55 protein-coding genes, 1 tRNA gene and 2 pseudogenes (1 of these 58 running past the window's edge) are annotated in these 57281 nt (G+C 70.4%); 40 read left to right on the top strand and 18 right to left on the bottom strand.

Going from position 1 to position 57281, the window contains the following annotated elements:
- The 3 genes from ACFYXV_RS32610 to ACFYXV_RS32600 all read left to right on the top strand — a co-directional run.
- On the top strand, window positions 1–40 hold the end of the coding sequence (locus tag ACFYXV_RS32610) for a PBSX family phage terminase large subunit (RefSeq protein ID WP_389384883.1). It extends 1193 nt beyond the left edge of the window; only the last 40 of its 1233 coding nucleotides appear in the window; its start codon lies beyond the left edge, outside the window; the stop codon is at window positions 38–40.
- A 64-nt stretch (window positions 41–104) separates the two neighbouring features.
- Window positions 105–536 carry an HNH endonuclease signature motif containing protein gene (locus tag ACFYXV_RS32605; protein ID WP_389384882.1) on the top strand — a complete coding sequence of 144 codons (432 nt, stop codon included), beginning with the start codon at window positions 105–107 and terminating at the stop codon, window positions 534–536.
- The gene (locus ACFYXV_RS32600; protein WP_389384881.1) at window positions 523–2001 is read left to right on the top strand and encodes a phage capsid protein; all 1479 of its coding nucleotides are present in this window, start codon (window positions 523–525) and stop codon (window positions 1999–2001) included. Before ACFYXV_RS32605 ends, ACFYXV_RS32600 begins: the two co-directional genes overlap by 14 nt.
- Here ACFYXV_RS32600 and ACFYXV_RS32595 read toward each other — a convergent pair whose 3' ends face one another.
- Window positions 2002–2148, bottom strand: coding sequence for a hypothetical protein (locus tag ACFYXV_RS32595; protein ID WP_385370796.1), 147 nt, complete (start codon window positions 2146–2148; stop codon window positions 2002–2004).
- 223 nt (window positions 2149–2371) lie between these two features.
- On the opposite strand from ACFYXV_RS32595, the gene ACFYXV_RS32590 reads away from it, so the two are divergent.
- The 22 genes from ACFYXV_RS32590 (at window position 2372) to ACFYXV_RS32485 (ending at window position 19081) form a co-directional block, all read left to right on the top strand.
- Window positions 2372–4624 carry a phage minor capsid protein gene (locus ACFYXV_RS32590; protein WP_389384880.1) on the top strand — a complete coding sequence of 751 codons (2253 nt, stop codon included), beginning with the start codon at window positions 2372–2374 and terminating at the stop codon, window positions 4622–4624.
- Window positions 4625–4636: 12 nt separating this feature from the next.
- Entirely contained in the window at window positions 4637–4792 is a 156-nt protein-coding gene (locus ACFYXV_RS32585) for an Rmf/CrpP family protein (protein ID WP_328969242.1), read from the top strand.
- 42 nt (window positions 4793–4834) lie between these two features.
- Window positions 4835–5455: a hypothetical protein gene (locus tag ACFYXV_RS32580; protein ID WP_389384879.1), complete on the top strand. Its 621-nt coding sequence runs from the start codon at window positions 4835–4837 to the stop codon at window positions 5453–5455.
- A 20-nt stretch (window positions 5456–5475) separates the two neighbouring features.
- Window positions 5476–6486 (top strand): major capsid protein, encoded by a 1011-nt coding sequence (locus ACFYXV_RS32575; RefSeq protein ID WP_389384878.1) that lies wholly within the window; start codon window positions 5476–5478, stop codon window positions 6484–6486.
- A complete protein-coding gene (locus tag ACFYXV_RS32570) occupies window positions 6486–6704 on the top strand; it encodes a hypothetical protein (protein ID WP_389384877.1) in 219 nt (72 codons plus the stop codon). The genes ACFYXV_RS32575 and ACFYXV_RS32570 overlap by 1 nt, the downstream gene beginning before the upstream one ends.
- A 3-nt stretch (window positions 6705–6707) precedes the next feature.
- Window positions 6708–7106 carry a hypothetical protein gene (locus ACFYXV_RS32565; protein WP_389384876.1) on the top strand — a complete coding sequence of 133 codons (399 nt, stop codon included), beginning with the start codon at window positions 6708–6710 and terminating at the stop codon, window positions 7104–7106.
- Window positions 7103–7420: a hypothetical protein gene (locus ACFYXV_RS32560; RefSeq protein ID WP_389384875.1), complete on the top strand. Its 318-nt coding sequence runs from the start codon at window positions 7103–7105 to the stop codon at window positions 7418–7420. Before ACFYXV_RS32565 ends, ACFYXV_RS32560 begins: the two co-directional genes overlap by 4 nt.
- Window positions 7417–7764 carry a hypothetical protein gene (locus ACFYXV_RS32555; protein ID WP_389384874.1) on the top strand — a complete coding sequence of 116 codons (348 nt, stop codon included), beginning with the start codon at window positions 7417–7419 and terminating at the stop codon, window positions 7762–7764. Before ACFYXV_RS32560 ends, ACFYXV_RS32555 begins: the two co-directional genes overlap by 4 nt.
- Entirely contained in the window at window positions 7761–8192 is a 432-nt protein-coding gene (locus ACFYXV_RS32550; protein WP_389384873.1) for a minor capsid protein, read from the top strand. The genes ACFYXV_RS32555 and ACFYXV_RS32550 overlap by 4 nt, the downstream gene beginning before the upstream one ends.
- Before the next feature lie 11 nt (window positions 8193–8203).
- Window positions 8204–8734, top strand: a complete 531-nt coding sequence (locus ACFYXV_RS32545) for a phage tail tube protein (RefSeq protein WP_389384872.1) — start codon at window positions 8204–8206, stop codon at window positions 8732–8734.
- Entirely contained in the window at window positions 8734–9216 is a 483-nt protein-coding gene (locus ACFYXV_RS32540; protein ID WP_389384871.1) for a hypothetical protein, read from the top strand. The genes ACFYXV_RS32545 and ACFYXV_RS32540 overlap by 1 nt, the downstream gene beginning before the upstream one ends.
- Complete coding sequence (locus ACFYXV_RS32535; protein WP_385967601.1) at window positions 9213–9413, top strand: hypothetical protein; 201 nt, start codon at window positions 9213–9215, stop codon at window positions 9411–9413. Before ACFYXV_RS32540 ends, ACFYXV_RS32535 begins: the two co-directional genes overlap by 4 nt.
- 33 nt (window positions 9414–9446) lie before the next feature.
- Complete coding sequence (locus tag ACFYXV_RS32530; protein WP_389384870.1) at window positions 9447–11861, top strand: phage tail tape measure protein; 2415 nt, start codon at window positions 9447–9449, stop codon at window positions 11859–11861.
- Between the two features lie 2 nt (window positions 11862–11863).
- Window positions 11864–12772, top strand: a complete 909-nt coding sequence (locus ACFYXV_RS32525; RefSeq protein ID WP_389384869.1) for a phage distal tail protein — start codon at window positions 11864–11866, stop codon at window positions 12770–12772.
- Between the two features lie 13 nt (window positions 12773–12785).
- Window positions 12786–13769: a hypothetical protein gene (locus ACFYXV_RS32520; protein ID WP_389384868.1), complete on the top strand. Its 984-nt coding sequence runs from the start codon at window positions 12786–12788 to the stop codon at window positions 13767–13769.
- A gap of 33 nt (window positions 13770–13802) precedes the next feature.
- The gene (locus ACFYXV_RS32515; RefSeq protein WP_389384867.1) at window positions 13803–14888 is read left to right on the top strand and encodes a hypothetical protein; all 1086 of its coding nucleotides are present in this window, start codon (window positions 13803–13805) and stop codon (window positions 14886–14888) included.
- On the top strand, window positions 14889–15737 hold the full coding sequence (locus ACFYXV_RS32510) for a hypothetical protein (protein WP_389384866.1): 849 nt from the start codon (window positions 14889–14891) through the stop codon (window positions 15735–15737).
- A gap of 36 nt (window positions 15738–15773) precedes the next feature.
- Window positions 15774–17369 (top strand): phage tail protein, encoded by a 1596-nt coding sequence (locus ACFYXV_RS32505; RefSeq protein ID WP_389384865.1) that lies wholly within the window; start codon window positions 15774–15776, stop codon window positions 17367–17369.
- 13 nt (window positions 17370–17382) lie between these two features.
- On the top strand, window positions 17383–17634 hold the full coding sequence (locus tag ACFYXV_RS32500) for a hypothetical protein (RefSeq protein ID WP_389384864.1): 252 nt from the start codon (window positions 17383–17385) through the stop codon (window positions 17632–17634).
- 71 nt (window positions 17635–17705) lie between these two features.
- Window positions 17706–18494, top strand: coding sequence for a peptidoglycan-binding protein (locus ACFYXV_RS32495; RefSeq protein WP_389384863.1), 789 nt, complete (start codon window positions 17706–17708; stop codon window positions 18492–18494).
- A gap of 72 nt (window positions 18495–18566) precedes the next feature.
- Window positions 18567–18830: a hypothetical protein gene (locus ACFYXV_RS32490; protein WP_389384862.1), complete on the top strand. Its 264-nt coding sequence runs from the start codon at window positions 18567–18569 to the stop codon at window positions 18828–18830.
- A complete protein-coding gene (locus ACFYXV_RS32485) occupies window positions 18827–19081 on the top strand; it encodes a hypothetical protein (RefSeq protein ID WP_389384861.1) in 255 nt (84 codons plus the stop codon). Before ACFYXV_RS32490 ends, ACFYXV_RS32485 begins: the two co-directional genes overlap by 4 nt.
- A 465-nt stretch (window positions 19082–19546) precedes the next feature.
- Here the strand turns inward: ACFYXV_RS32485 and ACFYXV_RS32480 are convergent, their stop codons facing one another.
- Window positions 19547–19978 carry an ATP-binding protein gene (locus tag ACFYXV_RS32480; protein WP_389384860.1) on the bottom strand — a complete coding sequence of 144 codons (432 nt, stop codon included), beginning with the start codon at window positions 19976–19978 and terminating at the stop codon, window positions 19547–19549.
- A gap of 248 nt (window positions 19979–20226) precedes the next feature.
- On the opposite strand from ACFYXV_RS32480, the gene ACFYXV_RS32475 reads away from it, so the two are divergent.
- From ACFYXV_RS32475 to ACFYXV_RS32445, 7 genes are all read left to right on the top strand, one after another.
- Window positions 20227–21078 carry a helix-turn-helix domain-containing protein gene (locus ACFYXV_RS32475; RefSeq protein ID WP_389384859.1) on the top strand — a complete coding sequence of 284 codons (852 nt, stop codon included), beginning with the start codon at window positions 20227–20229 and terminating at the stop codon, window positions 21076–21078.
- Window positions 21079–21090: 12 nt separating this feature from the next.
- Window positions 21091–21297: a DUF397 domain-containing protein gene (locus tag ACFYXV_RS32470; RefSeq protein ID WP_389384858.1), complete on the top strand. Its 207-nt coding sequence runs from the start codon at window positions 21091–21093 to the stop codon at window positions 21295–21297.
- 285 nt (window positions 21298–21582) lie between these two features.
- On the top strand, window positions 21583–21999 hold the full coding sequence (locus ACFYXV_RS32465; protein ID WP_389384857.1) for a hypothetical protein: 417 nt from the start codon (window positions 21583–21585) through the stop codon (window positions 21997–21999).
- On the top strand, window positions 21996–22811 hold the full coding sequence (locus ACFYXV_RS32460) for a hypothetical protein (RefSeq protein WP_389384856.1): 816 nt from the start codon (window positions 21996–21998) through the stop codon (window positions 22809–22811). The genes ACFYXV_RS32465 and ACFYXV_RS32460 overlap by 4 nt, the downstream gene beginning before the upstream one ends.
- On the top strand, window positions 22792–23949 hold the full coding sequence (locus tag ACFYXV_RS32455) for a radical SAM protein (RefSeq protein ID WP_389384855.1): 1158 nt from the start codon (window positions 22792–22794) through the stop codon (window positions 23947–23949). The genes ACFYXV_RS32460 and ACFYXV_RS32455 overlap by 20 nt, the downstream gene beginning before the upstream one ends.
- Window positions 23950–23953: 4 nt before the next feature.
- Window positions 23954–24178: a hypothetical protein gene (locus tag ACFYXV_RS32450; protein WP_389384854.1), complete on the top strand. Its 225-nt coding sequence runs from the start codon at window positions 23954–23956 to the stop codon at window positions 24176–24178.
- A gap of 76 nt (window positions 24179–24254) precedes the next feature.
- Window positions 24255–25064 carry an aminoglycoside phosphotransferase gene (locus ACFYXV_RS32445; protein WP_389384853.1) on the top strand — a complete coding sequence of 270 codons (810 nt, stop codon included), beginning with the start codon at window positions 24255–24257 and terminating at the stop codon, window positions 25062–25064.
- 39 nt (window positions 25065–25103) lie between these two features.
- Here ACFYXV_RS32445 and ACFYXV_RS32440 read toward each other — a convergent pair whose 3' ends face one another.
- A complete protein-coding gene (locus ACFYXV_RS32440; RefSeq protein ID WP_389384852.1) occupies window positions 25104–25322 on the bottom strand; it encodes an integrase in 219 nt (72 codons plus the stop codon).
- A 137-nt stretch (window positions 25323–25459) separates the two neighbouring features.
- On the opposite strand from ACFYXV_RS32440, the gene ACFYXV_RS32435 reads away from it, so the two are divergent.
- Window positions 25460–26155, top strand: coding sequence for a hypothetical protein (locus tag ACFYXV_RS32435; RefSeq protein ID WP_389384851.1), 696 nt, complete (start codon window positions 25460–25462; stop codon window positions 26153–26155).
- Window positions 26152–27921 (top strand): tyrosine-type recombinase/integrase, encoded by a 1770-nt coding sequence (locus tag ACFYXV_RS32430; protein ID WP_389384850.1) that lies wholly within the window; start codon window positions 26152–26154, stop codon window positions 27919–27921. Before ACFYXV_RS32435 ends, ACFYXV_RS32430 begins: the two co-directional genes overlap by 4 nt.
- 44 nt (window positions 27922–27965) lie before the next feature.
- Here the strand turns inward: ACFYXV_RS32430 and ACFYXV_RS32425 are convergent.
- The 10 genes from ACFYXV_RS32425 to bldG form a co-directional block, all read right to left on the bottom strand.
- Window positions 27966–28039 (bottom strand) — tRNA-Thr (locus ACFYXV_RS32425).
- Between the two features lie 126 nt (window positions 28040–28165).
- The gene (locus ACFYXV_RS32420; protein ID WP_385468592.1) at window positions 28166–29731 is read right to left on the bottom strand and encodes an alpha/beta hydrolase; all 1566 of its coding nucleotides are present in this window, start codon (window positions 29729–29731) and stop codon (window positions 28166–28168) included.
- A 183-nt stretch (window positions 29732–29914) separates the two neighbouring features.
- On the bottom strand, window positions 29915–31126 hold the full coding sequence (locus ACFYXV_RS32415; RefSeq protein WP_383339525.1) for a DNA polymerase III subunit delta': 1212 nt from the start codon (window positions 31124–31126) through the stop codon (window positions 29915–29917).
- Window positions 31127–31228: 102 nt separating this feature from the next.
- Complete coding sequence (tmk, locus tag ACFYXV_RS32410) at window positions 31229–34513, bottom strand: dTMP kinase (RefSeq protein ID WP_389384849.1); 3285 nt, start codon at window positions 34511–34513, stop codon at window positions 31229–31231.
- A 124-nt stretch (window positions 34514–34637) separates the two neighbouring features.
- Complete coding sequence (gene topA / locus ACFYXV_RS32405) at window positions 34638–37472, bottom strand: type I DNA topoisomerase (RefSeq protein ID WP_385468583.1); 2835 nt, start codon at window positions 37470–37472, stop codon at window positions 34638–34640.
- A gap of 772 nt (window positions 37473–38244) precedes the next feature.
- Window positions 38245–39750, bottom strand: coding sequence for a methyltransferase (locus ACFYXV_RS32400; RefSeq protein ID WP_389384848.1), 1506 nt, complete (start codon window positions 39748–39750; stop codon window positions 38245–38247).
- Window positions 39751–39888: 138 nt separating this feature from the next.
- On the bottom strand, window positions 39889–40455 hold the full coding sequence (locus ACFYXV_RS32395; protein WP_385468577.1) for a small secreted protein: 567 nt from the start codon (window positions 40453–40455) through the stop codon (window positions 39889–39891).
- A 173-nt stretch (window positions 40456–40628) separates the two neighbouring features.
- The gene (locus ACFYXV_RS32390; protein WP_385468574.1) at window positions 40629–43037 is read right to left on the bottom strand and encodes a sodium-translocating pyrophosphatase; all 2409 of its coding nucleotides are present in this window, start codon (window positions 43035–43037) and stop codon (window positions 40629–40631) included.
- Between the two features lie 394 nt (window positions 43038–43431).
- Complete coding sequence (locus ACFYXV_RS32385) at window positions 43432–43872, bottom strand: ATP-binding protein (RefSeq protein ID WP_048476303.1); 441 nt, start codon at window positions 43870–43872, stop codon at window positions 43432–43434.
- Between the two features lie 119 nt (window positions 43873–43991).
- On the bottom strand, window positions 43992–44333 hold the full coding sequence (bldG, locus tag ACFYXV_RS32380; RefSeq protein ID WP_030152678.1) for an anti-sigma factor antagonist BldG: 342 nt from the start codon (window positions 44331–44333) through the stop codon (window positions 43992–43994).
- A gap of 81 nt (window positions 44334–44414) precedes the next feature.
- Here bldG and ACFYXV_RS32375 point away from each other — a divergent pair, with 81 nt between their 5' ends.
- Complete coding sequence (locus tag ACFYXV_RS32375) at window positions 44415–46868, top strand: DEAD/DEAH box helicase (RefSeq protein ID WP_385468571.1); 2454 nt, start codon at window positions 44415–44417, stop codon at window positions 46866–46868.
- 189 nt (window positions 46869–47057) lie between these two features.
- Here ACFYXV_RS32375 and ACFYXV_RS32370 read toward each other — a convergent pair.
- From ACFYXV_RS32370 to ACFYXV_RS32360, 3 genes and pseudogenes are all read right to left on the bottom strand, one after another.
- Window positions 47058–47318: pseudogene (locus tag ACFYXV_RS32370) on the bottom strand (Rv3654c family TadE-like protein); the annotation flags it as partial.
- Window positions 47315–47692, bottom strand: coding sequence for a TadE family type IV pilus minor pilin (locus ACFYXV_RS32365; protein WP_385468568.1), 378 nt, complete (start codon window positions 47690–47692; stop codon window positions 47315–47317). The pseudogene ACFYXV_RS32370 and the gene ACFYXV_RS32365, both read right to left, overlap by 4 nt.
- A pseudogene (locus ACFYXV_RS32360) lies at window positions 47679–47807 on the bottom strand (DUF4244 domain-containing protein); the annotation flags it as partial. The gene ACFYXV_RS32365 and the pseudogene ACFYXV_RS32360, both read right to left, overlap by 14 nt.
- Before the next feature lie 104 nt (window positions 47808–47911).
- Between ACFYXV_RS32360 and ACFYXV_RS32355 the strand changes: the two are divergent.
- The 5 genes from ACFYXV_RS32355 (at window position 47912) to ACFYXV_RS32335 (ending at window position 55273) form a co-directional block, all read left to right on the top strand.
- On the top strand, window positions 47912–49363 hold the full coding sequence (locus ACFYXV_RS32355; RefSeq protein ID WP_389384847.1) for a site-specific integrase: 1452 nt from the start codon (window positions 47912–47914) through the stop codon (window positions 49361–49363).
- Window positions 49357–51102 carry a hypothetical protein gene (locus tag ACFYXV_RS32350; protein WP_389384846.1) on the top strand — a complete coding sequence of 582 codons (1746 nt, stop codon included), beginning with the start codon at window positions 49357–49359 and terminating at the stop codon, window positions 51100–51102. The genes ACFYXV_RS32355 and ACFYXV_RS32350 overlap by 7 nt, the downstream gene beginning before the upstream one ends.
- The gene (locus tag ACFYXV_RS32345) at window positions 51099–53303 is read left to right on the top strand and encodes a hypothetical protein (RefSeq protein WP_389384845.1); all 2205 of its coding nucleotides are present in this window, start codon (window positions 51099–51101) and stop codon (window positions 53301–53303) included. The genes ACFYXV_RS32350 and ACFYXV_RS32345 overlap by 4 nt, the downstream gene beginning before the upstream one ends.
- Before the next feature lies 1 nt (window position 53304).
- Window positions 53305–53787 (top strand): hypothetical protein, encoded by a 483-nt coding sequence (locus ACFYXV_RS32340; protein ID WP_389384844.1) that lies wholly within the window; start codon window positions 53305–53307, stop codon window positions 53785–53787.
- A 100-nt stretch (window positions 53788–53887) separates the two neighbouring features.
- Window positions 53888–55273: a restriction endonuclease gene (locus tag ACFYXV_RS32335; protein WP_389384843.1), complete on the top strand. Its 1386-nt coding sequence runs from the start codon at window positions 53888–53890 to the stop codon at window positions 55271–55273.
- A 137-nt stretch (window positions 55274–55410) separates the two neighbouring features.
- On the opposite strand, the gene ACFYXV_RS32330 is transcribed toward ACFYXV_RS32335, so the two are convergent.
- Both ACFYXV_RS32330 and ACFYXV_RS32325 read right to left on the bottom strand, forming a co-directional pair.
- Window positions 55411–55953, bottom strand: coding sequence for an NUDIX hydrolase (locus ACFYXV_RS32330; protein ID WP_389384842.1), 543 nt, complete (start codon window positions 55951–55953; stop codon window positions 55411–55413).
- 5 nt (window positions 55954–55958) lie between these two features.
- Window positions 55959–57080: an adenosylhomocysteinase gene (locus ACFYXV_RS32325; RefSeq protein WP_389384841.1), complete on the bottom strand. Its 1122-nt coding sequence runs from the start codon at window positions 57078–57080 to the stop codon at window positions 55959–55961.
- Window positions 57081–57281: the final 201 nt, after the last annotated feature.

The following is a 57281-nucleotide window of genomic DNA, read 5'->3' as shown; positions in this document are numbered from 1 at the left end:
CACTGTTCACGAATGGCGCGGGCTGCTCGCCCCCGCTTGATCCCCTCCCCCGCTCCGAGGCGCCTCGCCGCGCCTCGGGCTTGACGTGTCGAGGGGGTGGTCGCGTGCGTTCGCTGACCGATCGGTTTCTCGCCAAGGTCGCCCCGGGCCCTCTCGGTTGCTGGGACTGGACCGCGCACGTCAAGCCCAACGGCTATGGCCAAGTGAAGGTGGACGGCCGCCCCGCGTACGCCCACCGCGTCGCCTACGAGCTGACCCGGGGGCCGATCCCCGACGGGCTCGTGATCGACCACCTTTGCCGGCGTCGGCATTGCGTGAACCCCGACCACCTCGACGTGGTCACCACCCGGACCAACATCCTGCGCGGGGTGTCCCCCGCCGCGCGGCGCGCTCATCAGACGCACTGCTGCCGTGGGCACGTCTTCGACGAAGCGAACACGTACACCGCCCCCAACGGCACGCGGCACTGCCGCCGTTGCTCGGCGGCGCGCGCTCGCACACGACGACGTCGGGGGGTGAGCCGTGCCCCTGCCTGAGAACGGCGCCCCCTGGCCGCCGCCCGCCCTCGCTCGCCAGTACCGGCAGATCCGGATCGACGACGCTTGGTACAGCGGGCAGCACGAGCGGCTCGCCGCTGTCTACCGGACCAGTGCGGTCCGGGGGGACGGGCGCCGCCGGCTGTGGGGGCGTGACCGCGATCAGCAGCAGGCGGTGCCCGATCAGCGCCTGCACATTCCCCTGCCCGGTGACATCGCGGGCAGCTCGGCCGACCTATTGTTCGCCGAGCCGCCCGTGCTCACCGTGTCCGACTCGGTCACGCAGGACCGCCTCGACGAGCTCGCCGAGTCCGACGGCATCGCGAACGCGCTGCTAGAGGCCGCCGAGGTGTGCGCGGCGCTCGGCGGCGTCTATCTCCGGATCACGTGGGATCGCTCGCTTGCCGACCGCCCGCTGCTCACCAGCGTGCACCCGGACAGCGCGGTTCCCGAAGTGCGGTGGGGGCGCCTCACCGCCGTCACCTTCTGGCACGAGCTCACCTCGACCTCGGCGACCGTGTGGCGCCACCTCGAACGGCACTCTCCCGGGTGGATCGAGCACGCCCTCTACGAGGGTTCGTCCGACAGCCTCGGTACCCGGGTCCCGCTCACCGAGCACCCCGAGGTCGCCGACCTGGCCGACTCCCTCGGCCCCGAGGGCGACGCCCTGGCGACCGGGATCGACCGGCTCACCGCCGCCTACGTCCCCAACATCCGCCCCGACCGGGCCAACAGGGGAAGCGTCTTCGGCAGGAGCGACTACGGCGCTCCGCTGTACGACCTGTTCGACGCCCTCGACACCACATGGACATCATGGGTGCGCGACATCAGGCTCGCCCGCGCACGGCTGCTCGTCCCCGACGGCTACCTGCGCGACCACGGCCCCGGCCGCGGCGCCAGTTTCGATTCCGACCGGGAAATCTGGACCCTGCTCAACATCCCCCCGACCGAGCAGAGCGGCACGGGCATCACCCTGTCGCAGTTCGCCATCCGGGTTGACGAGCACGAGCGGACCTCGGCGGCGACCACCCGGCAGGCTGTGCAGTCCGCCGGCTACAGCCTCGGCACGTTCGGCCTAGACGATCAGGCCGCCGTGACCGCGACCGAGATCCGGGCACGAGACCGGCGGTCCATGACCACCCGGAAGAAGAAGGCGAGGTACTGGTCGCCCGAGCTCGGCGACATCCTGTACGCGATGCTCATGCTCGACCGGGCATGGTTCACGCCGCGCATCGTGCCGGAGCGGCCGACCGTCGTGTTCGGCCCGGTGGTCAGTGAGGACTCGGCCTCGCTCGCTCAAACCCTTTCGCTGCTCCAGCAGGCGCAGGCCGTATCCACGCTGACCAAGGTGCAGATGCTGCACCCGGATTGGGATTCGACGGCGGTTCAAGAAGAGACCGACCGCATCCTCGCCGAGACCGGGGCCGCTGTCCCGGACCCCATGCAGGCCGGTCTACTCGACTAGCTAGCCGGTCCGGAAGATCACACCCAAGAGCCTTTCCGCTCGGGCCCGTACCTGCGGCTCGGGGTGCGTCATGGCGACAGCGATCAACACCGTGACGACGGCGAAGAAGGGGGAGGACACCAAGGCGATCTGCGATTCGATTCCCATGGCCGCGACCCTACAAGCGCGGCGTTTAGACACTAATTTACCCATATGCGCTCGTTTGGTTAACTTAATAGAGTCACGCTCGAAAGAACCCCTGATCAGGGGCAGTTGAACGAGGCGCCGCCCGCACCCCCTCCCGTTTTCGAGCACCCGCAACCGTTCACGGCATCCGCACATTCGGAGCGGTGCGTACCTCCACCAATGGCGACATTCCGGGGGAGGTGCTGTGCCCATCCATCCCGCGATGGCCGAGGATCTCTCGGCCGCCGTCCGCGACCTCTACGCGGACGCCGAGACGCGCCTGCTCTCGCTCGTCGCGAGGCAGCTCGCCGACGGTTTCGAGGCGCCCGGTTGGGCGGTCGCGAAGCTCGCCGACGTGCAGCCCCTGCGGCGCGCGGCTCAGGGCGTGGTCGATGCCCTCGCGAGCGCCACAGAACTTGAGGTGTTCTCGGCCGTCACCGAGGCGTACGACATCGGGGCGCAGGCCGGGCTCGCCGAGCTCGGCGCGCTGTCCGATGCCGACGCCCGGCGGATCTCCGAGCGCACCCCGGGCACCCGGGCAGTGGACCGGCTCGCCGCCGAGACCGTCGAGCTCGTGACGCAGACACATCGCGGCATCCTGCGAGGCGTCGAGGACGGATACCGGCAGATCATCAGCGAGGTGTCGGCGACGCCGCTGCTCGGGATCGACTCCCGCAGGCAAGCCACGCAACGCGCGATGGAGCGTTTCAGCGACGTCGGCCTGAGGACGTTCGTCGACCGCCGCGGCCGGTCGTGGCAGATGACGAGCTATGCGGAGATGGCCACCCGAACGGCGGTCGGGCGCGCCGCCGTCGAGGCGCACGGCGACCGCCTGCGGGCCGCCGGTATCCGGCTGGTGATCGTCTCCAACGCGCCCCACAACTGCGAGCTTTGCGACCCTTTCGAGGGTCGGGTGCTCGCGCTCGACGGCCCGAGCGGCGCCCGAACGATCGAGATGGAGCACGCCACCGAGGACGGCCGCACCGTGCGGGTGGACGTCACCGGATCACTCGACGACGCCCGTCGCGCGGGACTCCAGCACCCCAACTGTCGGCACTCCACCTCGGCATTCCTGCCCGGGGTGACCCGAGCGCCGGTCGAGCACTCCGAGGACCCGGCGGGATACGCCGCCTCACAGAGGCAGCGGGCGATCGAGCGGGCCATCAGGAAGTGGAAGAACCGCAGCGCCGCCGCCGTCACCCCCGAGGCCAAGCGCGCGGCCGACGCCCGGGTGCGGCAGTACCAAGGCCGGATGCGCGAGCACCTGGCCGCGCACCCCGAGCTCATCCGCCGCCGCGAACGGGAAGCCCCGGGCGCCGGCAACCTCCCGACCGCCGCGCCGACCCCGCCGCACGACGCGGTGCAGGCCGCGCGCGTGCGAGCGGGCGACGACCGCACGCTGCCCGAGATGCGCGACGAGCAGCTCGGCGCCGCGCTGCGCCCGGGTGTGCTGGACGAACGCGACCGTGACCGGATCGCCGCCGAGGCGGACCGCCGCGACGAGCAGGCCCTGCTCGACCAGGTCCGCCCCGGCGGCCGGATGGTCGACAGCCTCGCCGAGTTCTCTGACGACGAGCTCGCCCGCATGGCGCTGCACCTCGACGACGAGGGGATGCTGCGGATCATGGCCGAGGCCGACCGGCGCGACCTTGACGCCGCGATGCCCTCCATACGGACCGACCTGCTCGGCATGTCCGAGCGGGACCTCGCCACCCGCGCCCGCCACGTCCCCGAGGACCGGCCGGCGATCGGCGCCGAGGTCCACCGCCGCCGGATGCTCGACGCCCTGTTCCCCGGTGGGCGCCTCTCCGCTGATCTCTCCGCCCTCGGCGATGACCTGCTCGTGTGGGGCACCCGCTACGCGAGCCCCGAGGACTCGATACGGATCGCTGCCGAGATCGACCGCCGGTACCCGCCCGTCCCACCGCCGCCCCCGGTGGGGGCGAGCGCCACCGCGACGATCACGGCGCACGATGCCCTCGACGCCGCCATGCACCCGATGCGCCTCGACGACCCGCCCCCGGCCGACCCCGACGAATGGGGCCCGTACGGGGCCGACATCGAGCGCGGCCCCGACGGCACCTCGGCCATGTCCGCCGCCGAGCGATGGGTCTACGAGCGCGAGCTCGAAGCCCGCGCGTCCCGCGAGGCGTACAGCCGCGACGAGATCCGGGCCATGTACGACGAGCACATCTACGTGCAGTGGCTCGCAGCCGAGGATGCCACCCGGGGCCACATGCTCAACCGCCGCGCCGAGGCCGCCGGCGTCGACCCGCGAACGCTGTTCACCGGGCCCGCCCACGTGGCCTACGCCCGAGCGTCCGAGGACCTCATCAGGTTTTGGGAGGACGTCCCCAGGGTGACGCTCGGCGAGTTCACCGAGCAGGTGACCGGCGTCCGCAACGGTGCCGGCGCCACCGCCCGCAGCGCCCGCGACAACCAGCGCAACAAGCAATGAGGGGGTGATCGCTTGGCGTTCCGCGAGGACGCCGTGCGCGCCCGCGCGGACGGGCTCGCCGCCGCGCGCGCCGGACACCCGGTGACCCGCTGCCCCCGCTTCACCGACCCCCGGCTCACTGCCGCTTGGGTCCGTGGCTACGCCGCCGCCGTCCGGCCCGCGCCGTAGCCCCTCCCCTCTCCAGGGCCGCCGATCCGGTGGCCCCTTTTCATGCCCGCACGAGCCCCGGAGGGCCGCACCACCATGCCCGAGACCACCGCCGATCCCGCCGTCGAGGCCGCTCCGACCGGCGAGCAGACCCCCGCCCCGACCGGAGCGCCCGCCGCCGACCCCGCCGCCGCGCAGCAGCTCGCCGAAGCCACCACCCGCGCAGAGCAGGCCGCGGCCGAGCGCGACGAGCTGCGCGCCGCCCTCGACGCCGTGACCAAGGCGCTCAACCCCAACGATCCCGGCGCCGAGAACGACCCGGCCGCCCTGGCCGCCGCCGTCGCCGAGCGCGACCGGCTGCTCGCCGAGCACTCGACCGAACTGCGCGGCGCCCGAGTCGAGCTCGCCGTCGCCCGCGCCGCCGCCGACGCGGGCGCCCGGGGCGACCGCCTGCTCAACAGCCGCTCATTCCTCGCCGCCGTCTCCAGCCTCGACCCCGCAGACAAGGGGTTCGAGGAGCAGCTCGGCGCCGCGATCAAGACGGCGGTCGACGCCGACCCCGACCTGTACCGCGCAGGCCCCGCCGCCCCGCCCCGCGCGGGCGCCGAGTTCAACGGCGCCCCGACCGGTGAGCGCAAGCCCGCGACCCTGCGCGACGCCATCGCCGCCCGCCTCGGCGGCTGAACCACTGGAGATCCCCACCTATGGCAATCACCCTTGCCGACGCCAAGCTCAACACGCAGGACGACCTCGACACCACGGTCATCGACGAGTTCCGTAAGTCGTCTTGGCTGCTCGACAATCTCGTCTTCGACGACGTCGTGTCCCCCGCAGGTGGGGGCGCGACCCTCACGTACGGGTACACGCGCCTGATCACCGAGCGCCCGGCACAGTTCCGAGCGCTGAACACCGAGTACCCCAAGGCGCAGGCCAAGCGGCAGCGCTTCACCGTCGATCTCAGCCCCTTGGGTGGGGCGTTCGAGGTCGACCGGGTCCTGTCCAACCTCGGCGCCGCGGCGACCAATGAGACCGAGTTCCAGATGAACCAGACGATCAAGAGCGCTCGCGCGTTCTTCTCCGATCAGGTCATCAACGGCAAGCGGGTCACGACCCCGGGGGCCGAGGCCGGGTTCGACGGGCTCGACAAGGCGCTCGCCGGCAGCACCACCGAGATGGGCGCCGGTACGTACCTCGACTGGACCGGCTCGGCCCTCGGCTCGGACGCCGGCAAGGCGAACGACTCGCTCGACATCCTCGACGAGTTCCTGTCCCTGCTCGACGGCGCCCCGTCGGTGCTGCTCGGGAACAAGAAGACGATCGCCCGGGTGCGGTCCCTCGCCCGCCGGGCCGGGTACTACGACCGGTCGCCGAACTCCTTCGGGCAGAACGTCGAGACGTACAACGGCATCGCCCTGGTGGACCTCGGCGAGAAGGCGGGCAGCATCGCCCCCGTGATCCCGGTCGAGACCCGGGATGTCGACGGCGCCGGATCGGGCGGCAACGTCATCGGTCTGTCGGACCTGTACGCCGTGCGTCTCGGCACCGATGGGTTCCACGGTGTCTCGACCGTCGGGGGTCAGCTCGTACGGCAGTGGCTCCCGGACTTCACCACGGCGGGCGCGGTCAAGGTCGGCGAGGTTGAGCTCGGTCCGGTGGCCGTGGCGCTCAAGGCCACCAAGGCGGCGGCGGTCCTGCGGAACATCAAGGTCCAGTGATGGCCCGGTACGCGATCACGGCCCCGCACGACGGCGACGAGCAGATCGGCGGCGTCACCATCTCCGACGGCCGCGCCACAGCGACCGATCCGGGCGAGGGGGTGCTGCTCTACCTACGCCGCCACGGCTACACCGTCGAGCCCCTCGACGACGAACCCGATGGCCCGCCGGACGACAAGCCGGCGGGCCGTTCCGCTGCCCGCAACAAGAGGGGGTGAGCGGTGGCCCGACAGCCCTACACCACCCCCGAGCAGCTCGCCGTCTGGCTCGGGCACCCGGCCCCGCCCGAGGCCGAGCGGCTGATCGCCCGCGCCGGCGAGGACATCGACTCGGCGCTGCTCACCGCGATCTACGCGGTTGACGACGACGGCGACCCCCTCGACCCGCCGATCGCCGAGGCGCTCGCCGCGGCGGTCTGCGCGCAGATCGAGTATTGGCTCGGGTCCGGCGATGACGGCACGGGCGCGGCGGGCAGGTGGGACTCGGTCTCGATCGGTCCCGTGTCCCTGTCGGGCCGCGCCGCCTCGACCGCCGGAGCGTCCGGCGTCGAGCTCGCTCCCCGGGCCGCCCGCGCACTGCGCCGCGCCGGCCTCGAACCGGGGCGGGTGATGGCGTGGTGACCCGCGTCCCCCCGTCCCTGCTCCGCCACCGGATCGGCGTCGAGCCCTACCTCGGCGACGGGGCGTACGGGCCCACGTACGGGCCGCTCGTCGAGCATCCCGCGCTCGTCGGCGAGGCGGTGCGCCTGGCGCGCGCCCCCGACGGCCGCGAGGTCACCAGCACCGCGCAGATCATCGCCGCACCCGGCATGGCCTGCCCGCCCGGCTCGCGCGTCACCCTGCCCGGCGGGCGGATCACCACGGCGATCAGCACCGCCTCGCACACCGCCCCGGGCCTACCGGTCCCCGCGTCCACGGAGGTGGTGTGCGAATGAGCCGCGCCCGACTGCGCTGGAACGGGGCCGCCGCCACAGGAGCGATCCGCGAGGCCGCGGCCCGGGGTCTGCTGCTCGGCGCCGAGCACGTGCTCGCCGAGAGCCGCAAGCGCGTCCCCATCAACGAGGGAACCCTCGAACGCAGCGGCGGCGCCTCGGTCGACGAGCAGCAGATGACCGCCGCCGTCTCCTACGACACACCGTACGCCGGTCGCGTTCATGAGGACATGAATGCCCGGCACGCCCCCGGGCGCAGCGCGAAGTACCTCGAAGGAGTGCTGCCCGAGACGAGTGGCGCCGTGCAGGCCCTGATCGCCGCGCAAGTCCGGCGGGCGCTGCGATGAGCTACGGCGTCGACCTGGCCGACGGATTCGCCCGGCTGCTGGACGCCGCCGGCGTCGGTACCTACCGGACCGACGGCCCGTACGCGGCGGGCGAGACGGCGATCACCGTCGCCCTGCTCCCGCCCTCCCCGGACCGCGCGCTGTGCCTGTCGGTCTACCCGGTCGCCGAGTCGGCCTCGCTCACGGACACGACCACCGGTCTACAGGTGCGCGTGCGTGCGGGCGCCGACCCGCGCGAGGCCGAGGTGCTCGCCGACCGGGTGCACGACGTGCTGCACGCGTCCGGCCCCCACGTCTTCGGCGAGGCCCGGGTGCAGCTCGTCTTCCGCGTCTCCGCCGGTCCGATCGGCGCCGACTCGTCGGGCCGCTGGGAGCGGACCGCGAACTACCACTGCCGCGCACATCGCCGGCACCCCAACCTCGAATAAGGGAGGTCCCATTGAGCACGCCGCCGCCCGTGGACGACGTGACCCTGCTCGCCCGGCGGTACCGCCTCGAACTCGACATGCCGACCGTGCCCGGAACTGCCGCGTGGGCGCTCGTCCCGGGCGTCTCGGAGTTCGCGCCGAAGATCGAGCCGACCGCCCAAGAGCTCAACCTCTACGACGGGGAAGGCTTCCCCGAGCAGGTCGTGACCATGCTCAAGTGGTCGATCGAGACCACCGTCGCCCACCGGGCCAACCCGACGACCCTCAAGTTCTCCAGCGCCCAAGAGGCGCTGCGCAAGGCGTCGATGTCCTTCGGCGCCGCATCGTACGTGCGCGTCCGATGGTTCGACCGGACCGGTCTCCCGGACGCGTACGAGGGCCGCGCCATCGTTCAGTGGGAGCCGGACGGCGGCGACGCCGCCGAGGTCGACACCGTCAAGATCACCTTGACCGGCTCGGGCCCGCTGACCGCGATCACGAACCCGGTCGCCTCGCCCGGCCTGCTCTCCGTCGAGGGCAAGACCGCAAAGGCGGTGAGCTGATGGCGTTCGAAGCACTCGGCGAACTCCTCGACGAAGCACTCACCCTCCCGCTCGGCGGCAAGTCCTATCGGGTGCCGGCGCCGTCGGCCGAGGTCGGCCTGCTCACGCAGGCGCTCGTGCACGCCGCGGCGGTCGCCGCCGACGGGGGCCGCGCCGACGAGCAGGTTCTCGCCGACGCCGCCGAACGCAACCACTATCAGGACGTGCTCGGCCCGGCATTCGACGAGATGCTCGCCGACGGGGTGTCGTGGCCCGAGCTCAAGCACGCCGCCCTCACGGCGATGGTGTGGATCGCGCAGGACCGGGGCGCGGCCGAACGGTTCTGGAACTCGGGCGGCGACCCAAATCGTCTGGCCCCGAACCGGCAGGCACGGCGCCAGTCGGGCGGGGCGAGTTCGACGAGGAATCCGGGCTCTGGGAGTGGTACGAGTACCCGGCCGGCGCCCGCCCGCGCCAAGGCAAAGGGCAAGCGCCGGAAGTGACATGGGCCCGGATTCTCGACGAGTGGCCGCTCGTCGAGGCCGACATGCACGAGACCTACGGGCTCGACCTCAGCACCCCCGGACTCCTTCAAACCCGCTCGTGGCGATGGCTGCGCGTGCGGGTCCTCGGCCTGCTCAGCACCGAGACGCGCCTCGCGCGCCTGCTCAACCCCTCGCCTGACTCGCCCACCCCCTAGCGGGGGCGCGGCTCGACCGACCGGGGGTGAGCAATGGCCCTCATGGTCGGCGAGCTCGCCGCCACCATCACCGTTGACGATTCCGGCGCCGCCGCCGGGGTCGCCCGCGCCGAGCAGGCGATGCGCCAGGGCGGCGACCGGATCGCCGCCGAGGCCGACCGCGCAGGCGAGCAGGCCGGCGACAACCTCGGCGACGGGCTCGCCGACGGCGCGGCCGACGGCGGGGCGGAAGCCTCGCGCGGCATGGGAACCGCCTTGAAGGGGTTCGCCGCGGCGGCGATCGGCGCAGGGATCGGCGCGGCCCTCATGGCCGGGGTCGGCGAGGCGCTCGAACAGTCCAAGATCCCGGGGCAGTTGCAGGCGCAGCTCGGGACGACCGGGCCGGTCGCCAAGCAGTACGGCAAGGTCGCGGGCGATCTCTACGCCGGGGCCATCGTCGACTCTGTCAGCGACGGTGCCGAGATCGTCAAGGGCATCGCCCGGAACGGATTGCTCCCGCCGGACGCGACGCAGGGGCAGATCAAGACCCTTGCGACGCAGGTCGCGAGCGCCGCGACGGTCATGGGCGAGGACGTCTCGAACGTCTCCCGGTCCGTCGGGACGATGCTCAAAAACGGGCTCGCCAAGAATGCCGAGGAAGCGCTCGACGTCCTCGTAAAGGGAACGCAGAACGGCACGGGGGCCGCCGAGGATCTGCTCGATACGTTCAACGAGTATCCGACAGAATTCCGGCAGCTCGGGCTCGACGCACAGACGTCGATGGGCCTACTGCAACAGGGTTTGCAGGGCGGTGCACGCGATGCCGATATCGTCGCCGACAGCCTCAAGGAATTCACCCTGATGGCTCAGGGGATGAGCGAGGCGACGGCGACCGCCTATAAAGACCTCGGTTTCAACGCCGAGAAAATGCAAAAGGTCTTCCAAAAGGGCGGACCGGAAGCGGCAAAAGCCCTCGACCAGGTTCTCGACAAGCTGCGCGGGGTCAAGGACCCCGCTAAGCAGAGCGAGATCGCGCTCGGTCTTTTCGGCACAAAGGCCGAGGACATGCAGAAGGCGATCTATTCGCTCGACCCGTCCAATGCCGTAAAGGCGCTCGGGGATGTCAAGGGCGCCACCGACGCCGCCGGTAATGCGCTGCACGACAATGCTGCGACGAAGATCGAGGCGTTCAAGCGTGGCATCGAGCAGAAGCTCGTCGCCACCATCGGGAACTACGCGATCCCGGTTATCGAGAAGCTCGCGAATTGGGTGGGCGCGGGTGGACTCGGCGGTGCGTTCAGCGCGGGCGCCGCGTTCGTCAGCGAGCACTCGACGGCCCTGTCGATCGCCGCCGGCGTGATCCTGGTCCTGATGCTCCCGACGCTGATCGCGTTGGGCGTCACGGCCACTACGACGACCATCGCGGTCGTCACCGGATGGGCGACGCAGACCGTCGCGGGCGTAACCGCTGCAGGACGGTTTGTCCTGCTCAACGCCACAATGCTGGCCGGTTGGCTCGCACAGGGAGCCGGCGCCGGCGCCGCTGCGATACGGGTGGTCGCGGCGTGGGTCCTGATGGGGACGCAGTCCCTGATACAGGGGGCCCGGATGGCCGCGGCGTGGCTGCTCGCCATGGGCCCGATCGCGCTCGTGATCGCCGCCGTGGTCGCGATCGTCGCCCTGATCGTCGCCAACTGGGACACCATCGTCGGCGCCACAAAGGCCGCGTGGGATTGGGTGTGGGGCAAGCTCAAGAGCATTGGAGAAACGATTCTCCAATTCTTCTTGAATTGGACCATCGTCGGCCTGATTATCAAGCATTGGGATTCGATCAAGTCCGGCACCACGGCAGCATGGAATGCCACGGTCGAGTGGCTCCGGGGAGTCCCGGGGAGGATCGTTGATTTTTTCCTCAACTGGACCTTGATCGGGCTCATTATCCGCCACTGGGATTCCATCAAGAGCGGAACCGTCCGCAAGGCGGGCGAGATGCTCGACTATGTGCGAGGGCTGCCGGGGTCGATCGCGAGCTACTTCGGCAATTTCGGAACGATGCTGTACGACAAGGGTCGCGATCTCGTCTACGGCTTGTGGAATGGCATCAGGGGAATGGGCTCGTGGCTCAAGTCGACCTTGATGTCGTGGGCCAAGAATCTCATTCCTGGCCCTATCGCCAAGGCTCTTGGTATTCATTCTCCGTCGCGCCTTATGCGGGACAAGATCGGCCGGTTCATCCCTGCCGGAATCGTCGAGGGAATCAAGGCCGGATCGTCCGCCGTCGATCGAACGATGCGCAATCTCGTATCGGTTCCGAGTCCGCGGTTCGCCGCCGCCGGCGCCCCCGGTAACGGCGGCGCGGCGGCGGGTGGTTGGGGGCCGAGTGTCCACATCGAGAACTGGCACGGCGGCGATCAGAGCCCGGAGCAGAACGCGACCGCGCTCGCCTGGCACATGAAGGCAAGGGGGTGATCATGGCCCCCGGCGACCGGGTTCATCGTCCCGGGCACGTCCAGTTCGGCGACCTGCTGCTCGGCCCGTCCACGCCGTACGGGTGGGAGTCCCTCACCGGGTGGGAGGACTCCCCCGCGTTCGACTCGGGCACGGTGCCCCGGTCCGACAGTCACGGCGCCTACCCCGGCCGGCTGCTCGCGCAGGCCCGGACGATCACCTTGGACGGGGTGGCGATCCGGACCGAGCGCGGCCGGATGGGCGCCGCGGTCCGAGCGCTGTCGGCGGCGACGGCGCTGCGCGACGACGAGCTGCCCCTCGTGGTCCAGCTCGACGACTCCCCGCCCCTGCTCTCGTGGGCGCGGTGCATCCGGCGGGCCGTCCCCGTCGGGGCGGGCGGGTACGCGATCGGTCTCGTCACCGGGGCGGCGATCCAGTGGGAGGCCACCGACCCGCGCCGGTACGAGGTGATCGAGCAGCAGGCGACCACGAACCTGCCCGCGCCCGAGCCCGGCCTCGACTGGCAGGTGACCCCCGGGCCCGAGAGGTTGCTCTATCCGGTGAACTTCGGCGCCCCGGGCAGCACGGGAACGCTCCTGGCCCTCAACGAGGGCGACGCCCCGGCCCACCCGCTCGTGACCATCCGGGGCCCCGTCTCCCGGCCCTCAGTGACCAGCCTCGCCACCGGGCAGGCGATCGAGTACGACATCGACCTCGCCGCCGACGACGAGCTCGTGATCGACACCCGCGACGGCACGGTCACCCTCAACCGCACCGCGAGCCGCCTCTACACGGCGACCGCCCGCAGCGTTCCCGAGCAGGTTTTCACCCTCGCCGCCGACAGCGTGACGACCCTCGCGTTCCGAGCGGCGCCCGGATCGACCGACCCCCGCGCCGCCGTCTCCGTCCGGTGGCGCTCCGCCTACTGGTAAGGAGGACAACCCCTTGACTGTGCGCGCCGGATGGCTGCTCCCCGCAGGCCAGACACGCGAGGACACCCGCCTTGTGCCGCTCGGCGTCATGTCGCCCGAGGGCGCGATGACCACCCGCGACGGCGTGATCGCCGGAGGGAGCTCCCTGGCGGCGACCGGCGTCGGCGCCATGCGGGTGCAGATCGCCGTCGGCCGCGCCCTGGTGCAGGGCACCGATACGCAGGGCGCGTACCCCGTGGCCGTGACCGCACCCGAGACCCTGACCATCGCCGACGGGTCCGCGCAGTACGGGCGCATCGACGCCGTGGTGCTGCGGGTGTACGACGAGCTTTACGACCTCGGCGACAAGACCCTCGCCCGCGTCGAGATCATCCAAGGGGCGGCGACCGCCACCCCCACCCCTCCGGCCCTGCCCCCGGCCGCGCTGCGGCTGTGGGAGATCACGGTTCCCGCCGGGGTCTCGGCCGGAACCGGCGGCATCTCGTGGGCCTCGGCCCTTGCCGACCGGCGCCGCTACACCGCCGGGTACGGGGGCGTCATTCCCCGAGGCTGGGGGCTCGGCTTCGCCGGTGCCTACGTCGGGCAGTACCGGGACAACGGCGATGGCCTCGACCGCTGGGACGGCGCTGCGTGGCAGACCCTCGACCCTGTCGTCGGGTGGACCACGCCCGCACTCGCTGCCGGCTACACCAACGGCGGTAACTCACAAGGGAATCTGCGATACCGGCGGATCATGCTCGGCGGTGTCCCCCACCTGCAATGGCGCGGCGGCCTGTCCTGGACCACCAACGCGGCCCCGCCCGCCAATGGACAGCCCCTCGCCGCGCCGCTCCCCGCCGCCGCCCGGCCCGCGCTGCTCACCTCGGCGTCCATCGCCGCCGGCGGCGTCCCGATCAAGGTCGACTGCCAGCGCGACGGGCACTTGAAGCTCATCGGCAACCCCTCGTTGACCACGTGGGCCGCCATGAGCGGCGTGATCTACCCGCTCGACGCGTGAGGGGGTGATCACCTGATCGCCCCCACGTACCGCGTGATCCTGTGCGACCTGCGCAGCGATCAGGTGCTCGACGTGCTGCCGATCACCGACGTGTCGCTCGACGACTACATAGGCAAGATCGGTAGCGCCTCGGCAACGATCCCCCTGCCGAACCGCGCGGTCGCCGCGCGCGCCCGCGCCGCCGTCGAACCGGGCCGTACCGCGATGTGGATCGAGCGCGGCTCGGAAATCTGGTGGGGCGGCGTCCTGTGGACCGCCAACCTGACCAGCAACGCGCGCGGGTTCCTCGGCCTCCAAGTACAGGCGGGCGGGTGGGCGTCCTACCTCGATCATCGCGCGATCCTCCACACGCAGCAGGCGGTGCAGGTCGATCAGTACGACATCGTCCGAGGTCTGATCGACTACTCGGCCAGTCTCCCCGGCGGCGACATCGGCATCGAGGCCGACGCCGAGCAGCTCTCGGGAGTCCTGCGCGACCGCACCTTTCGCCGCTATGACGTCCCCCGCATCCGCGAGGTGATCGACCAACTCGCCGCCACGGAGAACGGTTTCGAGTGGCGGATCATGTCGTACCGCGAGCCGACCAGCGGCCGACGGGTCAAGCACTTGCAGCTCGGCGCCCCGGTCATCCGCACGGGCGCGAGCGAGGTCGTCCTCGACCACCCGGGCCCGATCCTCTCCTACGGGTGGCCCATCGACGCCACCGTGCAGGCCAACGTCTGGCAGAGCCGAGGCGCGTCCGACAACAAGAACCAGACAGCGGAGTCCCTTCCCCTGATGAGCGAGCTACTCGTCGCCGACGAGCAGCTCACCGCCGGATGGCCCCGGCTGGACGGCACCTCGGACTACTCCACCGTGACCGAGCAGCCCACCCTCGACGCACACGCACGCGCCGACCTGGCCGCCGCCCTGCGCCCGCAGACGATCCCCGAGGTGACCGTCGCGCTCGACCGCACCCCCTTGTCGCCGGCCCTGCTCGGCGCCACCGTCCGCGTGCGCATCCGTGACGACTGGTGGACCGAGGGGCTCGACCACCGGTACCGCGTCGTCGGCCTCGCCATCAATCCACCCCTACGCGGCCGACCCGAGACCGCGAAACTCCTCCTGGAGGCCGCCTAAGTGGCAGCGATCCCCCTCGACCTGCTCGACCGAATCCGCGATCTCGAACGGCGGGTGCGCGAGCTCGCCGGCCGCGCCAACATCCGCCCTGCCCTCGACCAGATCCTGCACGGCGACATCCGCATCGGCGAGGGCGGACAGCTCATTGCCCAGACCCCGCAGGGTGTCGTGACATTCAAGGTTGGCGAGACCAGCCAGGGAGATTGGGGGATTTTCATCCGTCGTGCCGACGGATCACGGGCCCTCACCGTCGGCGACGACATCCTCGAAGAGGATCAGATGCTGCGTCTGTGGTCACGTGATCCCGGCGCCCCCGACAAGGTGCTCGTGATGGACGACGCTTTCAGTGATCGTTTCCTCGGCCGCCCCCTGCTGCCCATTCAGCTCCACCCCACCGAGCGGCAGAACACTGCCTCTACCGGTTGGGAAGTCGCGTGGTGGGGCACGGGGCCCGCAACGCACGCCGTCGCGCACATGAGCCTGCACACCTACGCCAACACGGGTGGGGGGCAGGTTCGGGTCACCATGCAGGCCGACGGCATGAGCGCGGTCACCGTCGCCGAGTACGACTGCCCGGCCGGAGCGTGGACCGAGCGCGAGATCGTGCAGCCGATGCACGGCATTGAGTATTTGCAGTGGGTCGACTGGACCGTCGAGCACCGCAACAAGCAGCCGAACCGCGACATCGAGACGCGGCTGTTCTACGCGATCAACCGGCACACCCTCGACCCCAGCGAAGCGCCGAGCCTGCCGACCCGTACGCCCCCGGCCGCGGCTGCTGCCGTACCCCCGCCGCCCGCCGCGCGAAAGCCGCAGCCCGAGCAGGGCCTACGGACCATCGACGACTAAGGAGGCCCCGCACTGCTGCCCCCGTCCATACCCACCGTGACCGTGCGCGGTCGCTTCCTCGCCCCCGACGGCACTCCGCTGTCGGGGGCGGTTGTCTTCCGCGCTCCCGCTCAGCTCACCTTCCCCGCCGCCGACGTCATCCTCGGCGGACCGGTGAGCGCCGTCCTCGACGCGCAGGGCTCGATCGAGGTCACCCTGCCCGCCACCGACTCGCCCGCCATGGACCCGAGCGGGTGGGCCTACATCGTGACCGAGCAGCTCTCGGGAATCCCCGTGGGCCGCTCGTACAACGTCGTCTTGCCCAAGGCGCTGCCCGAGGTCGACCTCGCCGACATCGCCCCCACCGACCCTTCGAAACCGAACTACGTCGGAGTGCCGGGGCCCGTCGGCCCGCAGGGTGCCCCCGGATCGCGGATCTACAGCGGTGCCACCGCGCCCGCGGCCGGCCTCGGCACCGACGGCGACGTTTACGTGCGCTACGAAAGCTCGACCGTTCTCGGCGTCACCTCGACGACCGTCTCGACATGGCAGCGCAGCGCCGGAACTTGGGCGCAGCTCGGCGGCGACATCCGCGGCGCAGCCTGGTACGTCAACACGGCGAGCACCCCCTCGACCGGTACCCGACCGGGCGACATGCTGCTGCGCACCGATACCGGCGACCTGTGGCAGCGCGGCGCGTCCGGGTGGGGAACGGCCGTGGGGAACCTGCGGGGCCCCGTCGGCGCGACCGGCGCGGCCAGCACCGTACCCGGACCGCAGGGCCCCAAGGGCGACACCGGAGCGGCCAGCACCGTACCCGGGCCCCAAGGCCCGAAGGGCGACCCGGGCGCCGGTTCGGTCTCGACCGTCAACGGGAGCGCCGGCCCCGACGTTGTGATCACAGTCGCCGGTAAGACGGGAACGGCGATCACCCTCGCCGCGGCCGACGTCGGCGCGCAGGCCACGGGTACCGCCGTCCTGCTCACCGGAACGCAGACCGTCGCCGGTGCCAAGACGTTCAGCAGCGTTCCCTCGTCGAGCGTCGCGCCGACCGCCGACAACCACCTCGCCCGCAAGAGCTATGTAGACGTGTCGGTCGGCGGGTCCTGGCTTCCGAGCGATCTCGGTTTCAGCGGGTGGACGTTCGACCCTGCCGTGTCCAACAGCGGGCAGGCCCTGCTCGCCGGATACGTCTACCTGTGCGGGGTCACCCTGCGCGTGCCCACCACCGTGACGAACGTGTGCTTCTACTCGTGCGGGTACGGGGGCGGGGCGTTGAACGCGAGCAGCTTCGCCGGCCTCTACACCGCCGCCGGCGCCCGCGTCGGAGTGACCGCCGCGCTCTCGACGATCTTCACCGCGAACGAGGGCGCGACCGTCGTCTGTCCGTTGGGCACGCCGTACTCGGCCCCGGCCGGTACCTACTGGGTGGCCATCGTGACCAACGGGCAGGTGGCGAGCCCCTACAACGGGCCGGTGCTTGCGCGCGGCGCCAACCTCGGCACCAGCCCAGCGGGCGCCGCGGCCATGCCGGGTGCCTTCCGCCGTGCCGCGCGCCTCACCGCGACCGGACAGACCAGCCTGCCCGCATCATTCACCCCCGCCTCGGCCCTCACCTACGACGCAAACGCCCTATGGGCCGCAGTCAGCTAAGGAGACACCCCCAATGACGATCACCGCCGCCACACTCAACGGCTCGATGAGCAGCGACGAGACGAAGATCGCGCCGTACATCGAACTGCGGTTCACCGACCGAGTCGGTCTCACCCCGTACGACGGACTGACCAACGCCGAGCGCGAGGCCGTACTCACGGCCGCACTCGGCGCCGCCGTCGCAGCCCTCCCGCCCCGCTTCATTCAGGCATCCGGCGATCTGACCACCGAGACCGAGACCGAGACCGAGGTCGCCCGCCGCTGACCATGCCCCCCGCCCCGCCCGACCCCGAGCCAACCGGCCCGGGGTTTTTTCATGCCCGAGGAGAGCACCTCTTGCAGTTCGTCACCCGCGCCCAGTGGGGCGCCCGCCCCTCCCGCTACGACCTCGCGTACATCGCCGGCACCCGAGGCGTAAAGATCCACTACGAAGGGTCGCCCGTCCCGGCCGCCCTCGCCCGCCCCGAGAACCACGGGCAGTGCGCCGGCCGCGCCCGCGCGATTCAGGCGAGCCACCTCGCCAACCAGGAAGAGAACTACAGCGACATCGCGTACAACGCCCTTGTCTGCCCGCACGGCTACGTGTTCGAGGGCCGCGGCGCGCACCGCAAGACCGGCGCGAACGGCACCTCGGCACTGAACAGCGCCCACTACGCGGTGTGCGCCATGGTCGGCGACGAGGGTCTCACCGAGCCGACCGACGCGCAGCTCAACGGGCTTCGCGACGCCGTCGAGTGGTTGCGCGAGGACGGCGGCGCCGGCAGCGAGATCAAGGGCCACCGCGACGGGTACGCGACCGCCTGTCCCGGCGGCCCGCTGTACGCATGGGTCCAGCGCGGCGCCCCGCGCCCCGGCGGCGGCGGTACCCCGCCGTCGCAGTACGAGCCGTTCCCCGGCGCCCAGTGGTTCCGCAACCAGCCGCGCTCTGCCGTGATCACCGCCATGGGGCGGCGTCTCGTCGCCGAGGGCTGCTCGGCCTACCGCGAGGGCCCCGGCCCCCAGTGGACCGAGGCCGACCGGCAGAGCTACGCCCGGTGGCAGCGGCGCCTCGGGTACTCCGGCGACGACGCCGACGGATGGCCCGGCCCGACGTCGTGGGCCGCACTCAAGGTCCCCAAGGTCTGACCCCCGGCCCGCGCCCGCCCGCACCTGCGGGCGGACGCCTCGCCCCACCCCCATTCGAAAAAGGAATCGCCCATGACTGACGCATCGCGTCGCACCCTTCGCACCGTCGTTCAGACAGTGCTCGCCCTCGCCGCCGGACTCCCGCTGATCATCGACGCCGCAGGCATTCCGCAGGCCGCCGCCGGCGTTGGCCTGGCCCTCGCCGTGGCGGGCGGCGTAACCCGGGTGATGGCCCTCCCGGTCGTCGAGAACCTGCTGCCCGGATGGCTGCGCAGCGCGCCGAGCGCCGACGACGAGCTGCTCGCCCTCGACCGCACTCGGGACGGGCGCCCGTGACCGACCCGACCCCCGGCGATGTCGCCCTCGAACTCGAACGGCTGCGGGCGACCGTCGAGACCGGGTTCGCCCGTCTCGACGGGGCGCTCGCCCTGCTCATGCAGCGATCCGATCAGCTCGACACCCGCCTCGCCGATCACGAGCAGCGGCTCGACGCGCTCGAACGGTCCCGGTGGCCGCTCCCGAGCGTCCTCGCGATGGTCGCCGTGATCGGCCTCGCCCTCACCCTCTGGCAGACCGCCGCCCACTGAACGCAGCACCCCCCGCCGCCGGCCTCGTGCCGGTGGCGGGGGGTGCTTTCGTCGTTTCAAGTGAGGTGAGGCAGGGGGCCCTCGGCGGTGCACTCGCCGAGGGCCCCCTGCCCGGGGTCACCGTGCGGACGATCTATGCGACCGCACGCACGGGAGGTGCCCCCCATATACCGCCGCCCACCCCCGCGTGGGAGGCACTTTCCGGGCGGGCAGCGGGGTCTAGGACGTAGCGGGTCCGGCGGCGCTTGCCTCGGCGCCGACGTTTCCCGCCGTTGGGTTCGGCGACGCGGACGACGACGGTGGACTGCCAGCAGTAGCAGCGATAGCTCTCGCCCGGTTTGGTCGGTGGGTCCACGAGCCATCGACGGGCGCTCGGCAGACTCACCCACACGGCCGTGAGCCCCAGCAGAGCAACCGTGCCCCCGATGATGATCGCGAGCAGAATGAGCGGATTCTCGAAGCCCCTCACGCTGCCTCCCCGTACGCGAGGGTGAACTGCACCCGCTTGCCGCGTTCACCGTTCGAAACGGCGCGCAGCTCGGCGGCGTACGCCCGGATCAGGGTCAAGCCTCGACCGTGCTCGTCGCGCCACGTGGCCGGCGGGCGGGGGCTCGGGAGCCATTCCGGGCGGTCGTCGTCCACGGACACGGTGACGGCGGCCGAGCCGAGCGACACCTCGACCGTGATCCTGTCGGCGCGGGTGTGCCGGTAGGCGTTCGTGACCGCCTCGGACGCGCAGAGCTTCGCCTGATCGGCGATTTCCTCGTGTCCGAAGGTGACCAGCAGCAGCACGAGCCAGTCGCGGATGATCTTCGGCGTGGTCACGGCGCGCGGCGCCGTCATGCGGTAGCTCACGCCCAACTCGGGCGAGTCCAGCGGTAAGGCGGTTTTCGTCATGTCGTCGTCTCCCAACGCGGTAGTGCTCGCGCTGCCCGCCATGCGTGGCAATGGCCGCCCCCGGGGTGACGGCGCGTCAAGGCGCGCGTCAGCGGCTGCACTTCGGTCTTACTGGCGTGCGACGCGGTGCTGAGAAGACCGTAGCGGGTCCGCATCACAAGTGATACCCCTCCGCCTCACAGTTGCCACAATGTGGACCAGCCCAAAGCAACGGGCCACACTGAGACCCGACAGGGAGAGAGAGGCCGATGCCAAACCGCAAAGCCCCGACCGCTCGGCAGCGGCGCCTCGGGACCGAGCTGAAGAAGATACGAGAACACGCCGGTCTCACCCCTGCCCACGCTGCACAGCTACTCGGTTCTGACCGAACCGCAATCGCCAACATCGAGTCCGGCCGATCCGGCGTGAGCGGCGAGCGGGTACGCACCTGGGCAGGGCACTACGGATGCGCCGATACGGCATACATCGAAGCTCTTGCCGCCATGGCCGAAGAGCGCTCGCAAGGGTGGTGGGACGAGTACCACGGCGTCCTATCGTCCGGAGCGCTGGACTTGGCAGAGCTTGAAGCCCACTCCACAGCGTTGCGAGCGGTGCAGATCATGCACATGCCCGGACTCCTGCAAACCGAGGAGTATGCGCGCGCCGTGTTCGAAGAGGCCGTTCCGACGCTAAGTCCGACAAGCCTGCGCCGACAGCTCTCGTACCGGTTGAAGCGCCGCGACGTCCTCGACCGCGACAGTCCGCCGCAGTGCACGTTCCTGATCCATGAGGCTGCACTGCGGCTTGAGTTCGGCGGCGCCAAAGTGGCCAGGGCTCAGCTCGAACGATTGCTAGAGCAGTCGGAGCGGGAGAACGTAACAGTGAGGGTCATCCCGTTCGCAGCCGGCGGGTTCCCCAATGCCGGGTCCTCGACCCTCTACGCGTCAGGACCGGTCCCGCAGCTCGACACGGTACAGACCGACACCGCGCACGGCCCCGCTTTCCTCGATGCCGAGACTCGCCTCGACAACTATCGCGCGATCCTCGACAGAACCGAGCAGCGGTCCCTCGACCCTGACCGGTCAAGGGACTTTATCCACGAAAGAGCACAACAAGTATGAAGGCGTGGGATTGTGGAAATTAAGTGGGAGAAGTCCCGTTACAGCACCGATGCCGAAGGCAGTAACTGCCTGGAGGTCAGCGCAGGGGAAGGCGACGAGATCCTGCTGCGGGAGAGCGACGACCCCAACGTGGTCATTCGCACGACCCGCGCCAAGCTGCAAGTGTTCCTCGACAGCGCCCGTGACGGCCAATGGGACAAGTACGGCACCAACGCGTAGCCCGAGTCTCGAACACCACTCGGCCCCCGCCCGGAGCGGGGGCCGTTTGCGTTGGATCACCACCTCACAAGTTGGCATATGCCGAATCACTCGTTTGACGGCAAACAGTTGAGTCGCTTCGGCTTCACACGTTACCTTCGCTACAGGGCCAAGCGGCGTACATCGCACGTAGGTGGCCGTAACTCTCCCTGACCTCAATCAGGTTGGGGGTGCTGAACGGGGCTTTCTCGGCTGGCGCGCTAGCGGCCATCGGGAGGGGCTCCGTCGCTGCGGAGGAGGCAAGCCTTGCTCGCTCAACTCGCACAACAGGAACGGCAGACCGACCTCGCGCTTGCCGCCGAACGCGGCTACTGGTGCGAGGCACTGCTGCACCACGCCGACATAGATCGGTTGCCCGAACCGCGCTCGTTGAGCCTGCTGCCGGACCCTATGTCCGCGATACGCCTGCTGCGCCTACAGCTACGACATAACGCACCCTTCGGTCTCAACATTGACGAACTCGCGCGCGCCGCAGCCTGGTTGGAAGACGGATGGGTTCAAGCCCTCGGCGCACTCGCCCGGAATGAGCCATGCGGATTCAGGGTGAAGCTCCCCCAGGGCGAGTACCTCGAATGGGTCATACGCCCGGTCAAGGTGTACCCCGCCACACCGACCGAGGCCCCCACCCAGCACCCCATCGCACGTAGGGAATTACGCCGTTGAGCACCACCCTCGCAACTGATCACCCGGCGTGGACGATGCCCCCGGGCCTGAACGGGGAAGCACTGCGAGTTGTCGAGTACGAGGGAGTTCCCTGGCTCGCTCACTGGCAGGGCGCCGGCCTCGTACTGCGCCCCCTCGGGACGGACGACGCCGAGGCACCGACGATCAGCTACACCTCGGCGATCATGCTGCCCCGCGAGCGTGAGCAGGACCGCCTCGCGAAGACCCTCGCACAGCTCGGCACAGTCGCCCGACTCACTACGCCGGATCTGTGGGACTCAATCACCGCAGCGATCTTCCATCACTTCGGCCGAGACAAGCAGGGCGCCGCCCTCTACCGCAAGTGGTGCGCAACGTTCGGGCGCTCTCACAACACGTTCGCCGGCCCCCTGGCCATGCCGCCCACGGCCGCTACAGTCCTGCACCTCAGCGATCAAGGGTTCGACGCGATTCGTCTCCGCTTCTACAAGCCCCTCTTGCGAGCAGCAGCTCGGGCCTACGTCGACAACGCCGACGAATGGGTGACCCTCGAACCTGACCGCCTCTTCAAGGCCCTGTGCGAGGTGCGCAGGCTCGGCGCGTGGACCGCCGCCGCGGCGGTCGCCGACTACACGGGGGATTTCTCCCTGTACCCCCACGCAGACCGCGCTCTGCGCACCCGCGCCCGCCGCGCACAACCTGACCTCGACCTGCCCCAGGACGACGCCGCGTTCATCGCACTCTGGCGCTCATGGGCGCCGGATCGCGTCGAGCTGCACACCCTGACCCTGTTCACTCTCACGTGGGGGGCCCATGCCGGAACCTACTCATAGCCTCGTCGTCTCGCCGTTCCTCGACGAGTACCTCGTATTACGCCCCGGGCACGACGACGGAGTGCAGATCCCGCTCGCGCGGTACCTCGAACTGAGCAAAGCCGCGAGCACGGGAGCCGAGGCTCCCGCGTGGCTCGTCGACGGTGCCCGACAGGCATGGGGGCTCGACCTGCCCGAGGGTGAGCCCCTGCGCGACAAGGTCCTCGTGCGCGCCCTCTCCACCTACGGCATGTCGCGCGCGTCGTGGGAGATCAACAAGGGTTGCGACTACGACTGCGAGTTCTGCTACCTCGGCCCGAAGAAGTTCGAGTCGATGCCGGGGCCGGACAAGATCCGGCTGCTCGACATCATGCGAGATGCCGGCGTGCTTTGGCTCCAGATCACGGGCGGCGAACCGCTGGTCGACCGCGAGTTCCCCGAGATGTACTCGTACGCCTACGACCTCGGGATGATGCTGACGATCTCGACCAACGGTTCGCAGCTCCACAAGCAGAACATCCTCGACACGCTCGTCGCGCGCCCGCCGCATCACTTGTCCCTGAGCGTCTACGGAGCGACCGAGGGGACGTACGACGGGGTCACTCGGAACCGAGGCGCGTTCGGCCGCTTCATCAAGGGTCTCGACGCGGCCCGCGAGGCGGGCCTGCGCTTGCAGTTGAACATCGTCATCTCGAAGGACAACGCCGACGAGTTCGCCGCAATGGAACGGCTCGCCGAGCAGTACGGGCAGGTGTACGTGTTCACCAACATGTCGCCCACGATCCAGGGCACCGGAACCCCGATCCCCAAGCAGGCCGAGAAGTACCTGCGCAAGCGGAAGCCGTTCACCGGCTGCAACGCCGGACACACGTTCTTCCACGCGGACCCGTTCGGCCACGCGTCCATATGCAAGATCGGCCGCGACCCGCACATCCCCCTCATGCAGGAAGGCATCGAGGGACTGAGACGCCTCGGCGGCATCGCCGACGGCCTACAGCTTCGCACCGGGGGCTGCACCGGCTGCTCGTTCGGTCAGAAGGACGCCGACGGGAACCCGGGCGGCTGCACCACCTGCCGCCCCATGGCCAAGCTCCACCAGGAGGCGAAGGCACCACGAAGCATGTACTGCCAGCATCCCGACCCCGAACCCGTGAGGTGAACCCATGGCAACCGCCATTGAGCCCCGCACCACCGCATCGACCACCCCCCGCGTGCCCGTGATGCTCTCGATCACGCCGCGCCCGACCGACTCGGCCGCCGGCCCTCTCCCCGTCGGGATCACGTCCCGCCCGATCGCCGACGACGGATTCAGGATCACCAAGGACATCGGTTCGTTCTCCGAGGCCCTCGGCTGCTCCTGCCAGGCAGACGACGACCAGCCGTACTAAACCGCACCTGCACGCAGAGCCGCCCCCGCCCGCGTAGGGTCGGGGGCGGCTCGCCGTCCACCCCAGGAAGCCCCTCATGCCCGTAGACCGCATCCACTGGGACGACCTACCGCTCGCCGCGCGCGCCGCCGTCGAGCAGCACACCGGCCCGGTACTGCACGCCACGACCGCCGACGGTGGCGCCAATTCCGGCATCGCCGCCACCGTCACGACCACCGCCGCGATCCTGTTCGTCAAGGGCGTGCCCACCGATCACCCGCAGATCCGCACGCAGCAGCGCGAGGCGTCGGTCAATCCGTACCTGCCCCCCTCATGCCCCCGGCTGCTGTGGCACGTCCAAGCCGCGGGTTGGGACCTGATCGGGTACGAGCACCTCGTCGCCCGTCACGCCGACTACGCCCCCGGCTCCCCCGATCTCGTGCTCACCGCTGACGCCCTGCGCGAGCTCCAGAGCACCCCCTGCCCCGACATCGAGCTCAAGCGTGCCGAGGACCGGTGGAGCGGCTACGCGGGGGCCGCCGGTGTGGGTCAGCTCGCAGGCGACACGCTGCTGCACACCGACCTCGCCCCGCACAACGTGCTCGTGGCCGACCGCGCCCACCTGATCGACTGGGCATGGCCCACGCGCGGTGCGGCATGGATCGACCCCGCAGTGCTCATCCTGCGGCTCATGGAAGCTGGGCACAGCCCGGAAGCCGCAGACGCATGGGCTCGTGGGGAGTTCCCGTCTTGGGCTGCCGCCGAGCACACGGCCGTCGCCGCCTTCTCCGAGGCCAACGCGCACACGTGGGACGAGATCGCCCGGCACGATCCGCAGGACTGGAAAAAGCACATGGGCCGGATCGCTCATGACTGGGTGACCTACTGGCGAACTCAAGGCCGGTAGTCCACGATTCGCCCCGCCCGCAGGTAATAGCCCCAGCGGCTACCTGCGGCCCTCCGCCGGCGCTTCCGCCGTGACGCCGAGGTGCCAGTGCAGGTCGTAGCGCGACACCTTGTACGCCCGTCCGTGGCGCAACACCCGGACGGGGTACCGCCCGGTCCGGGCGAGGTGGTAGCCGGTGGTCCGGCCAAGGTGCAACGCCCTGTTGGCGGTCTCCAGCGGGATCGCGACGGGAAGCGTCATCAGCTCGTCGTGTGTCATCCCCTGCTCGGTCGTGCTCATCATCTGCCCCCAGTGACATCGGTGTGCACATCGGCCCGGTGGTGCCGAGGCGTGCCTTGATCAGCAACTTACGATCAAGGGTGGCGCTTTGCAACCAACAAAGCTAGCTTTGCGATATGCACAGTCACCAGACAGCGGGCGATGTCATCGCCGCGCAGATCCGCCGGCACCGCGAGCGACTCGGAATGAACAGGCACGACCTGGCCGCCGAGTGCGCGCGCCTCGGCCGTCCCGATCTCTCCTATGCCGTGATCGTCACGATCGAGACCGGCCGCGGCGACGGCAACGCCAAGAAGCGCCGTCAGGTGACCGCCGAGGAACTGCTCGTCTTCGGCCTCGCCCTCGCCACGCCCCCACTGCTCCTCATGATCCCGCTCGGGACCGAGGAGACCATTCCCACCGTCCCGGGCGCGGACCCCCGCGACCCGCACACGGTGTGGCAGTGGGTGACCGGCGAGGCGACGCCGACGCTCGACGGCCCCCTCGACGGGCGGTACGTCCCCGACACCCGGCAGATCGCCGGTACCGGGCAGACGTGGGCCGCCGCATGGGCCACAGCGGCCTATCCGGTCTCGCTGTACCCCGAGCTCGCCCGGCGACGCGAAGCGGCCCACAAGGCCCGGCTACGCGCCGCGCTCCACTCAACCGCACAGACCGAGTACGCCGATCGCCTCGGCGAACTCGCGCACGTCGTCAACGACATGCACCGATCGAACCTCACCGTTCCGTCTCTGCCCTCGGAGTTGACCGAGGACATGGTGCGGCTCGAACTGCTCGACAACCTGACCGAACTCACCAGAGGTGATGAATGACAGCCACGATCACGAAGCGCTGCGGGTGCCGCGATCCGGAGACCGACAAGCAGCTCGGCGCGTCCTGCAAGCGGCTTGCCCAGCGCACGCACGGCGTGTGGAAGCTGGTCTATCCGCTTCCGCCCCGCGAGGACGGCACCCGTCGCCGGTTCTTCCGCAGCGGGTACGAGACCAAGACCAAGGCGCAGACCGACACGACTGCTCTCGCCGCCCTGCTCGACATCGCCGACAAGCGGTCGGACCTTGACGGTCGCCGGCGTATCGCCGACATGCTCGAAGCGGTCTCGACCAGCGGCGAGGACATCCCCGACTACGACGAGACGAAGCGCCGGTTCGCGACCGGGCAGTCGCTCACTCAGCACATGACCGTCGCCGAGTGGCTCGACACGTGGCTCGCCGGTAAGAAGGCGCTCCGCAAGAGCGGTGAGACCCGGTACGAGGTCGACATCAGGTTCCACCTGAAACCGCGTATCGGGCACGTCCGCCTCGACCGGCTCACGGTGCAGCACCTCGACGAGATGTTCGAGGGCATAGCCGAGACCAACGAGGAGATCCGCGAGGCGAACCTCATGCGCCGGACGGCCGTGGACGAGCTGAAAGCGATCCCGTGGAAGGGGAAGGAGAACCGCGCGCGGCGTAAGGCGCTGAAAGCCGCCATCGAGGCAATGCCGCCCTTCCGTCGGGTGACCAACCCTGCGACGCAGAAGCACATCAGGGACACCCTTCGTGCTTCCCTGAACGTCGCGATCGGGCGCGGCGCGCTGGTCTTCAACCCGGCGTCGTACGTCGAGCTGCCGACCGTACAGCGCCCCAAGGCGCTCGTCTGGACTGACGAGCGGGTCGAGGAATGGCTGCGTACGGGCGTCAAGCCGTCGGCGGTCATGGTCTGGACTCCCGAGCAGGCCGGACACTTCCTCGACTTCCTCGCCGACACGAAACAGCGCCTGTACGGCGTGTTCCACACGATCACCTTCCGAGGTCTGCGGCGGGGCGAGGCGTGCGGCGTCCGCAAGACGGACTACGCCCGCGCGTCCCGGCTGATGACCATCGCGACACAGCTCGTGCAGGACGGATGGGAGGTACGGGAGAGCGCGCCCAAGACGAATGCCGGCGACCGGGTGATCTCGATCGACGACTACACCGACGAGATTCTCGAAGCCGAGGCGGTGCAGCAGGCCGCCGACCGCGCGGCATGGGGCGAGGCTTGGGTCGACTCGGGCCGGATGTTCACCCGCGAAAACGGGGAGTGGATTCACCCGGGGTGGCTGACCGACCAGTTCGAGAAGCTCGTCGAGCTCGCCGGGCTGCCGCCGATCCGGCTGCACGACCTACGGCACGTCGCCGCCTCGCTCATGCTCGCCGCCGGCGTCGACATCAAGATCGTGTCCGAGACGCTCGGCCACAGTGAGACCCGTGTGACGCACGACATCTATCAGTCCGTCATGCCCAAGCAGGCGGCCGACGCCGCCGAGGCGACCGCCGCCATGGTTCCCCGCGGCGGCGCCCGTCGGCCCGAGCCCGAGCCGACTGAGCCGGCGGCCGATCCCCGCATCGAGCAGGTCGCGCAGTTGGCCCTCGATCAGCTCGTCGCGCGGATCATCAGCGCTGCCGAGCAGGACGGGCGCCCGGTCGAGGAGCTCGCGCAGTTCGCTCTGTCCCGCCTCGCCGATGGTGCAGCCGAGGCTCCCGAGCCGGAGGGCATCACGGGGGCATCACATGAGGGCGCGAAGATCATCGCGTTCCGTCCCCGCCTGATCGGGGCATAAGAAAAACCCCAGGTCACGGCGAGTGAGTCCTAGGGTTCTTCTAGAGCCGCCTTCGGGATTCGAACCCGAGACCTACGCATTACGAGTGCGTTGCTCTGGCCAACTGAGCTAAGGCGGCACCGCTGGATCGACAAGTGTTCCCTTGGAGGGGAGCTCTCATCAGCAGCGGCGCCAAGTCTACAGGCTCGAACGGGGTGCCCCGAACCGCATTGCGCGGGGGTGGGGCACACCTCTCATATCGGGCTCACGTGCACTTCTTGCCGTCCTTCGGCGGGGTCCCCCGGAGAAGGTACGTGTTGATCGTCGTGTCGATGCAGGTGCTGCCGCGGCCGTACGCCGTGTGGCCGTCGCCGTCGTACGTGAGCAGGACGCCCGAGTCGAGCTGCCGCGCCAGGGACTGGGCCCACTTGTACGGGGTCGCCGGGTCGCGGACCGTGCCGACCACCATGATCGGCGGGGCGCCCTTCGCCGTCAGGGCGCCCGCCTCGCCGGTGGCCTTGACCGGCCAGTACGCGCAGTTCAGCGAGGCCCAGGCCAGGCCCGCGCCGAAGACCGGGGACGCCTTCTCGAAGGAGGGCAGGGCCGCGTCGACCGCCTCCGGGCCGACGAAGGCGGGGGGCTGGTCGAGGCAGTTCACCGCGGCGTTCGCGAACATCAGGTTCGCGTACTTCCCGTCCGGCTCGCGCTCGTAGTAGCTGTCGGCGAGACCGAGCAGGCCGGATCCGTCGCCCGCCATCGCCGACGCCAGCGCCTCGCGCAGCTGCGGCCACGCGCTCTCGTCGTACAGCGCGGCGATCACGCCGGTCGTGGCGAGGGACTCGCCCAGCGGACGGGCCGGATCCCCGCTGGCCACCGGCTGGGCGTCGACCTTGCGGAAGAACTCCTGGAGCCGCTCCGCCACTGCCTCCGGGCTGCCCTTGCCGAGCGGGCAGTCGGACTGCTTCACGCAGTCCTTGGCGAAGGAGCGCAGCGCCGTCTCGAAGCCGCCGGTCTGGTCCCGGTTCATTTCGAGCGCCGGACGGGAGGGGTCCATCGCCCCGTCCAGGACGAGCCGCCCGACCCGGCCGGGGAAGAGGTTCGCGTACGTCGCCCCGAGGAGGGTCCCGTACGAGGCGCCGACGTACGTCAGCTTCTCGTCGCCCAGCACCGCACGCAGCATGTCCATGTCGCGCGCCGCCTCGACGGTGGAGACGTGCGGCAGGATCCGCTGCGAGCGCGCCTTGCAGCCGGCGGCGAACTCCTTGAAGGCCGTCACCAGCTGGGCCCGCTCCGCCGCGTTGTCCGGCGTCTGGTCCACCTGCGTGAACTTGTCCATCTCCGGTCCGGTCAGGCACTGCACCGGACTGCTGCGGTCCACCCCGCGCGGGTCGAAGGAGACCATGTCGTACTGGGCGCGGACGGGAGCCGGGTAGCCGATGCCCGCGTACGCCTGGAGGTATCCGATGCCGGAACCGCCCGGGCCGCCCGGGTTGACCAGGAGCGAGCCCAGCCGCTTTCCGGGGCCGGTGGCTGGGCGACGGGCCACCGCGATGTCCACGTCCTGCCCGGATTCGGGGTGCGCGTAGTCCAGCGGAGCCTTCATCGTCGCGCACTGGAACCCGGGGACACCGCAGTCGCGCCAGGTCAGCTTCTGTTCGTAGTACGAGCGCAGCGCGGCCGGGACCACGTCCGGAGCCGCCAACCGCGCGGTGCCCCCGGCGGAGGCCGCCGCGCTCGGGCCCCCCGACCCGGCCGAGGTGCACCCGGAGAGCAGCAGCCCGGCGGCTGCGATCACGGTTCCGGTGGTACGCAGCAGGCGACTGGTGTCCATTCTCGGAGCCTACGGCCTGCGGGGCGGCCCGGCCGGGCGAGCGGACGCCGACCGGCCGACCGCCGCCCGTGGGCCCGCCGCAGGCCCGCCCGGAGCCCGCACCGCCCGGCCCACCGCCCGGCCCGACCGCACCGGATCGCTCATACGGGTGAAGCGGTCAACGCGGGCGGGTCAACGGGGTGCTCAGCCCGCGCGCAGGGACATCGTCATGGCCTCGACCGCGAGGAGCGGGGCCACGTTGCGGTCCAGGGCATCGCGGCAGGCGATGATCGCCTCGATCCGGCGCAGGGTGCGCTCCGGTCCGGACGCGCGGGCGATCCGCTCCAGGTCGCCCCGTATCTCCTCGTTCGCGATCGCCAGCGAGGAGCCGAGCTGGAGGGCCAGCACGTCCCGGTAGAAGCCGGTGAGATCGGTCAGCGCGAGGTCGAGGGTGTCGCGCTGGGTACGGGTACGGCGGCGCTTCTGCCGGTCTTCGAGCTCCTTCATCACGCCCGCGGTGCCGCGCGGCATCCGCCCGCCCGTCCCGGCTCCGGCGCCGAGCGCGGCCCTCAGGTCCTCGGTCTCCTTCGTGTCGACCTCCTCCGCGACCTGCTTGGCGTCCTCGGCGGCCGCGTCGACCAGCTCCTGGGCGGCCTTGAGGCACCCGCCCACGTCGTCGATGCGGAGCGGGAGCTTCAGCACGGAGGCCCGGCGGGTCCGGGCGGATTCGTCGGTGGCGAGCCGGCGGGCCCGGCCGATGTGCCCCTGCGTCGCGCGCGCGGCGGCCGCGGCGACGGCCGGCTCGATGCCGTCGCGCCGGACCAGCACATCGGCGACGGCGGTGACCGGCGGGGTGCGCAGCGTCAGATGGCGGCAGCGGGAGCGGATGGTGGGCAGCACGTCCTCCAGGGAGGGCGCGCACAGCAGCCACACCGTCCGCGGCGCGGGCTCCTCCACGGCCTTGAGGAGCACATTGCCCGCGCCCTCGGTCAGCCGGTCGGCATCCTCCAGGACGATGACCTGCCAGCGGCCCACGGCCGGGGAGAGCTGCGCCCGGCGGACCAGGTCGCGCGTCTCCTTCACGCCGATCGAGAGCAGATCCGTGCGGACGATCTCCACATCGGCATGCGTGCCGACCACGGTGGTGTGGCAGCCGTCGCAGAACCCGCAGCCCGGCTCGCCCCCGAGGGCGCGGTCGGGGCTGGTGCACTGGAGGGCCGCCGCGAAGGCCCGGGCGGCGGTGGCCCGCCCGGAGCCGGGCGGACCGGTGAACAGCCAGGCGTGGGTCATCTTGGACGCGGTCGGCTGCGGCGTCCCGGCCTCGACGGCGGTGACCAGGGCGTCGGCGTCACGGGCGGCGGCGGCCAGCTGCGCCTGTACCCGCTCCTGCCCCACCAGGTCGTCCCATACGGGCATCCCGCCCACCGCCTTTCACCGGCCGTCGTCGCCTCGGCCGTCCGTACCGCTCGTCCTGCTCCTGCCCGCCCCCAGTGTGGCGTGCGCCACTGACAACCCCCGTCAGCGACGGCCGCGCGGACCGCCTTCTTCGCCCTCGTCGTCCCGGCGCGGGCCGAGCAGCTCGTCCGCGAGGGTCGGCAGGTCGTCCAGCGGGGTCTCCTCGGCCCAGGCCGGCCGCGGCCGGTTCGCCGTCCCCGCCGACCGGTCCGACCGGTCCGACCGGTCCTCCTGGCCCTGCCCGGCCGGGCGGCCGTCGGCGCCGAAGACCGGGAGCTCACGGGTGGCGTCCTCGCCGGCGTCCCGGAAGATGCCCGGCGGCACCCGGTCGGCCGGGCTCTCCTGCGGCCGGCGGGCCGTCGGCCGCGTGGCGGACCGGGCCGGGCCGGACGGCCCGGAGGCGCCGGACGGGCCCTGACCACCGGCCGGAGGGCTCGTACGCGAGGGCCGCACAGGCGGCAGGACCGCCGTCTCGTCCGCCGGACCGGATGCCGGTACGGCGGGCAGGACCGAGGTCTCCGCCGCCGGGTCGATCTTCGGGACCGGGACCGTCTGCGTCACGTCGTCCGGCTGGACGACCCGCTTGACCATCGGGGTCTCCACCGTCACGTCGTCCGGCAGCGGCTCCTTGGTCATGGGCACCTTGCGGGCGGGAGCCGCAGCAGCCGGAGCCACCGGTTCCGGAGCGGGCACGGGGGCCGCGGCCGGCGCCGGAGCGGCCGCCGCAGCCGATGCCGCCGCTGCGGCCTGCGCCGCCGCCGCTGCCGCCGAGGCCTCCGCCAGCCGGCGCGCCTCCTCGGCCCTCAGCAGGGCCTCCTCGGCACGCCGCTGCTTCTCCAGCCGCCGCTCCTCGGCCTCGGCGCGCAGCCGGGCCTCCTCCTCGGCCTGCCTTCGCAGCCGCTCCTGCTCCGCCGCGCGGGCCTTCTCCTCGGCCTCGGCGCGCAGCCGCTCGGCCTCGGCCCGGGCACGGGCCTCCTCCTCGGCGCGCAGCCGCTCCTCTTCCGCCTTGCGGGCGGCCTCGGCCTCGGCCTTGATCCGGGCGGCTTCCGCCTCGGCCTTCAGCCGGGCTTCCTCCTCCGCGCGCAGCCGCTCTTCCTCCGCCTTGCGCGCCGCCTCTTCCTCGGCCCTGCGCCGGGCGTCCTCCTCGGCCTTGCGCCGGGCCTCGGCCTGAGCCGCCACCTCGGCCTCCGAGAGCGGAAGCATCCGGTCCAGGCGGTGGCGTACGACGGTGGTCACGGACTCCGGGTCCTGGCCTGCGTCGACGACCAGGTAGCGCCCGGGGTCGGCCGCGGCCAGCGTCAGGAACCCGGCCCGCACCCGCTGGTGGAACTCGGCCGGCTCCGACTCCAGCCGGTCCGGGGCCTCCGTGAACCGCTCGCGCGCCGCCTCCGGCGATACGTCGAGCAGCACGGTCAGGTTCGGTACGAGTCCGTCGGTGGCCCAGCGCGAGATCCTGGCGATCTCGGTCGGGGACAGGTCGCGCCCGGCGCCCTGGTACGCGACCGAGGAGTCGATGTAGCGGTCGGAGATGACCACCGCGCCGCGCTCCAGGGCGGGCCGCACCACGGTGTCCACGTGCTCCGCGCGGTCGGCGGCGTACAGCAGCGCCTCGGCGCGGTGCGACAGTCCGGCCGAGGAGACGTCGAGCAGGATCGAGCGGAGCCTCTTGCCGACCGGGGTGGCCCCGGGCTCGCGGGTCACGACGACCTCGTGGCCCTTGCCCCGTATCCAGTCGGCCAGGGCCTCGACCTGCGTGGACTTGCCGGCGCCGTCGCCGCCCTCCAGCGCGATGAAGAACCCGGCGTCGGACGCCGCCTGCACCGGCTCCCCGCCGCGCAGCGCCTCGCGCAAGTCACGGCGCAGCGGCACGCCGCTGCGGTCGTCGGCCTTGGCGAGCACGACGACGGCAACGGGCAGCAGCAGGGCGCCGACCAGCATCAGGGTGAAGGCGGCCCCGCCGTGCGCGAAGACGACGTCCCCGGAGGCCAGCCGGTGCGGGCCGATCGCCGCGGCCAGGGCCGGCGCGAGGACCGCGCCGATGGCCACGGCCACGCGTACGACGGCCTGCAAGTGCTCGGTGACCCGGGCCCGGCGGAACTCCTCGGTCTCCTGGTCGAGCAGGGTGTGCCCGGTGTTGGCGGCCACGCCCGCGGCGGTGCCGGCGAGCAGCGACAGGAACAGGACGGTCGCGGTGTCCGGCACCAGCCCGGTCAGCAGCAGCGCGAGCCCGGCCACCGCGATGGCCAGGGCCAGCAGCCGGCGCCGCGACAGCGCGGGCAGCACCTTGCCGGCCTGCGCGGCGCGGATGCCGATGGCGGTACCGCCGAGCAGTGCCAGGACGAGCAGCGCGTACGTGGCGGGACCGCCGCCCAGGTCGAAGGCGTGCAGCACGGCCACGGCGGCGGCACTGGCCACGGCTCCGGCCACGGCGGCGCAGGCGAGGACGAGCAGCGGAATGGCCCCCGTACGCCCCTTCTCCGGCCGGTCCCCCGCCTTGGGGGCGCGCAGGCCCTCCAGCGGGGATCGCGGGCGCGGGGTCTTCGCCGCGGGCAGCACCAGCGGGAGCAGCAGCGAGACGGAGGCCGCGAAGAGGCCGGCGGCCACGTACGAGCCCAGGGCGGCCTGGTTCTCGGCGAACCAGTCCACGCCCAGGCCGAGGGCCTTGCCGACCAGGGTCGCCACGAGCAGTACGGCGGCGGCGACGGGCAGCGCGGCGAAGGACGTGCGCAGGTTCAGCCGGCGCAGCGCGTCGAGGTGGTCCGGCAGCGGTCGTACGGTGGCGCCCTCCGGCGGCGGCGAGGGCAGCAGGGCGGGGGCCGCGCTGTCCTTGGCCAGGGTCCACAGCCGCTCTGCGACGCCGGAGACGAAGACGGTGGCCAGCAGCGCGGTCAGCGCGTGGGCCGGGATCCAGTCGAGCCAGAGCGGGGCGACGACGAACAGGCCGAGCCGGATCCCGTCGGCGCCGAGCATCGTCCAGCGGCGGTCCAGCCTGCCGCCGGCCTCCTTCGGGGCGAGGAGGCCTGCCAGCGGACCGAGCAGGACGGCGCCGAAGATCAGGGTGGCGAGGATCCGGACCCCGAAGACGGCGGCGATGGTGAGGGCCCAGCCCTGGTAGCCGCTGCCGAAGGTCTCTTCGGAGACGGCGATCTGAAAGGCCAGCAGCACCAGCACCAGCAGGGCGAGGGCGTCTCCGATGCCGCTCACCAGCTGGGCGCTCCACAACCGACGCAGTCTGGGGGTGCGCAGCAGGGCGCGCACCGCACGCTCGCGGGAATCCGCGGCGAGGGCTTCGTCGTAGGTGGGGTTCGCGGGGGCGGTCACGACCGTTGGCTGCTCGGCTCGCGTCATCCGCCCAGCCTATCCGCTGCGCCTGGCAGCTGCGGAGCCTGTGGATGACCATCCGGTGTGACCCCGGCCCCACCGCGGCGCGAAGGCCCCGGGCCCGTGCGATCCGCACGGGCCCGGGGGGCGGTCAGTCGTCCGACGCGGGGGCGGCGGCCGCCGCCTTCTTGGCCACCGTCTTCTTCGCCGTCGTCGTCTTCTTGGCGGCGGTCTTCTTCGCCGTCGTCGTCTTCGCCGCCGTCTTCTTCGCCGTGGCGGCCTTGGTCGCCGTGGCCTTCTTCGCGGGCGCCTTCTTGGCCGGGGCCTTCTTCGCCGTCTTCTTGGCCGGGCCCTTGGCGCGCTTCTCCGCCAGCAGCTCGTAGCCGCGCTCCGGCGTGATCGTCTCGACGTCGTCGTCCCGCCGCAGCGTCGCGTTCGTCTCGCCGTCCGTCACGTACGGTCCGAAGCGGCCGTCCTTGACGACCACCGGCTTCTCGCTGACCGGGTCCGTGCCCAGCTCCTTCAGCGGCGGCTTGGCAGCGGCGCGCCCGCGCTGCTTCGGCTGGGCGTAGATCGCGAGGGCCTCGTCCAGGGTGATCGAGAACAGCTGGTCCTCGGTCTCCAGCGACCGCGAGTCCGTGCCCTTCTTCAGGTACGGGCCGTAGCGGCCGTTCTGGGCCGTGATCTCCACGCCTTCCGCGTCCGCGCCGACCACGCGCGGCAGCGACATCAGCTTCAGCGCCTCGTCGAGGGTGACCGTGTCCAGGCTCATGGACTTGAAGAGCGAGGCCGTCCGCGGCTTGACCGCGTTCTTGCCGGTCTTCGGGGTGCCCTCGGGGAGGATCTCCGTCACGTACGGCCCGTAGCGACCGTCCTTCGCGACGATCTGGTTCCCGCTCACCGGGTCCTTGCCCAGCTCGAACTCGCCGCTCGGCTTCGCGAAGAGCTCCTCCGCGTACTCGATCGTCAGCTCGTCCGGAGCCATGTCGTCCGGAACGTCGGCGCGCTGGTGGCCCTCCGCGTCCTTCTCGCCGCGCTCCACGTACGGCCCGTAGCGGCCGACGCGCAGCACGATGCCTTCGCCGACCGGGAAGGAGGAGATCTCCCGGGCGTCGATCGCGCCGAGGTCCGTGACCAGCTCCTTCAGGCCGCCGAGGTGGTCGCCGTCGGCCGGCACGACCTCCGACGCGTCCTCGGAGCCGAAGTAGAACCGCTTCAGCCACGGCACGGACTGGGCCTCGCCCCGCGCGATGCGGTCGAGGTCGTCCTCCATCTTCGCGGTGAAGTCGTAGTCGACGAGCCGCCCGAAGTGCGTCTCCAGCAGGTTCACCACGGCGAACGACAGGAAGGACGGCACGAGCGCCGTGCCCTTCTTGAAGACGTATCCGCGGTCGAGGATCGTGCCGATGATCGACGCGTACGTCGACGGGCGGCCGATCTCGCGCTCTTCGAGCTCCTTGACCAGCGAGGCCTCGGTGTAGCGGGCCGGCGGCTTGGTGGAGTGCCCGTCCGCCGTGATCTCCTCGGCCGACAGCGCGTCGCCCTCCGCGACCTGCGGCAGGCGCTTCTCGCGGTCGTCGAGCTCGGCGTTCGGGTCGTCCGCGCCCTCGACGTACGCCTTCATGAACCCGTGGAAGGTGATCGTCTTGCCGGAGGCGCTGAACTCGGCGTCGCGTCCGTCGGAGGCCCGGCCGCCGATCTTCACGGTGACGCTGTTGCCGACCGCGTCCTTCATCTGGGAGGCGACGGTCCGCTTCCAGATCAGCTCGTACAGGCGGAACTGGTCGCCGGTCAGACCCGTCTCGGCCGGCGTGCGGAAACGATCACCCGAGGGACGGATCGCCTCGTGGGCCTCCTGCGCGTTCTTGACCTTGCCGGCGTAGACGCGCGGCTTCTCCGGCAGGTAGTCGGCCCCGTAGAGCTGCGTGACCTGCGCCCGCGCCGCCGACACCGCGGTGTCGGACAGCGTGGTGGAGTCGGTACGCATGTAGGTGATGAAGCCGTTCTCGTACAGCTTCTGCGCCACCTGCATCGTCGCCTTCGCGCCGAAGCCCAGCTTGCGCGAGGCCTCCTGCTGGAGCGTCGTCGTGCGGAAGGGCGCGTACGGGGAGCGGCGGTACGGCTTGGACTCGACCGAGCGGACGGCGAACGAGGCGTCCGCCAGCGCGGCGGCCAGCGCCCGCGCGTTCGCCTCGTCGAGGTGCAGCACCTCGCTCTTGAGCTGCCCGTTCGAGCCGAAGTCGCGGCCCTGCGCGACGCGCTTGCCGTCCACCGTGTTCAGGCGGGCGACCAGCGTCGAGGGGTCGGAGGCGTCACCGGCGCGGCCGGTGGAGAAGGTTCCGGTCAGGTCCCAGTACTCGGCGGAGCGGAAGGCGATGCGCTCGCGCTCCCGCTCGACGACGAGGCGGGTGGCCACCGACTGGACGCGGCCCGCCGACAGCTTCGGCATGACCTTCTTCCACAGGACCGGCGAGACCTCGTAGCCGTAGAGGCGGTCGAGGATGCGGCGGGTCTCCTGGGCGTCGACCATGCGCTGGTTGAGCTCGCGCGGGTTGGCGACGGCGTCGCGGATCGCGTCCTTGGTGATCTCGTGGAAGACCATCCGGTGGACGGGGACCTTGGGCTTGAGGACTTCCTGCAGGTGCCACGCGATGGCTTCGCCCTCGCGGTCCTCATCGGTGGCGAGGAAGAGTTCGTCGGACTCGGCCAGCAGCTCCTTGAGCTTCCTGACCTGGGCCTTCTTGTCCGCGTTGACCACGTAGATCGGCGCGAAGTCGTGCTCGACGTCGACGCCGAGGCGGCGGACCTCGCCCGTGTACTTGTCGGGGACCTCGGCCGCGCCGCTGGGGAGGTCGCGGATGTGCCCGACGCTCGCCTCGACGACGTATCCGGGGCCGAGGTAGCCCTTGATCGTCTTCGCCTTGGCAGGGGACTCGACGATGACGAGTCGGCGGCCGCCCTTTGCGGTCTCGCTAGTCGGGGACAACTTGGCTCTTCTCTCCGGTCGGCACTCGGTCGCGGTACGGCGACGCTGCGGAGTGTGACGGTACAACCCGCCCCCGTGTCAAACGGCGGAAGCCCGCAACGGCCACTCGAACGGTAACCCGACAAGTGCCATTTCTGCCGCCCGGATACCGCGCCGGACCCGTAGCGATCACCGGGCCGGGTGGCCAGGGGGCCGTCTGGCCCCGCCTCCGCACCCCGTCTGACGTCCCGTTTACGTCGCGGAACCGGGCGGGTCGGCGCGCCGGTGACCGCGTCGGCGCCCGTGTCGGTGACCGCGTCGGTGGCCGCGTCGGCGGACGGGCCGGTCCCGAACCGGTGATCAGGTCCGATCAGGCTCCGGTCGGCTCGTGACCGGCCCCGCGGCCGGCCCGTGACCACCGTCGTACGGAACTCCGGACGCCGCGCGGCGTGGAGGTCCCTGCGGCGAGCGGTACCAGCGGTACGGCCACGGCGGGGCGCACACCCTCGGCCACCGGCGCCCGGCGCGCCGCGCACGCCCCCGTCCGGCCCGGGAGAGCCGTTGCGAACGGCCGGGAAGACGGCCGCCGCGATGATCGCCGGACCGCCCTCCATGCCGCTCCCCCCTTACTCCCACCTGCTCCCCGGCCGTTCGGCGGATCCCGTACGGATCCCCCCGGACCCCGCCCGCCGGGACGCGTACGCACCCCCGGGCGCGGGCCTTCCGCCCACCGTGCGGTGGCCCGCGAACCCCGGGTTACCCGCCGGTTTCGGCCACGCTCGCCGGAGCCCCGTCAGCCCTCGGCCGGCTCCAGGAATCCCTGCTCGACCAGGACCCTGATCGCCTCCGGAGTCCGGTCGCGCAGCACCACGGGATCCTCCTGCACCAGGTGCGCGATCGCGTCCAGGATCCGGCCCGCCGTGAGTGAGCCGTCGCACACTCCCGCGAAGCCCGCCCCGACCGTGTCGACCTTGGTCGCGCGGCGCATCCCGCGGTTCTGCCGCAGGACCACGTGCTCCGGATCCTCCGCGCCGGGCGCGCCGACCTGCTCCTGGACGACCTCCGCCGCCAGCACGAAGCGCGCCTCCAGCAGGGCCGCGTCGTCGTGGTCGCGCAGGTAGTCCTGGCGGGCGAAGTGGGCCACGACGGCATCGCCGAGCGGCTGCTCCACCGAGTGCGGCCACTCCTCGACCACGATCGACGGCTCGGCCGCGTCGCTGCGCCGCAGGGTGATCCAGCCGAAGCCGACGGCCTTGGTCTTGCGCGCCTCGAACTCGTCCAGCCAGTCCTCGTACCGCCGCGCGTACTCGGCCGGGTCCGTGCGGTGGTCGCCCGCGTCGCGCAGCCACAGCTCCGCGTACTGCGTGACGTCCTGCACGTCACGCTGCACGATCCACGCGTCGCAGCCGCGCGGCACCCAGGCCCGGACCCGGTCGTGCCAGTCCTCGCCCTCCACGTGCTGCCAGTTGCCGAGGAACTGCGCGTACCCGCCGGGGTTGAGGTGCGCGCCGGCCTCCTGGACGAGGGTCCGGCACAGGTCGTCGCCGCCCATCCCGCCGTCGCGGTACGTCAGCCGGGCGCCGGGGGAGATCACGAACGGCGGGTTCGACACGATCAGGTCGTACGTGGCCCCGCCGACCGGCTCGAACAGCGACCCCTGAAGCAGCTCGGCCTCCTGGGCGCCGGACAGCGCCAGGGTCAGCCGGGTGAAGTCCAGGGCCCGGGGGTTGACGTCGGTCGCGGTGACCCGGGTGGCGTGCCGGGCGGCGTGCAGGGCCTGGATGCCGGATCCGGTGCCGAGGTCGAGGGCGCTGCCGACCGGGGTGCGGACGGTGATCCCGGCCAGGGTGGTGGAGGCCCCGCCGACGCCGAGGACGACGCCCTCCTCGCGGCTGCCGATCCCGCCGGCCCCACCGACGGCGCAGCCGAGGTCGGAGACGATGAACCAGTCCTCGCCGTCGGGGCCGCCGTACGGGCGCACGTCGACGGTGGCGTGCAGCTCGTCGCCCTCGCGGCGCAGCCAGCCGTCCGCCAGCGCGGTCTCGACGGGCAGCGCCCGGGCGGCGTTCACGTACGGCTCCGGCTGCTGGAGCAGGAACAGCCGGACCAGGCTCGCGAGCGGGCCGTCCCCGCCGCCGCGCGTGGCGCGCAGGGCGGGGACCGTCTCACTGCGGGCCAGCGCGGCGTAGGCGGGGGCGCCGAGCAGGTCGAGCAGGCCGTCGGCGGTGAAGCCGGCGGCGAGCAGGGCCGTGCGGAGCTCGGCGGCGCGGTCGGGCGAGGGAAGGCTGGTGGTACTCACCGAACCATTGTGTCGGCTGCCGCCCCCGATGCGTATGCCGCGCGGCCGCTGTTGCCGACGATGCACGCGCCGGGGCGGCCGGTTTCCCCGGAACCCGTCCGCCCCGAGCCCCCGTACGGCCGGCTGCCGCGGGCTACCTCACTTCGGAGATGCCGAGGGCGCCGCCACCTGGCAGCCCTTCTGGCCGTTCATCGCCTTGTCCAGGCCGCCCGTCTTGAGTGTGCTGAGCGCGTTCTTGCCGCCCTGGGTGGCCGCGTCGAGTCCGCCGGCCACCTCCTTGAGGCCGTCGGCGAACTTCGTCTGGTCCTTCGGGTCCAGACCCTCCATCTTCGTCTTCAGGTCGGCGTAGCCCTTGGAGGACTCCTCGAAGCCCTTGATCGCCGCGGCCTGCGTCGTCTGACCGTCCTTGACCGGCGGAACCCCCGCGCCCTGGAGGGCGGTTCCCATCGCCTTGTACGACGCGGACATGGTCCCGAACGCCGCCGAGTCGGTCGTCTGCACCTCTTCGGGCTTGCTGCTCTCGGTCGCCACCCGCTTGATGTCCGCGTTGGCGGTCTCGATCTTCTTCAGCTCGGGCTGCCACTTGTCGCAGACCTTCTTGGCCCAGGCGTTGGCCTTCTCATCCCCGTCGTCGCCGCCGCAACCGGACAGCACGAGCATCAGTACCGCACCGCCGGACACCGCGGCCGCAAACTTCTTGTTCACCGGATTGGTCCCTTCGAAGGCTCTCGGCCCGGAAGATACACGCCCGCCATCCGGGCACGCAGAAAGGCGGACAGACGGCGCGTCAGTCCGCGCCGCCTGTCCGCCGTTCGGGCGTACCTTCGAGTCCTCGGCCCGACCGGGCCCGCAGGCCCCTCCGAGGGTCACCGCTCGGGTCAGGAAACCACCGCGGGATCGGCCTGCTGGGCCGCCCGCTCGGCGGGCGCGCCTTCGCCCTCCGTGTCGTCCCCGACCGCGATGCCGCGGCGCTTGGAGATGTACACCGCGCCGATGATGACGGCGATGGCCAAGACCGCGACGATCGCGCGCACGGTCGCGCTCGTGTCGGGGCCGTAGCTGAACTGCACGACCGCCGGGGCGATCAGCAGCGCCACCAGGTTCATGACCTTGAGCAGCGGGTTGATCGCGGGACCCGCGGTGTCCTTGAACGGGTCGCCGACCGTGTCGCCGATGACGGTCGCGGCGTGGGCCTCGCTGCCCTTGCCGCCGTGGTGGCCGTCCTCGACGAGCTTCTTCGCGTTGTCCCACGCGCCGCCGGAGTTGGCGAGGAAGACGGCCATCAGGGTGCCGGTGCCGATGGCGCCCGCGAGGAACGAGCCGAGCGCGCCGACGCCGAGCGAGAACCCGACCGCGATCGGGGTGAGGACGGCGAGCAGGCCGGGCGTGGCGAGCTCGCGCAGCGCGTCCTTGGTGCAGATGTCCACGACGCGCCCGTACTCGGGCTTCTCGGTGTAGTCCATGATCCCGGGGTGCTCGCGGAACTGGCGGCGCACCTCGTAGACGACGGCGCCCGCGGAGCGGGAGACGGCGTTGATGGCGAGGCCGGAGAACAGGAACACGACCGCCGCGCCCAGGATCAGGCCGACCAGGTTGTTGGGCTGGGCGATGTCCAGGCTGAGGTTCATCTCCCCGGCCTTGGCGCCGACTTCCTTGACCGCGTTGGCGATGGCGTCGCTGTACGAGCCGAACAGCGCGGCCGCGGCCAGCACGGCGGTGGCGATCGCGATGCCCTTGGTGATGGCCTTGGTGGTGTTGCCGACGGCGTCCAGGTCGGTCAGGACCTGCGCACCGGCGCCCTCGACGTCGCCGGACATCTCGGCGATGCCCTGGGCGTTGTCGGAGACGGGCCCGAAGGTGTCCATGGCGACGATGACGCCGACGGTGGTGAGCAGGCCGGTGCCGGCGAGGGCCACCGCGAAGAGCGCGAGCATGATCGACGTGCCGCCGAGCAGGAACGCCCCGTACACGCCGAGGCCGATGAGCAGCGCCGTGTAGACGGCGGACTCCAGGCCGATGGAGATGCCGGCGAGGATGACGGTGGCCGCGCCGGTCAGGGAGGACTTGCCGATGTCCCGGACGGGACGGCGGTTGGTCTCGGTGAAGTAGCCGGTCAGCTGCTGGATCAGGGCCGCGAGCAGGATGCCGATCGCCACGGCGACGAGGGCCAGGATGCGCGGGTCGCCCTCGTGGTTGGTGATCGTGGCGTTCTCGACGCCGATCAGGTCCTTGTAGCTGGACGGGAGGTAGACGAAGACGGCGATCGCCACCAGGACCATCGAGATCACGGCGGAGATGAAGAAGCCGCGGTTGATGGCGGTCATTCCGCTGCGGTCGGAGTGGCGCGGGGAGACCGCGAAGATGCCGATCATGGCGGTGACCACGCCGATCGCGGGGACGATCAGCGGGAAGGCCAGGCCGAGGTCGCCGAAGGCGGCCTTGCCGAGGATCAGTGCGGCCACGAGGGTCACGGCGTACGACTCGAAGAGGTCGGCCGCCATGCCGGCGCAGTCGCCGACGTTGTCGCCCACATTGTCGGCGATGGTCGCGGCATTGCGCGGGTCGTCCTCCGGAATGCCCTGCTCGACCTTGCCGACCAGGTCGGCGCCGACGTCGGCGGCCTTGGTGAAGATGCCGCCGCCCACGCGCATGAACATCGCGATCAGGGCGGCGCCGAGGCCGAAGCCCTCCAGGACCTTGGGGGCGTCGGCGGCGTAGACCAGGACGACGCAGGAGGCGCCGAGCAGGCCGAGGCCGACGGTGAACATGCCGACGACGCCGCCGGTGCGGAAGGCGATCCGCATGGCCTTGTGCGAGACGTCGGTGAGGTCCTTGGCGGGCTCGCCCTCGGCGGGGGTCGCCTCGCGCGCCGCGGCGGCGACGCGCACGTTGGCGCGGACCGCGAGGCGCATGCCGATGTAGCCGGTGGCCGCCGAGAAGAGGGCGCCCACGAGGAAGAAGGCGGAACGCCCCGCCCGCTGGGTCCAGTCGTCGGCGGGGAGCAGGAAGAGCAGGAAGAACACGACGACGGCGAAGATCCCGAGGGTGCGCAGCTGCCGGCCGAGGTAGGCGTTGGCGCCTTCCTGGACGGCGGCTGCGATTTTCTTCATGCTGTCGGTTCCCTCGTCGGCGGCGAGTACCTGGCGGACCAGGATCTGCGCGACGACGAGTGCGGCAAGTGCCACGGCCGCGATCACCATGACGATGAGCCGATTGTCATCGGTGAGTACGGCGGCTGCCAGATCGGAGTTTCCGACCGGCGCGTTGGGGGTGAAGAGCCCCGTCATTCGTCCTCCTTGACGTGATGAGCTCAAGATGTGGACGGATTGTAGGGAGGTCTCCCCGATCAAAACAGTGCGCAGGAAACGGAATTGGCCTTCTCTTGCTCCTCAGCAATAGATCGCGTCACTCCATTACCCTCGAAAGGGGTAATGGGACAAAGGCATTGACGCCTGATCATTGATCTAGGAAATGCTGCGGGGTATGAAAAAAGGCCCTGCTCAGCAGGGCCTTGATGAAGATCGGAAAAATCTCCGGGCTATGGGAAGCGTGGGACCGGCGGGATGTGCGGAGCCCACGGGACTGCCCGGCCTGACGGGGCCGTCGAGACCGTCGAGACCGCCAGGATTCGCACGACCGGCAGGATTCGCAGGACGGTCGAGGCAGGCAGGACCGGCAGGACTACGGGCGATCCGACGCCCCGGACACGGGCCAGCTCATCCGGATGGTCCCGCCCCCCTCCCCGCTCGTCACCTCGACGTCGTCGACGAGCCCGCTGATCACCGCGAGGCCCATCTCGTCCTCGGTCTCGGTGTCCGGGTCCAGGGTGGCGTCGATGCCGGACACGGTGCCCTCCGGGCCGCCGGCCGGTCCGGGCACCTCGTCGCCGACCTCGATGGAGAACAGCTTCTCCTCCTCGGTCAGGACCACCCGGACGGGCGCGGTCAGCCCGTTGCTGAGGTGCAGACCGACGGCGCGCGAGCAGGCCTCGCCCACGGCGAGGCGGACCTCGTCGAGCACGGCTTCGTCCACGCCGGCCCGCCGCGCCACGGCGGCCGCGACGAGGCGGGCCGTCCGGACGTGTTCGGGCTGGGCGCTGAAGCGCAGTTCAACGGTGGCCATGCGCGTCCCCCTCGGACTACGGGCGTGCCTTACAGAGGCCCGGACCGCCCTCGGCCCGCGCCCCCGCTCCTCTTCGGCTCCCCCCGCGGCGCCTCACGGCGCCCCGGAGGGTGAAGCCGTCAGTCGGTGGCTGCGACGGCGTCTTCCACGGTCGTGTGGATCGGGAACACCTTCGTCAGGCCGGTGATGCGGAAAATCTTCAGGATGCGCTCCTGGTTGCACACCAGACGCAGCGAGCCCTCGTGCGCACGGACGCGCTTGAGACCTCCCACCAGCACACCAAGCCCGGTGGAGTCGAGGAAGTCCACTCGCTCCATGTCGACCACCAGGTGGTAACTGCCGTCGTTCACCAACTCGACCAACTGCTCGCGCAGCTTGGGCGCGGTATACACATCAATCTCGCCACCGACCTCCACGACCGTACGGTCGCCGACAGTGCGAGTCGACAGGGACAGGTCCACGGATCCTCCAGCACCTTGCTATCGAGCGGCGCCCCCCAGGGGCCTCCCCACCCGTAGGCAGGGGAGGGATTGGCTGCCGCGATGGCATTCAATCACTTACCGGCAGGCGCGCACGACGCCTTCCGACCATTGTCCCGCACGCCGGTGACACACTCGGTTCCAATGGCCAATACTCACCGTCCCGGTCGGCCCACGGCACCCGAGGACCCTCGACCCACTCCCGGCACGGTCCTGGACCGGCTCTCACGGGGGCCTTCTCGAGCTGCGCGCATCACCCATACGGAGCACTTGCCCCCTCGGGAGGGTCGTCATGCAGTCTGGCCCGACCGCATCCGAACGGATGTCGTAGCCGCGATCCAGGCGGCGGGCATCGAACATCCGTGGGAACACCAGGCCGCGGCCGCCGAGCACGCCCTGGACGGCCACTCGGTGGTCGTCGCCACCGGCACCGCCTCCGGCAAGTCGCTGGCCTACCTGGCGCCCGTGCTCTCCGCCCTCGCGGACGGCGCCGAGGCCCCGAACGGACGCGGGGCCACCGCCCTCTACCTGGCCCCGACCAAGGCGCTGGCGGCCGACCAGCGGCGCGCCGTACGGGAGCTGGCCGCGCCCCTCGGCAACGCGGTCCGGCCCGCCGTCTACGACGGCGACACGCCGGTCGAGGAACGCGAATGGGTGCGCCAGTACGCGAACTACGTGCTCACCAACCCCGACATGCTGCACCGGGGGATCCTGCCCGCCCACCCCCGCTGGTCCTCCTTCCTGCGCGCGCTGCGCTACGTGGTCATCGACGAGTGCCACACCTACCGGGGCGTTTTCGGCTCCCACGTGGCCCAGGTGCTGCGCCGCCTGCGGCGGCTGTGCGCCCGCTACGGCGCCGATCCGGTCTTCCTCCTGGCCTCGGCCACCGCGAGCGACCCGGCGGCCGCCGCGTCCCGGCTGACGGGCATGCCCGTCCTGGAGGTCGCCGACGACGCCTCCCCGCGCGGCGAGGTCGTCTTCGCCCTGTGGGAGCCCCCGCTGACCGAGCTGCGGGGCGAGAAGGGCGCGCCGGTGCGCCGCACCGCCACTGCGGAGACCGCCGACCTGCTGACCGACCTGGTCGTCCAGGGGGTCCGTACGGTCGCCTTCGTCCGCTCCCGGCGCGGCGCGGAGCTGATCTCGGTGATCGCCCAGGAGCGGCTGGCCGAGGTGGACCGGTCCCTGCCCCGGCGGGTCGCGGCCTACCGGGGCGGCTACCTGCCCGAGGAGCGCCGGGCGCTGGAGCGGGCCCTGCACTCCGGCGAGCTGCTCGGCCTGGCCGCCACCACGGCCCTGGAGCTGGGCGTGGACGTCTCGGGCCTGGACGCCGTCCTGATCACCGGGTACCCGGGCACCCGGGCCTCCCTGTGGCAGCAGGCGGGCCGGGCCGGGCGCTCGGGCCGGGGCGCCCTGGCCGTGCTGATCGCCCGGGACGACCCCCTGGACACCTATCTCGTCCACCATCCGGAGGCCCTGTTCCGCCGGCCGGTGGAGGCCACGGTCCTGGATCCGGACAACCCGTACGTCCTCGCCCCGCACCTGTGCGCGGCCGCCGCCGAGCTCCCGCTGACGGAGGTGGACCTCGCCCTGTTCGGTCCGGCGGCCGCGGAGCTCATCCCGCAGCTGGAGACGGCCAAACTGCTGCGCCGCCGGGCGTCGGGCTGGCACTGGACCCGCCGGGAGAGGGCCTCGGACCTGACAGACATCCGGGGGGAGGGCGGCCGCCCCGTGCAGATCGTCGAGGCGGCCACGGGGCGCCTGCTGGGCACGGTCGACGAGTCTGCGGCCCACACCGCCGTCCACGACGGGGCCGTCCACCTCCACCAGGGCCGCACCTATCTGGTGAAGCACCTGGACCTGGAGGACTCGGTGGCCCTGGTCGAGGAGTCCAGCCCGCCGTTCTCGACGACCGCGCGCGACACCACCGCCATCTCCGTCCTGGAGACCGAGACCGAGATCCCCTGGGGCCCGGCGCGGCTCTGTTTCGGCTCGGTCGAGGTGACCAACCAGGTCGTCTCGTACCTGCGCCGCAAGCTGATCACCGGTGAGGTGCTCGGCGAGGCCAAGCTGGACCTGCCGCCCCGCACCCTGCGCACCCGGGCCGTGTGGTGGACCGTGACCGAGGACCAGCTCGACGAGGCCCGGATCAACCCGGAGATCCTCGGCGGCGCCCTGCACGCCGCCGAGCACGCCTCCATCGGCCTGCTCCCGCTGTTCGCCACCTGCGACCGCTGGGACATCGGCGGGGTCTCCGTCCCGCTGCATCCCGACACGCTCCTGCCGACCGTGTTCGTCTACGACGGCCACCCCGGCGGCGCCGGATTCGCGGAGCGGGCCTTCCACACGGCCCGAGCCTGGCTGACGGCCACCCGCGACGCCATCGCCGCCTGCGAATGCGAGGCCGGCTGCCCGTCCTGCATCCAGTCCCCCAAGTGCGGCAACGGCAACGACCCCCTCCACAAGCGCGGCGCGATCCGCCTCCTGACCCGTCTCCTGGCCGAGGCCCCGCCCGCCTGACGCCCGTACGGGGAGCCCAGGCCGGCCGGGGCCGGCTCCGGCCGGGCCCTCCCGGCCGGAGCCCGCACGGCCCGCACGGGCCGCCGCAGGAGCCGTACGGGCCCCGGACCCACCGGGGCCGGACACGGGCGGACCCGCGCGGGCGCGGATCGCCGGGGTGAACGGGCCGGTCGCGGGGCGGGCCGACACCTCGACGACCTCGCCCTGGACGACGCAGGCGGTCACCGCCGCGCCCTGGGCCCCCGCGACCCGGCGCGCCGCCGCGCAGGCGGCTTCCGGGCCGTGGGTCCAGGTCGCGGCCGCCGCGAGGGCGCCCAGGTCGGCGGCGGCCGCCGCCCGGTGCCGGGCCACGACGGCCTGGCCGAGCAGCAGCACCCCGCCGAACACCGCCCCCAGCACCGTCGCCACCAGCGCCGCCCACACCGTCGCCGACCCCCGGTCCCGGCTCATGGCGGCGGCCCCACGCTGTCCTCGGCCAGGGCCACCGCCTGAGCGCCGAGCCGCACCGGCAGCCCGCCCGGGCCCGGGGCCGGCGCGGAGACCCGGACCCGCCACAGGTCCCCCTCCCGCTCCAGCCCCACCCGCGCCCCCGGCGGGGCGGCCGCCCGGGCCGCCGCCTCCGCCACGCCCGGCGGCTCCGAGCGGGCCGCCGCCCGGGCTCCGGCCCGGGCCGCGTCCACGCACCGGATCTGCCCGGCCGCCGCCATCAGCGCCCACACCAGCAGTGCCGCGAAGAGCACCAGGGCGGGAATCACCAGGGCGGCCTCCGCCGTCACATATCCCCGGTCGCCCGGCCCCCGGCGCTTTCCCTCAGAACGGCACATCGAGTGCCTTCCCGATGGTCGACTGAAGTGCCGTCGAGACCGCGTCACTCGTCACCACCTTGTACAGAACGGCAGCGAATGCACAGGCCGCGATCGTGCCCATGGCGTATTCAGAAGGAATCCCTGCTTAGTTGCCGTGTCGCATAGGACGTCAGTCCATTCGTTGCAGATCTTCGAAAACCGTTGCATCGAAGTGTGTCGGATACGTAGCCTCCAAGCGTGCATCTGACCTTCTTCAGCTCAAATAACTGGGCCTCATGGGGCCTTGGTAGGCGGCCATTAATTCCGGATGGCATGCCCGTACTCATTGATGACGATCTGCTTCTGGAGGAGGACGGGATTTTGCGGCCGGCGGCGGTTGCGAATCTGTGGCTGCGGGAGCTTCCGGTCAGCGGGGCTCCGGGGCGTCTGACGTGGAAGACGTACGCCCATGCCCTACGCAGTTGGCTGGAGTTCCTTGCCGAGCGGGGCGTCAATCCGTTCAGTGACCGCGATGAGTTGCGGTCAGCACTGAGCGCCTTCTCTGAGTACCGATTCTCCGGCCCGTTGGCTGCCCGGTGGGATGAGGGCACGTGGGACCTCAACGTGAACACGGTGGCCCGCTTCTACGCCTGGGCGGTTGACCAGGGCTTTTGCTCCGCACAGCCGTTCACGTATGCCGTGGTCAGGCGGTACACGGAGGCCGGAGTACAGCAGACGCGCCGGAACACCGCGACCCTTCGGCGGGCGAAGGCCCACTCCAAGGTGAAGTACCTCGATGCCGACTTCCGGCGGCTGTTTCTGCAGGGTTTGGGTGGTCTCGGTCCGGACGGCGAACCTGACGGCTTCCGGGGGCGTCACCTCGGGCGCAACGCCGCCATGGGGCGGCTGGTGATCTCAAGCGGTCTACGCGCTCAGGAGTTCACCCACCTGCTGACGTACGAGCTTCCGGGACTTCCGCCGCGCCGCAGTACGGTACCGGTCCGATTCCCGCTGGCCGCTCAGATCACGAAGGGCAAGAAGGCCCGTGAGACCTGGGTGAGTTACGAAGCCCTGGAGGAGTTCTGGCAGTACATCGAGCTGGACAGGGCTGCTGTCCTGCTCGGGCGCGAGTACGTCCCAGATCAGCGGCTGGGACCTCGCCTGGTCATCTCGGCGCCGGACTGGGAGGGAGCGAAGATCGATGGCCGGCGGGTGTCGTGGCGGAAGCTGACGCCGGAAGAGCGGTTGCAGCTAGTGACGCCAGAGGGAACTCCCGCGATCAACGCGGTTCAGTCCAACGGCAGCCCGTTCACTGACTGGGCGACGACGTTCCGCCGCACATCCGTGCGCATCCGGCGCGACTTCGAGCCTCGCTTCCCGACGGTGGGCCCGCACTTGCTCCGGCACACCTTCGCCATGGCCACCCTGGAGAAGCTGGTCAAGGGCCACTACGCGCGGGCCGCAGCTCTGATCGCCGACGTGGACGAGGACGCGGCACTCGCGCTCTACCTGACCAAGCAGGACCCGATGCTGGTGCTGCGTGACCTGCTCGGGCACGCGAGCGTGACGACGACGGAAATCTACCTCCAGCGTCTCGATGTCCATCGGGTCTACCGGGACTTCTACCGCGGGGCCAACAAATACGACGGGGAATCGGCGGCGGAGGCCGCCGCCGAGTTCGATGACGAAGGAGATGACGCAGCATGGTGACCCGGATCGAGCACGATCCGTTGCGAGTTGAGTGCATCTTCCCCAACCGCACCGCGTGGACAGCCATGCTGGACAAGACGCCGAACCCCAGGCTCACGGAGGACCTCGCGCTCGGCATGGTCCAGCTGATCCACCCACTGGGTGACGTCAGCCGTCGCATCGGCGCGGTCCAGTACGCCTCCACGATTCGGCGGATGGTTGACGAACTCCACGACACCGGCTTCCGTGGCGGCGTGGAGGAACTGACCAAGCCGCTCATGCTGCGGTACTGGATGTCCGCCACCGGCACTCGCGTCCAGCGGACACGCAAGCTGCTGCAGGGGTGTGGAGAGCGGGTGGAGCCCGCTCTGCGGAAGCATCTGGCCGGGCGGCCGGTCAAGCAGCCCGTTGGTGGAAGTCCGCTTGACCCGTACACCGATGACGAGTGGCGCCAGCTCGAGTCGCGCTTGCGGGCGCGGGTCAAGGGGATGCTGGCCAATCACCGAGAGGCCGTGGCCCTGGCATGCCTCGGCCCGGATCCTTCCAGTGGCGGGCTGAACCGCCAGAACTTCGCCGTTCTTCTTCTGGACCAGGGGCCCCTGAAGGTCAAGGATGCGGCGGCCGTGCTGGGCGTGACACGCGATGCCTTCCGAGACGGAGTGGGTGCCCAGTACATCGCTGTGCGTTCGGCGCTGTTCCCGTCGGTCCGTGCGGCGTACACGGTACGAACCTTGTTCGGCGTCTACAGCGGGGTGGTACCGGACGGTGTTCGGGGCCTTGGCCTGGAGGACTTCACCTGGGCCGGCGACCGCACGCTTCTGATGGACTACATGAAGAACCGTCGCGGCCCGGAAGGTGTCAGCCTTCCCTCCCGAGCCATCCGACTGCTGGACGCGTGGCTGGAATTGGTGGAGCCACTGAGGAAGTTCGCTCCACCGGAGTGCACTGAGCACGTGTGGATCAGCCTGAACAGTGAGTCCCTTCCAGACCAGCCCGGCAGCAGGCTTGGTGTGCTCTCGCCCATCAGCTCGCACGCGAGCGGCAAGAAGGCTCGCAAGGAAGTCGCCGCGGAACTCGACCTGCGAACGGATGACGGTGATCGGCTGATACTCCACGCCGGGCGGATCCGTACGACCTATCACAACATGCTCGCCCGTCGGGGCTGGACCGGACGCACCAGGATTGACCCCAACCACTCAACGACCGTGGAGGGCAGCCACTACGTCTCTACCACCACGCCGGCGCAGGCCGAGTCGGTAGAGGCGATCATCGAGGACGCTCAGGGCGACATTCTTCGGCGTTCACGTCCTCCGGTCGTGCTTGATGAGGAAGAGGCGGCGCAGTTCGCGGCCGCGGTGCCGAAGGAGTTGGCCCGGCTGGGTCTGGACGAAGGCGCCATGGCCGAGTTGCTCGGCGGCGAGATGGACGTCTTCACCGCCGCATGCTCGAACCAGCTCGCCGGCCTGCACGGGCCGAAGGGCAAGCCATGCCCCGCACGGCCCTGGGTGTGCCTGCTCTGTCCGCTGTCGGTGTTCCTCCCCCGACATGCGCCGAATCTGCTGCGGCTGAAGGCGTACTTCGCCCGGCAGTCCCGGCAGATGACCATTGACCAGTTCCTCGCTGTCTTCGCCCCGTACGCGGACCGGCTCGACCACGAGATCCTGCCCCGGTTCCAGCCCCAGGTACTGCAAGCAGCATCCACCGAAGTCCACGACATCGATGCCGAGCTCCCGCTGCGGCCCGAGGAGATGAGCCTGTGAACGCCTCACGCGGTGCTGTCGTGGAAATGCCCGCCGGGCCCATACCGGCGCAGTGGGCCGCGGCCTCGCCGTTCGCCGGACTGGACGTTTGCCGTTCAGCGGGCTGGGAGGTCGTGCCCGGCGGGCCCAGACCGAACTTCGATGAGGATTTCTGGGACCTGACCGGGGTGCGGGACATGCCCAAGAGCGCCAGGTCCAACACCAGACGGCTGGATTTCCGCACGATCATCGACCCAGCGTTCCGGCTCACGGCGAAGGAGTACATCTTCGCCCTGGCCGTCCCCGATCACGAGCTCGTCCTGGCAATCCCGGACGCCGCCCGCACCGCCTACAAGCCGACCAGCTGCTTCAACATCTGCGTGCAGTTGGTTCGGTGGCTGAACTTCCTGACCGCCCAGGGCCTGGCTGATCTCACCGCGGTGATGCAGGAACACTGCGACGTCTACCGTGTGATGCGCCTGAAGCGCACGCATCCAACCCGTGGAATGGGGCCGATCAGCGCTGGCACGATGCTCACCATCCTGCAGCCCGTTCGGAACCTGGGCTACTACCAAGAGCTGTTCAGCAAGACCTCATACCGGCCGGGGTTCGTGCCGTGGCCTGGGCTCGCTCTCACGGACGTGGCGGGCTGGAAGAACAAGCAGGAGAACTCCGTGCCAGCCGTGGCCGAGGAGGTTTTCCAGCCGACCGTCGCTGCCGCTCTCTACCTCACCGAGACGCTTAGCCCCCTGGTCGCCGCCGAGTTCGAACGGCTCCTCAACGAGGTTGAGACCCGGTCCTCGTCCACCATGCGGAGCATCTCGCGCACGACCGGTGCGACGTTCTCCCAGATCGTCGACTCCTACGTACGCCGGGGGCAGCCGTTGCCGGAGCTGGATGGCCGCCTGCTGGCCAAACGCATCGGCGAAGGGGCGGATCCGGAGGATCCGCTGGTCCGCGTCCATGTGAGTCGGCTTATCAACGAGCGGACGAACTACTCCGCCTTCCCCTACCGGCTGGTCGAATCTGTTCGTCCGATGCTCGAGGACGCCGTCACGAAGGTCGGGATTGCGGGTGGCTTCGCACGGGATGCGCCCTGCATCCCCCGGTACGGCGATGAGACGCCAGTGCCGTGGACCATGCCGTTGACCGGGCAGCAGCTGCGGGACCTGGCATTCCTGGTCTTGGCCGCCTGCCGCGTCCTCGTCGCCTCGATCAGCGGGATGCGGGCCAGCGAACTCGACGAGCTCACACCACTCTCTCCGCAGGACCCGGTCACCGTCTCCGGAGACACCCAGCGGTTCCGGCTCAAGTCCCGGCTGATCAAGGGCCATGATCTGGGCGGTGTCCCGGCAGAGTGGGTGGTCCTCGAGCCGGCCTATCGCGCCGTGCAGCTGGCCGCCCGCCTCAATCAGGCCGCCGCCGACGGGCAGGTCTTCCCCATGTCCCCCACTGACTTCCTCCACGGACGTCTCCGCGACTGGGTCAACAGTCCCGAGGGCCAGCGGCTGGGCCTGGCCCCGATTCCCGCGGGTCCTGTCAACGGGCGGATGCTCCGGCGCACCCTTGCCCTGACCTTGGCCCACCGTCCCGGCGGTCTCCTCGCTGCCAAGATCCATCTCAAGCACGTGTCGGTGGTCACCACAGAGGGGTACGCCCACAAGCCCGGCGGCTCCCAGGGATCCCTCCTCGCGGAAGTCGAGCGAGCGCAAGAACAGCATCACCTCGAACTGACGGAAGCCGCATACCGCGACTACCGGAACGGGAACGTGCCGGCGGGCCCGGGGGCACGGGATCTGATCAAGGCGTTCGAGCACATCGACGATGTCCTCCAGGAACATCAACCGGGGCCCGCGGCCGTTCTCGACAACGACCGTCGTCTCGAGATGCTGCTCAAGCAACGGGCCAAGAGCCTGCACGTGCAGACAGCGAACTACTGCTGGTTCCAGGACCCCTCAAGGGCCCTGTGCCTCAAGCTCGCCGGGACGCCGAACGCGACCAAGCCTCTGGCCGGGTTGTGCGACTCGGCCCGATGCCCGCAGGCCACCCACCATCCGTGCCACCTGCCCGTGTGGCAGAACACTGCAGCCAGCAACACCGTCTTCCTGGACAACCCCCGGTTCCCGAAGGCCGAGAAGGCACGGCTGCGGCCCGAACTCGAGCGGGCCCAGCAGATCGTGAACGAGATCACCGCGGCCAACACCAGACTCGGAGAGCAATGAGATGCCCCGCATCACCGAAGACACCCGCAACCGCAACGAGGCATCCATCCGAGCTGCAATGGATCGACTGCTGACCGGAGACCTGCCGCCCGGCGGAAAGTGCGACATCAAGACCCTCGCAGACCAGGCCGGAGTCAGCCGCACCGCGTTTTACCCCAAGAAGAACCGCGACGGAACCGTCCGCTCCGGCCCCTACCAGCACCTCGGTGAAGAGTTCGAGCGCCGGCTGCGGGCCCTGCAGCAGGCTGGGCAGATCACCGACCCGCGGGCGGCACAGATCGAACGCCTCAAAGCCCAGGTCACCGATCTCCAGGACCGGGTCGCCAAGCGGGACGAGGCCCTGGCCGATCTGACCGAGTTCAAGAAGCTGGCCGTCTCCCGGATCGCCGCCCAGCATGCTGAGATCGAACGGCTTCGATCCCAGGTCGCGGATGCTGGCAACGTCCGTTCCCTCCCGGCTTCCCGAAGCCGGACGCCCGGATAGGGGCCGGGACTTGAACAGAATAAGGGCGAGGCCGAAAGAAGATCCACTTACCTGCCGCCAAGCCTTAGCGATCATCCTGTGAGCTAGAGAGGACTGTGCATTGAACGAGAATCCGACATTCAACCAGGAATTAACACAAGGTACGGTCACTCGCATTCTCTGGGAAAAAGTCTCAGGGCTTCAGCTAGAAGAACTACTCTACGGACTGTTGGACGCCATGGGTGCAAATCGACTTGTTTGGCGCGCGGGTAGCACCAGCGGCATCACCGCCTCAGACGGTGGCCGAGACCTCGAGGCAGTCTTTGACCGCCCAGGCCCCGATGGGGAACTGGACCGTCAGACCTGGTGGACTGAATGTAAGGGCAGGTCCAGTACCGTTGAACGTGGAGCGGTTCAGCAAGCCGTTCTAGACGCAAGTGCCCGAGCTGAACTGGATGTACTCGTGGTTGCTACCAATAGCAGGTTCAGCAACCCAACGCGCGACTGGGTGGATGAACGGACTCGAGCGTTTGCGCGTCCCATGGTGAGACTTTGGGATCGAGATCAGCTCGACCGTCTCGTGCAGCGCTATCCAACCGTGGCCGCCCGCTACCTGCCCAATTCCCTTTCTGACGAAGAACGCCTCCGCATGCTAGTTATGCGATTCCAGGAGCTGGGCGAGGAGCCCACCGCCCTCGATCTTCAGTTTTTTTGGAAGCGGCGGGATTGGCTTACCGTACTGGAATCTTCGCTGCTCTCAGAAGCAGTGGCGATGTTTCTCTATGCCGAGGGAATCCAGATCCCCCGCCAGCGCCCCTGGTGGCAGCTACTCACAGAACCAGACACTCCGGCCGCACTGGTGACAGCCCTTGTTAACCTGCCTAGCTGGCTAGGGAAAGCAGACATGGCACGCCCTCTAGAATCAATGCGAGTCTGGGCTGCTTCGAGTCGCATCCTAAACGCATCCCTACTTCTCCTGCCAGAGGATTTGGCGGCTCCACTCACTTGCGACATCTGGGAGTTCGTTACTGGCGGTGAAGAAATTAAAGAGGATTCGCAGCAGCTACAACTGTGGCACGACTCTGTTTTGATCCCAGCACTGGCATTTGCTCGTAACGATCTGCTCGAGCCGTGCGCACAGGATTGCTCTCGCGTCACTGCTGACAGCCCGCACGAGGTCAATAGCCTTGGGGGCGTGGAGGTCTGGGATCTACTCGTGGCCGGCGGACAGAAGGAACCTGATTCGTTCCTGGTTATCGAGTCGCTGGGCGAACCGTGCACCGTCGGCGCCGATGTGTCGGATGGATGCCCCCTGGTCGTTTCGAATAAAGTGACTCCGGAGAACATTGTCCAATCACTTCAGCGCGTGCTGAAGTTCCGAAAAGAAACCCCAGACGGTGCTGCCGATAAGAATCGGCCTGACAGTGGCGGAGGTGTGATCTTCACGGTGTTGGAGAATCACGGGATGGCATGGCGTTCCAATCGGCATGGAGATGAAGCAGGCTGAGTGGTCGAGTGCGGAGCGGCTTCTACTCCTGCCCCGGACTGGGCTGGGCAGAGGATGCAGAAGTGACAGAGCCCCGGCCGTGTGACCTGTCGCGAGGACGGCCAGGGACGGTTCCGGGGCTGTGATGCAGGTGGTGATCAGCGAAGGGCGTCGGAGATGCGGTGTCGCAGTTGCGGATCCGCGATGGTGTCGAGCTCGCGCCAGGTGGCGTCGGAGACCTCTTCGGTCTGGAGATCACCGATGTCGGCGGTGGTGCGGAACAGGAACCGGAAGTCGAAGTGCTGGTGGGCTGGCTCGTCCTTGGCGGGGTTGGCGTCGATGGGGTGGACGTCGACGTGGAGGGGGGTCTCGCAGTGTGGGGTGACCACGTGGGGCGGAATACCGGTCTCCTCGGTGAGTTCACGACCGGCGGCCTGGAGGAGGGTGTCGTCGTTCGGCTCGATGTGGCCACCGGGCAGCAGCCACTTGCCGGTGACGTTGTGAAGAATGTGCAGGATCCGGCCGTCGGCGCGGACGAGGATCGCGCCGGCAGTCACGTGTCCGGGCGAGGCCTTGCGGCTGGTGAGGTCGTCGCCGTCGTCGAGGAGACCGAGGATGACCTCATGTTCGCGCTTGCTCTCGGGGTACTGGTCGAGGTAAGCGGTGAGGGTGGTGCGGATGTGGTCGGCTGTGATGGTCATGGTGATCACCTGTTGAAGTAGTTGAGCCAGGTCGCCGCGATGGCGGCGCGGTCGGCCGGGGGGACCTCGTGGATGCCGGGGGCGAGGTCTCCACGGGTGAGCATCCTGATCGCGGCGAGGATCTCGGCCTGGATCAGGAAGATGAACGGCCCAACGCTGGCGCCGTGGATGAAGTTGACGGCGTTGCCACCGTTCGCCAGATAGAAGTAATGGCCGGTGGTCTGGTAGCGGGTGACGTGGTCGCCGACGGTGGTGCGGGTGTAGACGTCCGGCAGTCCGTTCAGGTCCAGCTCGTCCTCGCTGCTGGTGACAGTGGCGATGTAGGCGCCGTTACGGAGGTGGGCGAAGTCCTCGCCCCGCAGGGAGATCGCGCCGGTCGCGCAAAGGACCAGGCCGGCGCCAGTCAGGGCGGCTTCACGGCTGCGGGCGACGGTGAAGCCCTGGGAGAGAGCCTGGGTGCGGCGGACGGGGTCGATGTCGAAGACGGTGACCTGAATGCCTTTGGCGTGCAGGAGCCGGGCGATGGAGGAGCCGAGTTTGCCGAAGCCGAGAACGAGGGCGGGCCGGCCGTGGAGGATGTCGCCGCATCCGCGGATGACGGCCTCGGTGGAGAAGACGACGGATTGGCCGACGAGGAAGTCCTCGGGGTCCTTCAGGGGCGACCGGGCCACCGAGACGACGGGGCAGGGCAGTTTGTTGAGGTCCTCGTAGCGGCGGTGGCCGTTCTCGGTGTCCTCGATCACCCCGGCGATCCTGCCTGTGAAGCGGCTGTCCACTGCCTCGAGGGTGGGGGCGAAGTATCCGCCAACGTCCAGCAGGGCGAGGGTTTCGCCGGCGGCCCGGGACTCGAGGTAGTCCAGGGCGGAGTCGGGGTCGGTGAACAGGCCGCGGGTCAGGGCATCGACCGGGACTGTGTGCTCGACCTCGCGCTGGGCAGCAGCGCTGATGGACTTGGGCTTGGGCAGCACTGCCTTCAGCGTGGTCATCTGGGCGACCGCGCGGACGAAGGAGGGCCGCTCGGGCAGCAGGTGCGTGACCAGGAACGATGCTGGCCGATCGTCCGGGGTGAACTGGGCCGCGACCTTGGAGAAGTATGCGTCCAGCCGTGCGCGTTCGAAGGTTTCCATGGCAGTGACCTCTCGTGGCGAGATGGGGGCCGTGCATGGGGTGCAGGAACATTCGGGGGCGTAATACAAGGCCGCATAGATGCCTTCAGGGGCATATGTGGCGTTAGGTGTCGGCGTACGAGCTAAGCTCCCCAGTCGCGTACGGATGAACGTCCCCAGCTCCGTCGCGGGAAGCAGCACGGCTGAGGAACCTGGTTGAGA

It is taken from the genome of Streptomyces sp. NPDC002181 (genome assembly GCF_042890485.1).
In the GTDB taxonomy this organism is placed as follows: Bacteria; Actinomycetota; Actinomycetes; order Streptomycetales; family Streptomycetaceae; genus Streptomyces.
This window is presented reverse-complemented; position numbering and strand designations above follow the sequence as displayed.

Excerpts from the sequence above, each read along its gene's own strand:
- ACFYXV_RS32530 (WP_389384870.1), top strand. The coding sequence starts at position 9,447 with ATGGCCCTCATGGTCGGCGAGCTCGCCGCCACCATCACCGTTGACGAT.
- ACFYXV_RS32555 (WP_389384874.1), top strand. The coding sequence starts at position 7,417 with ATGAGCCGCGCCCGACTGCGCTGGAACGGGGCCGCCGCCACAGGAGCG.
- ACFYXV_RS32480 (WP_389384860.1), bottom strand. The coding sequence starts at position 19,978 with ATGACGAAAACCGCCTTACCGCTGGACTCGCCCGAGTTGGGCGTGAGC.
- ACFYXV_RS32455 (WP_389384855.1), top strand. The coding sequence starts at position 22,792 with ATGCCGGAACCTACTCATAGCCTCGTCGTCTCGCCGTTCCTCGACGAG.
- ACFYXV_RS32500 (WP_389384864.1), top strand. The coding sequence starts at position 17,383 with ATGACGATCACCGCCGCCACACTCAACGGCTCGATGAGCAGCGACGAG.
- ACFYXV_RS32415 (WP_383339525.1), bottom strand. The coding sequence starts at position 31,126 with ATGCCCGTATGGGACGACCTGGTGGGGCAGGAGCGGGTACAGGCGCAG.
- ACFYXV_RS32525 (WP_389384869.1), top strand. The coding sequence starts at position 11,864 with ATGGCCCCCGGCGACCGGGTTCATCGTCCCGGGCACGTCCAGTTCGGC.
- ACFYXV_RS32435 (WP_389384851.1), top strand. The coding sequence starts at position 25,460 with ATGCACAGTCACCAGACAGCGGGCGATGTCATCGCCGCGCAGATCCGC.
- ACFYXV_RS32350 (WP_389384846.1), top strand. The coding sequence starts at position 49,357 with ATGGTGACCCGGATCGAGCACGATCCGTTGCGAGTTGAGTGCATCTTC.
- ACFYXV_RS32325 (WP_389384841.1), bottom strand. The coding sequence starts at position 57,080 with ATGGAAACCTTCGAACGCGCACGGCTGGACGCATACTTCTCCAAGGTC.
- ACFYXV_RS32475 (WP_389384859.1), top strand. The coding sequence starts at position 20,227 with ATGCCAAACCGCAAAGCCCCGACCGCTCGGCAGCGGCGCCTCGGGACC.
- ACFYXV_RS32595 (WP_385370796.1), bottom strand. The coding sequence starts at position 2,148 with ATGGGAATCGAATCGCAGATCGCCTTGGTGTCCTCCCCCTTCTTCGCC.
- tmk (WP_389384849.1), bottom strand. The coding sequence starts at position 34,513 with ATGACGCGAGCCGAGCAGCCAACGGTCGTGACCGCCCCCGCGAACCCC.
- ACFYXV_RS32450 (WP_389384854.1), top strand. The coding sequence starts at position 23,954 with ATGGCAACCGCCATTGAGCCCCGCACCACCGCATCGACCACCCCCCGC.
- ACFYXV_RS32540 (WP_389384871.1), top strand. The coding sequence starts at position 8,734 with ATGGCGTTCGAAGCACTCGGCGAACTCCTCGACGAAGCACTCACCCTC.
- ACFYXV_RS32490 (WP_389384862.1), top strand. The coding sequence starts at position 18,567 with ATGACTGACGCATCGCGTCGCACCCTTCGCACCGTCGTTCAGACAGTG.
- ACFYXV_RS32340 (WP_389384844.1), top strand. The coding sequence starts at position 53,305 with ATGCCCCGCATCACCGAAGACACCCGCAACCGCAACGAGGCATCCATC.
- ACFYXV_RS32440 (WP_389384852.1), bottom strand. The coding sequence starts at position 25,322 with ATGACACACGACGAGCTGATGACGCTTCCCGTCGCGATCCCGCTGGAG.
- ACFYXV_RS32365 (WP_385468568.1), bottom strand. The coding sequence starts at position 47,692 with ATGTGCCGTTCTGAGGGAAAGCGCCGGGGGCCGGGCGACCGGGGATAT.
- ACFYXV_RS32575 (WP_389384878.1), top strand. The coding sequence starts at position 5,476 with ATGGCAATCACCCTTGCCGACGCCAAGCTCAACACGCAGGACGACCTC.
- ACFYXV_RS32330 (WP_389384842.1), bottom strand. The coding sequence starts at position 55,953 with ATGACCATCACAGCCGACCACATCCGCACCACCCTCACCGCTTACCTC.
- ACFYXV_RS32385 (WP_048476303.1), bottom strand. The coding sequence starts at position 43,872 with ATGGCCACCGTTGAACTGCGCTTCAGCGCCCAGCCCGAACACGTCCGG.
- ACFYXV_RS32570 (WP_389384877.1), top strand. The coding sequence starts at position 6,486 with ATGGCCCGGTACGCGATCACGGCCCCGCACGACGGCGACGAGCAGATC.
- ACFYXV_RS32390 (WP_385468574.1), bottom strand. The coding sequence starts at position 43,037 with ATGACGGGGCTCTTCACCCCCAACGCGCCGGTCGGAAACTCCGATCTG.
- ACFYXV_RS32420 (WP_385468592.1), bottom strand. The coding sequence starts at position 29,731 with ATGGACACCAGTCGCCTGCTGCGTACCACCGGAACCGTGATCGCAGCC.
- ACFYXV_RS32430 (WP_389384850.1), top strand. The coding sequence starts at position 26,152 with ATGACAGCCACGATCACGAAGCGCTGCGGGTGCCGCGATCCGGAGACC.
- ACFYXV_RS32445 (WP_389384853.1), top strand. The coding sequence starts at position 24,255 with ATGCCCGTAGACCGCATCCACTGGGACGACCTACCGCTCGCCGCGCGC.
- ACFYXV_RS32375 (WP_385468571.1), top strand. The coding sequence starts at position 44,415 with ATGGCATTCAATCACTTACCGGCAGGCGCGCACGACGCCTTCCGACCA.
- ACFYXV_RS32580 (WP_389384879.1), top strand. The coding sequence starts at position 4,835 with ATGCCCGCACGAGCCCCGGAGGGCCGCACCACCATGCCCGAGACCACC.
- ACFYXV_RS32550 (WP_389384873.1), top strand. The coding sequence starts at position 7,761 with ATGAGCTACGGCGTCGACCTGGCCGACGGATTCGCCCGGCTGCTGGAC.